At 59.2% G+C, this 54,110-nt stretch carries 52 protein-coding genes, 1 tRNA gene and 1 other annotated feature (1 of these 54 only partly in view); of the genes, 19 read left to right on the top strand and 34 right to left on the bottom strand.

The features are described from left to right. The 5 genes from AAAU26_RS08145 to tyrS all read left to right on the top strand — a co-directional run. Window positions 1-225, top strand: partial view of a TlyA family RNA methyltransferase gene (locus tag AAAU26_RS08145; protein ID WP_158394498.1) — the 3' portion only. It extends 579 nt beyond the left edge of the window; the window shows 225 of its 804 coding nt (coding positions 580-804); its start codon lies beyond the left edge, outside the window; it ends in the stop codon at window positions 223-225. A 32-nt stretch (window positions 226-257) separates the two neighbouring features. Continuing rightward, on the top strand, window positions 258-1,109 hold the full coding sequence (locus AAAU26_RS08150) for an NAD(+)/NADH kinase (RefSeq protein WP_227618490.1): 852 nt from the start codon (window positions 258-260) through the stop codon (window positions 1,107-1,109). Between the two features lie 21 nt (window positions 1,110-1,130). Then, window positions 1,131-1,619, top strand: coding sequence for an arginine repressor (locus AAAU26_RS08155; protein ID WP_149793363.1), 489 nt, complete (start codon window positions 1,131-1,133; stop codon window positions 1,617-1,619). 16 nt (window positions 1,620-1,635) lie between these two features. Continuing rightward, on the top strand, window positions 1,636-3,303 hold the full coding sequence (recN, locus tag AAAU26_RS08160; protein ID WP_158394500.1) for a DNA repair protein RecN: 1,668 nt from the start codon (window positions 1,636-1,638) through the stop codon (window positions 3,301-3,303). A 53-nt stretch (window positions 3,304-3,356) separates the two neighbouring features. Beyond that, window positions 3,357-3,605 (top strand) — a binding site (T-box leader). Window positions 3,606-3,668: 63 nt separating this feature from the next. Next, window positions 3,669-4,889, top strand: a complete 1,221-nt coding sequence (gene tyrS, locus AAAU26_RS08165; RefSeq protein WP_149793365.1) for a tyrosine--tRNA ligase — start codon at window positions 3,669-3,671, stop codon at window positions 4,887-4,889. 123 nt (window positions 4,890-5,012) lie between these two features. Here tyrS and AAAU26_RS08170 read toward each other — a convergent pair whose 3' ends face one another. From AAAU26_RS08170 to asd, 5 genes are all read right to left on the bottom strand, one after another. Then, entirely contained in the window at window positions 5,013-5,480 is a 468-nt protein-coding gene (locus AAAU26_RS08170) for an ACT domain-containing protein (RefSeq protein ID WP_217209275.1), read from the bottom strand. Window positions 5,481-5,523: 43 nt separating this feature from the next. Next, a complete protein-coding gene (locus tag AAAU26_RS08175) occupies window positions 5,524-6,801 on the bottom strand; it encodes a CapA family protein (protein WP_227618491.1) in 1,278 nt (425 codons plus the stop codon). 55 nt (window positions 6,802-6,856) lie between these two features. After that, window positions 6,857-7,615, bottom strand: a complete 759-nt coding sequence (gene dapB / locus AAAU26_RS08180) for a 4-hydroxy-tetrahydrodipicolinate reductase (protein ID WP_227618492.1) — start codon at window positions 7,613-7,615, stop codon at window positions 6,857-6,859. Window positions 7,616-7,690: 75 nt separating this feature from the next. Next, entirely contained in the window at window positions 7,691-8,584 is an 894-nt protein-coding gene (gene dapA, locus AAAU26_RS08185) for a 4-hydroxy-tetrahydrodipicolinate synthase (RefSeq protein WP_227618494.1), read from the bottom strand. 47 nt (window positions 8,585-8,631) lie between these two features. After that, window positions 8,632-9,714: an aspartate-semialdehyde dehydrogenase gene (asd, locus tag AAAU26_RS08190; RefSeq protein WP_149793370.1), complete on the bottom strand. Its 1,083-nt coding sequence runs from the start codon at window positions 9,712-9,714 to the stop codon at window positions 8,632-8,634. A gap of 152 nt (window positions 9,715-9,866) precedes the next feature. Here asd and queA point away from each other — a divergent pair, with 152 nt between their 5' ends. The 8 genes from queA (at window position 9,867) to AAAU26_RS08230 (ending at window position 17,191) form a co-directional block, all read left to right on the top strand. Next, window positions 9,867-10,895, top strand: coding sequence for a tRNA preQ1(34) S-adenosylmethionine ribosyltransferase-isomerase QueA (gene queA / locus AAAU26_RS08195; protein WP_227618495.1), 1,029 nt, complete (start codon window positions 9,867-9,869; stop codon window positions 10,893-10,895). Window positions 10,896-11,006: 111 nt separating this feature from the next. Further along, a complete protein-coding gene (tgt, locus tag AAAU26_RS08200; RefSeq protein WP_227618497.1) occupies window positions 11,007-12,152 on the top strand; it encodes a tRNA guanosine(34) transglycosylase Tgt in 1,146 nt (381 codons plus the stop codon). A gap of 72 nt (window positions 12,153-12,224) precedes the next feature. Next, window positions 12,225-12,533 carry a preprotein translocase subunit YajC gene (gene yajC, locus AAAU26_RS08205; protein ID WP_149793373.1) on the top strand — a complete coding sequence of 103 codons (309 nt, stop codon included), beginning with the start codon at window positions 12,225-12,227 and terminating at the stop codon, window positions 12,531-12,533. A gap of 67 nt (window positions 12,534-12,600) precedes the next feature. After that, window positions 12,601-12,987 carry a TIGR04086 family membrane protein gene (locus tag AAAU26_RS08210; RefSeq protein WP_227618498.1) on the top strand — a complete coding sequence of 129 codons (387 nt, stop codon included), beginning with the start codon at window positions 12,601-12,603 and terminating at the stop codon, window positions 12,985-12,987. Between the two features lie 57 nt (window positions 12,988-13,044). Next, entirely contained in the window at window positions 13,045-13,797 is a 753-nt protein-coding gene (locus AAAU26_RS08215) for a hypothetical protein (protein WP_227618499.1), read from the top strand. An 83-nt stretch (window positions 13,798-13,880) separates the two neighbouring features. Next, window positions 13,881-15,293, top strand: coding sequence for a DNA repair protein RadA (radA, locus tag AAAU26_RS08220; protein WP_149793376.1), 1,413 nt, complete (start codon window positions 13,881-13,883; stop codon window positions 15,291-15,293). Between the two features lie 18 nt (window positions 15,294-15,311). Continuing rightward, a complete protein-coding gene (locus tag AAAU26_RS08225) occupies window positions 15,312-16,505 on the top strand; it encodes a tyrosine-type recombinase/integrase (RefSeq protein ID WP_227618500.1) in 1,194 nt (397 codons plus the stop codon). Next, a complete protein-coding gene (locus AAAU26_RS08230) occupies window positions 16,502-17,191 on the top strand; it encodes a hypothetical protein (protein WP_227618501.1) in 690 nt (229 codons plus the stop codon). Before AAAU26_RS08225 ends, AAAU26_RS08230 begins: the two co-directional genes overlap by 4 nt. Before the next feature lie 357 nt (window positions 17,192-17,548). Here AAAU26_RS08230 and AAAU26_RS08235 read toward each other — a convergent pair whose 3' ends face one another. The 6 genes from AAAU26_RS08235 to AAAU26_RS08260 form a co-directional block, all read right to left on the bottom strand. Then, complete coding sequence (locus tag AAAU26_RS08235) at window positions 17,549-18,382, bottom strand: N-acetylmuramoyl-L-alanine amidase family protein (RefSeq protein ID WP_227618502.1); 834 nt, start codon at window positions 18,380-18,382, stop codon at window positions 17,549-17,551. A gap of 4 nt (window positions 18,383-18,386) precedes the next feature. Beyond that, entirely contained in the window at window positions 18,387-20,798 is a 2,412-nt protein-coding gene (locus tag AAAU26_RS08240) for an endonuclease MutS2 (RefSeq protein WP_158394511.1), read from the bottom strand. 33 nt (window positions 20,799-20,831) lie between these two features. Continuing rightward, entirely contained in the window at window positions 20,832-21,578 is a 747-nt protein-coding gene (recO, locus tag AAAU26_RS08245) for a DNA repair protein RecO (protein ID WP_158403080.1), read from the bottom strand. Window positions 21,579-21,778: 200 nt separating this feature from the next. After that, on the bottom strand, window positions 21,779-22,711 hold the full coding sequence (gene era, locus AAAU26_RS08250) for a GTPase Era (RefSeq protein WP_223387478.1): 933 nt from the start codon (window positions 22,709-22,711) through the stop codon (window positions 21,779-21,781). An 18-nt stretch (window positions 22,712-22,729) separates the two neighbouring features. Further along, window positions 22,730-23,221, bottom strand: coding sequence for an rRNA maturation RNase YbeY (ybeY, locus tag AAAU26_RS08255; RefSeq protein ID WP_149793381.1), 492 nt, complete (start codon window positions 23,219-23,221; stop codon window positions 22,730-22,732). A gap of 88 nt (window positions 23,222-23,309) precedes the next feature. Continuing rightward, complete coding sequence (locus AAAU26_RS08260) at window positions 23,310-24,272, bottom strand: PhoH family protein (protein ID WP_015564135.1); 963 nt, start codon at window positions 24,270-24,272, stop codon at window positions 23,310-23,312. Between the two features lie 309 nt (window positions 24,273-24,581). On the opposite strand from AAAU26_RS08260, the gene AAAU26_RS08265 reads away from it, so the two are divergent. Beyond that, window positions 24,582-24,791, top strand: coding sequence for a helix-turn-helix transcriptional regulator (locus tag AAAU26_RS08265; RefSeq protein ID WP_158394514.1), 210 nt, complete (start codon window positions 24,582-24,584; stop codon window positions 24,789-24,791). 80 nt (window positions 24,792-24,871) lie between these two features. Here AAAU26_RS08265 and AAAU26_RS08270 read toward each other — a convergent pair. Both AAAU26_RS08270 and AAAU26_RS08275 read right to left on the bottom strand, forming a co-directional pair. Next, window positions 24,872-24,947: transfer RNA gene (locus AAAU26_RS08270), tRNA-Thr, on the bottom strand. A gap of 51 nt (window positions 24,948-24,998) precedes the next feature. Further along, window positions 24,999-26,087 carry a hypothetical protein gene (locus tag AAAU26_RS08275; RefSeq protein WP_227618503.1) on the bottom strand — a complete coding sequence of 363 codons (1,089 nt, stop codon included), beginning with the start codon at window positions 26,085-26,087 and terminating at the stop codon, window positions 24,999-25,001. 67 nt (window positions 26,088-26,154) lie between these two features. Here AAAU26_RS08275 and AAAU26_RS08280 point away from each other — a divergent pair, with 67 nt between their 5' ends. After that, window positions 26,155-26,442, top strand: coding sequence for a YabP/YqfC family sporulation protein (locus AAAU26_RS08280; protein ID WP_227618504.1), 288 nt, complete (start codon window positions 26,155-26,157; stop codon window positions 26,440-26,442). A 12-nt stretch (window positions 26,443-26,454) separates the two neighbouring features. Continuing rightward, window positions 26,455-27,600, top strand: coding sequence for a sporulation protein YqfD (locus tag AAAU26_RS08285; RefSeq protein WP_227618505.1), 1,146 nt, complete (start codon window positions 26,455-26,457; stop codon window positions 27,598-27,600). Window positions 27,601-27,665: 65 nt separating this feature from the next. Here AAAU26_RS08285 and hslO read toward each other — a convergent pair whose 3' ends face one another. The 12 genes from hslO to AAAU26_RS08345 all read right to left on the bottom strand — a co-directional run bounded on the left by hslO (window position 27,666) and on the right by AAAU26_RS08345 (window position 39,578). Beyond that, complete coding sequence (gene hslO / locus AAAU26_RS08290; protein ID WP_227618506.1) at window positions 27,666-28,550, bottom strand: Hsp33 family molecular chaperone HslO; 885 nt, start codon at window positions 28,548-28,550, stop codon at window positions 27,666-27,668. A 1-nt stretch (window position 28,551) separates the two neighbouring features. Then, window positions 28,552-29,304, bottom strand: a complete 753-nt coding sequence (locus AAAU26_RS08295; RefSeq protein ID WP_227618507.1) for a class I SAM-dependent DNA methyltransferase — start codon at window positions 29,302-29,304, stop codon at window positions 28,552-28,554. A 4-nt stretch (window positions 29,305-29,308) separates the two neighbouring features. Next, window positions 29,309-29,923 (bottom strand): ribosome biogenesis GTP-binding protein YihA/YsxC, encoded by a 615-nt coding sequence (gene yihA, locus AAAU26_RS08300; RefSeq protein ID WP_217209044.1) that lies wholly within the window; start codon window positions 29,921-29,923, stop codon window positions 29,309-29,311. Window positions 29,924-29,941: 18 nt separating this feature from the next. Then, window positions 29,942-32,392: an endopeptidase La gene (lon, locus tag AAAU26_RS08305; RefSeq protein ID WP_227618508.1), complete on the bottom strand. Its 2,451-nt coding sequence runs from the start codon at window positions 32,390-32,392 to the stop codon at window positions 29,942-29,944. Between the two features lie 118 nt (window positions 32,393-32,510). After that, on the bottom strand, window positions 32,511-33,050 hold the full coding sequence (locus AAAU26_RS08310; RefSeq protein WP_149793435.1) for a Gx transporter family protein: 540 nt from the start codon (window positions 33,048-33,050) through the stop codon (window positions 32,511-32,513). A 25-nt stretch (window positions 33,051-33,075) separates the two neighbouring features. Beyond that, entirely contained in the window at window positions 33,076-34,971 is a 1,896-nt protein-coding gene (locus AAAU26_RS08315; RefSeq protein WP_227618509.1) for an ABC-F family ATP-binding cassette domain-containing protein, read from the bottom strand. A gap of 51 nt (window positions 34,972-35,022) precedes the next feature. Beyond that, on the bottom strand, window positions 35,023-35,763 hold the full coding sequence (locus AAAU26_RS08320; RefSeq protein WP_207675935.1) for a YjjG family noncanonical pyrimidine nucleotidase: 741 nt from the start codon (window positions 35,761-35,763) through the stop codon (window positions 35,023-35,025). 124 nt (window positions 35,764-35,887) lie between these two features. Next, window positions 35,888-36,115: a hypothetical protein gene (locus tag AAAU26_RS08325; RefSeq protein ID WP_227618510.1), complete on the bottom strand. Its 228-nt coding sequence runs from the start codon at window positions 36,113-36,115 to the stop codon at window positions 35,888-35,890. Window positions 36,116-36,171: 56 nt separating this feature from the next. Further along, on the bottom strand, window positions 36,172-38,007 hold the full coding sequence (locus AAAU26_RS08330; RefSeq protein WP_227618511.1) for an SGNH/GDSL hydrolase family protein: 1,836 nt from the start codon (window positions 38,005-38,007) through the stop codon (window positions 36,172-36,174). 19 nt (window positions 38,008-38,026) lie between these two features. Then, complete coding sequence (locus AAAU26_RS08335; protein WP_227618512.1) at window positions 38,027-38,695, bottom strand: HAD hydrolase-like protein; 669 nt, start codon at window positions 38,693-38,695, stop codon at window positions 38,027-38,029. A gap of 170 nt (window positions 38,696-38,865) precedes the next feature. Beyond that, the gene (locus tag AAAU26_RS08340) at window positions 38,866-39,201 is read right to left on the bottom strand and encodes an alpha-helical endospore appendage domain-containing protein (protein WP_158394526.1); all 336 of its coding nucleotides are present in this window, start codon (window positions 39,199-39,201) and stop codon (window positions 38,866-38,868) included. A gap of 68 nt (window positions 39,202-39,269) precedes the next feature. Continuing rightward, window positions 39,270-39,578 (bottom strand): YerC/YecD family TrpR-related protein, encoded by a 309-nt coding sequence (locus AAAU26_RS08345; RefSeq protein ID WP_227618513.1) that lies wholly within the window; start codon window positions 39,576-39,578, stop codon window positions 39,270-39,272. Window positions 39,579-40,291: 713 nt separating this feature from the next. Between AAAU26_RS08345 and AAAU26_RS08350 the strand changes: the two genes are divergently transcribed. Beyond that, window positions 40,292-42,019, top strand: coding sequence for a carbon starvation CstA family protein (locus AAAU26_RS08350; RefSeq protein ID WP_227618515.1), 1,728 nt, complete (start codon window positions 40,292-40,294; stop codon window positions 42,017-42,019). A 390-nt stretch (window positions 42,020-42,409) separates the two neighbouring features. Here AAAU26_RS08350 and tsf read toward each other — a convergent pair whose 3' ends face one another. The 4 genes from tsf to AAAU26_RS08370 all read right to left on the bottom strand — a co-directional run bounded on the left by tsf (window position 42,410) and on the right by AAAU26_RS08370 (window position 46,677). Beyond that, window positions 42,410-43,333 carry a translation elongation factor Ts gene (tsf, locus tag AAAU26_RS08355; RefSeq protein WP_227618516.1) on the bottom strand — a complete coding sequence of 308 codons (924 nt, stop codon included), beginning with the start codon at window positions 43,331-43,333 and terminating at the stop codon, window positions 42,410-42,412. A gap of 52 nt (window positions 43,334-43,385) precedes the next feature. Next, complete coding sequence (gene rpsB / locus AAAU26_RS08360) at window positions 43,386-44,108, bottom strand: 30S ribosomal protein S2 (protein WP_015563994.1); 723 nt, start codon at window positions 44,106-44,108, stop codon at window positions 43,386-43,388. A 200-nt stretch (window positions 44,109-44,308) separates the two neighbouring features. Then, a complete protein-coding gene (locus AAAU26_RS08365) occupies window positions 44,309-46,255 on the bottom strand; it encodes an LTA synthase family protein (protein ID WP_227618517.1) in 1,947 nt (648 codons plus the stop codon). A 128-nt stretch (window positions 46,256-46,383) separates the two neighbouring features. Next, a complete protein-coding gene (locus AAAU26_RS08370) occupies window positions 46,384-46,677 on the bottom strand; it encodes a PRC-barrel domain-containing protein (RefSeq protein ID WP_158394530.1) in 294 nt (97 codons plus the stop codon). A 132-nt stretch (window positions 46,678-46,809) separates the two neighbouring features. On the opposite strand from AAAU26_RS08370, the gene AAAU26_RS08375 reads away from it, so the two are divergent. Then, window positions 46,810-47,421: an HAD family hydrolase gene (locus AAAU26_RS08375; RefSeq protein WP_227618518.1), complete on the top strand. Its 612-nt coding sequence runs from the start codon at window positions 46,810-46,812 to the stop codon at window positions 47,419-47,421. 109 nt (window positions 47,422-47,530) lie between these two features. Here AAAU26_RS08375 and AAAU26_RS08380 read toward each other — a convergent pair whose 3' ends face one another. The 4 genes from AAAU26_RS08380 to AAAU26_RS08395 form a co-directional block, all read right to left on the bottom strand. Continuing rightward, window positions 47,531-47,689: a DUF1540 domain-containing protein gene (locus AAAU26_RS08380; RefSeq protein WP_149793449.1), complete on the bottom strand. Its 159-nt coding sequence runs from the start codon at window positions 47,687-47,689 to the stop codon at window positions 47,531-47,533. 72 nt (window positions 47,690-47,761) lie between these two features. After that, window positions 47,762-48,184, bottom strand: coding sequence for a flavodoxin (locus tag AAAU26_RS08385; protein ID WP_227618519.1), 423 nt, complete (start codon window positions 48,182-48,184; stop codon window positions 47,762-47,764). Between the two features lie 178 nt (window positions 48,185-48,362). After that, a complete protein-coding gene (locus AAAU26_RS08390; protein WP_227618520.1) occupies window positions 48,363-49,118 on the bottom strand; it encodes a heparan-alpha-glucosaminide N-acetyltransferase in 756 nt (251 codons plus the stop codon). 93 nt (window positions 49,119-49,211) lie between these two features. Further along, on the bottom strand, window positions 49,212-50,606 hold the full coding sequence (locus AAAU26_RS08395) for a uracil-xanthine permease family protein (protein ID WP_227618521.1): 1,395 nt from the start codon (window positions 50,604-50,606) through the stop codon (window positions 49,212-49,214). Window positions 50,607-51,080: 474 nt separating this feature from the next. On the opposite strand from AAAU26_RS08395, the gene AAAU26_RS08400 reads away from it, so the two are divergent. Then, window positions 51,081-51,905 carry a hypothetical protein gene (locus tag AAAU26_RS08400; RefSeq protein ID WP_207675948.1) on the top strand — a complete coding sequence of 275 codons (825 nt, stop codon included), beginning with the start codon at window positions 51,081-51,083 and terminating at the stop codon, window positions 51,903-51,905. Between the two features lie 385 nt (window positions 51,906-52,290). Here the strand turns inward: AAAU26_RS08400 and AAAU26_RS08405 are convergent, their stop codons facing one another. Further along, complete coding sequence (locus AAAU26_RS08405; protein WP_217208984.1) at window positions 52,291-53,823, bottom strand: DUF3794 and LysM peptidoglycan-binding domain-containing protein; 1,533 nt, start codon at window positions 53,821-53,823, stop codon at window positions 52,291-52,293. Window positions 53,824-54,110: the final 287 nt, after the last annotated feature.

Here is a 54,110-nt window from a genome sequence, read left to right on the forward strand (position 1 = left end):
GTCGTCCGCGACCCTGCCACCCACCGCGAAGTGCTCCACAATGCGATGGGATATGCCGCTGCAAACGGTTTCGTCGTGCGCGGACTGGATTTCAGTCCCGTCAAAGGCCCTGAGGGCAACATTGAGTACCTGATGTTCGTCCAGAAGAGCGAACAGCCCGGTGTGCTGGATGATTCTGTTGCCGAGCAGGTCGTAGCGGCAAGCCACAGCTCTCTGGACAAGTAAATCTGCTGGGAGACGGAGGAATAAACCGCCCTATGACTGTTTACATTTCGCCAAACCCCGGAAAGGAACAGGCTGCCGATACTGCCCGCCGGGCAGCGCAGCTCCTGCTGATGCAGGGGGCTGTCGTCCTGATGCGGGATGACCTGAAAGAGTCCCGCTACGTGGAAGGTGTACAGTACCTTCCTTTGGAAGAATGCCTTCCGCGCACCGATGTCATCCTGACCATCGGTGGTGATGGAACCATCCTGCACGAGGCAAATTTTACGCTGCAATATCAAAAACCCATCCTCGGCATTAACATCGGACGCTGCGGCTTCCTCGCTACCTGTGAGGTGGATGAAATGGAAGAAAAACTCGCCGCTCTGGTGCGGGGAGAATATATGCTGGACAGCCGGATGCTGCTCTATGTGCGGGTGCTGGGCGAGGATGGCTGGGAAGGCCATGCCCTCAACGATGTGGTCGTGACGAAAGGCCGCCTGCAGCAGGCCATCGACTTCAGCATCTACTGCGACGACATCCTCGTAGAGCATTACCGTGGTGACGGCGTCATCGTGGCGACCCCTACAGGCTCCACAGCCTATTCTCTGGCAGCCGGCGGGCCGATCTTGGACTCGCAGACCAAGGGCATCGTCGTCACTCCCATCTGTCCCCACAGTCTGACCAGCCCTGCGATGGTCTTTGCTCAGGAGCGCAAAATAAACATCTGTGTGGGGCAGGTCATCGACAACGAAGTGTTCCTGAGCTGCGACGGCGCAGCGGAATATCCGCTCAGCGCCGGCTCAACGGCGGAGATACGCCTCTCCGACCAGATCGTACAGCTCGTCACCTTCAGCAGGGCGGACCAGTTTCAGGCCATCGACCAGAAGCTGCGCAGCCGGAGATAATAACAAGAGGAGGCAAGGAATATGGGCCGAAACAATCCAGCTGAGGCAAAAGGCAAGACGGAACGTCAGCAGACGATCCTCCGCCTCATTCAGGAACATCCCATCAGCCGACAGGAGGTACTTCTCGAGCATCTGCGCCAGGAGGGCTTCGAGGTGACACAGGCTACCATTTCCAGGGACATCCGGGAGCTGTGCCTCGTCAAAGCTGCCACCGCCGACGGCTACCGCTATGTTTCCAGCCACAACGAAAGCCTCAACCCCAAGATGCAGGGCCGATTTGAGACGATATTCCACGAGTCTGTGCTGGGGGTGGATTTTGCCGGACATGTCGTGCTGGTGAAGTGCTACTCCGGCATGGCGAACGCTGCCTGTGAGGTATTCGACGCCTTGAAATGGAAGAATGTCGTCGGTACGCTTTCCGGCGACGATACATTCCTTATCGTAGCCCGTTCGGAGCGGGACGCAAAGACCATCTGTTCGGAACTGACCCGTCATATCGGGCAGAAATAAACGCGGGAGTGAAACTATGCTGAGCAGCCTGCAAATCGAAAATGTTGCAGTTATCCAGAAAGCAAACGTCCATTTCGAAAAGGGCCTCAACGTCCTGACCGGTGAGACGGGCGCAGGTAAATCCATCCTCATCGACTCCATCAACGCCATTCTGGGCAACCGCACTTCCAAGGATCTTGTGCGCACCGGTGCGGCCAAGGCCGTCATTCGGGCCGCGTTCGAGGACGTGCCGCCTGCTGTTCTCGACAGTCTCGAAAAGGCAGGCTATGAGCGCTCGGAGGCCCTGCTGCTCAGCCGTGAGATCACCGCCGAGGGTAAGAGCACCTGCCGCATCAACGGGATGCCGGCCACTGCCGCCGTCCTGCGGGAGCTGTGCGGCGGGCTTATCAACATCAACGGTCAGCACGACTCCGTGGGTCTGCTGAACCCGGCCCGTCATGAGGGCATTCTGGATGCTTACGCCCAGAACAGTGCTGAGTATCAGGCGTATTATGCTATCTACCGGGAACTGGTCAGCGTCAAAAAGGCGCTGGACGCCATGATAACCGACGAGAGCGAAAAGCAGCGCCGTATCGACCTGCTGAGCTATCAGGTGCAGGAGATCGACGATGCCGGCCTGACGGCAGGGGAGGAGCAGACGCTGGAAAGCCGCCGCAAAGTGCTGGCAAATGCTTCCACCATCCGAGACCGTATCGCACAGTGTTATGCGTTGCTCTCCGGCGGCGACGAGGCCCCGGGAGCTGTTGACCTTCTGGGCGAAGCCTCCAACGCTGTGGACGCAGCGGCACAGCTCGACGGAGAGCTGTCTGCCGGTGCGGGCCAGCTGCTCGACCTTTATTACACCGCGAAGGATGTCGCCGCAGACCTCATTGGCCGTCTGGATGCCTACGACACCAACGACGCAGAGCTGGACGAGATCGAGCAGCGCATCGACCTTATCTATAAGCTCCGGCGGAAGTACGGAGACACCGTAGAGGACATCCTCGCTTTCGGGGAGAGGGCGCGGAAAGAACTTGAGATGATACAGTCCTCTCAGGAGAGGGTAGAGCATTTGCAGAAAGAGCAGCGCCGCCTTTACACCCTCGCGCGGGAAAAGGCCGAAGCTCTGACCCAGACCCGTCTGAAAGCTTTTGATGAGCTGAACAAGCGTATCTCTGGCACGCTGGACTTCTTGAATATGCCGGGTGTGCGGATGACGCTTCGCCATTCGCGCGGCCCGCTGGCCAGCCATGGGCAGGATAGCGTCGAGTTCTATATCTCCACAAACCCCGGCGAAGCTCCGAAGCCTCTGGCAAAGATCGCCTCGGGCGGTGAGTTGAGCCGTATTACCCTTGCAATTAAAAACGCAATGGCTGATAAGGACGCCGTGCCGACCGTTATTTACGACGAGATCGACAGCGGCGTATCGGGCAAAGCAGCCAGCCGTATCGGCGAGGTACTGCGTCAGAGCGCCGAGGGCCATCAGATTCTCTGCATCACTCATACGGCGCAGATCGCTGCACTGGCCGACTGCCATCTGCTTATCCAGAAAAATATCACGAACGAGCGTACCTATACTGAGATACACCCGCTGGACGAAAATGGCCGTGTAGAGGCGCTGGCCCGCCTCATCTCCGGCGACCATGTCACAGAGCTTTCGCTGGCCAATGCCCGAGAAATGCTAGGCCGGAACGCAGAAAAATAAGAAAAAAGCCAGCGCTTGACATTCCGGCAGGGATGTGCTAAACTGAATCTCGTTGAAAGGCGAAGATGGGAACCGAGTACCCTGATGCGCTCTGCCCAGAGAGGCCCCGGCTGGTGAAAGGGGCTGCGGAGACGCAGGTGAAATACGTCCCTGAGCTGCAGGCTGAACGAATAGTAGGCTGTGCCGCGTGCGAGCGTTACAAACGCAGGAGTGTCACTCTACTCTGGGGTGCGCACTCGTGAGGCCGTTTCTGTGAAGAGGCGGCAAACAGAGGTGGTACCGCGAATTTTATCGCCCTCTGCCAAATTTATTTTGGCAGGGGGTGTTTTATTTTCCCTCTGCCCGACAAACAGGAGGAAATTTTTATGACTCTGTACGAAGAACTCAAGGCCCGCGGCCTCGTGGCTCAAATCACCGATGACGAGATCATCGACCTCATCAACAACGGCAAGGCCACCTTCTACATCGGCTTCGACTGCACCGCCGACAGCCTGACTGCCGGCCACTTCATGGCCCTGACCCTGATGAAGCGTCTGCAGATGGCAGGCAACAAGCCCATTGCCCTCATCGGCGGCGGCACCACCATGATCGGCGACCCCTCCGGCCGCACCGATATGCGCAAGATGCTGACCAAGGAGGACATCGCCCACAACGCCGCCTGCTTCAAGAAGCAGATGGAGAAGTTCATCGACTTCTCCGACGGCAAGGCTTTGATGCTGAATAACGCCGACTGGCTGCTGAACCTGAACTACGTCGAGCTGCTGCGCGATGTGGGCGCCTGCTTCTCCGTCAACAACATGCTGCGCGCCAAGTGCTATGAGCAGCGCATGGAGAAGGGCCTGTCCTTTCTCGAGTTCAACTACATGATCATGCAGAGCTACGACTTCTACTACATGTTCCAGCATTACGGCTGCAACATGCAGTTCGGCGGCGATGACCAGTGGAGCAATATGCTGGGCGGCACCGAGCTTATCCGCCGCAAGCTGGGCAAGGATGCTTATGCTATGACCATCACCCTGCTGACCGACTCTCAGGGCAAGAAGATGGGCAAGACCGCCGGCAACGCCGTCTGGCTCGACCCCAACAAGACCAGCCCCTTCGAGTTCTACCAGTACTGGCGCAACGTCGGCGATTCGGATGTCATGAAGTGCATCCGTATGCTGACCTTCCTGCCGCTGGAGCAGATCGACGAGATGAGCACCTGGAAGGACCAGCGCCTCAACGAGGCCAAGGAGATCCTCGCCTTCGAGCTGACCAAGATGGTCCACGGCGAAGAAGAGGCCGCCAAGGCCCAGAATGCAGCCCGCGCCCTGTTCAGCGGTGCTGCCGGTGATGCTGAGCATATGCCCAACACTCAGCTGACCGAGGCTGACCTGACCGACGGCTCCATCGGCATCCTGACCCTGATGGTCAAGGCTGGTCTGGCTGCTTCCAACGGTGAGGCCCGCCGTCTCGTCGTGCAGGGCGGTGTTCTGGTGGACGGCGAGAAGGTCGCTGCTCCCACGGTCAGCTTCACTGCTGAGCAGCTGTCCAAGGGCATTGTCATCAAGAAAGGCAAGAAGGTCTACCACAAGGTGAGCCTGTAAATCTTCTGATAAAATAAAAAGACCCGGCTGGTTTCTCTCCGCAGAGGGGAGACCCGCCGGGTCTTTTGCTGCAACAGCACCCATGCCTGTTTTATCAGACACGGGTGCTGCTTAATATCGTTGTTACAGTTCGTAAGCCTTTTTCAGGGCCTCATAGGCTGCGTCCTCGTTCTCCGAACGGACCAGAAGGGAAATATCCAAATCGCTGGTGGTGATGAGCAGAACTTCGATGCCTGCCATCGCCAGAGCATTCAGGGCGCGGGCTGCGACGCCGCAGCTGGTGACCATCTCCTCACCGAAGAGATTCAGCTTGGAGTAGCCCACACTGATGAGGGGAGAAGCCTTGGCGTCCTTGTCCAGATTTGCCGCAGAGATGGCCTTCATGACCAGCGGCAGGTCGCTGTTGGAAGCCGTGAAGCTGAAGTCCATACTGGTGCCGTGGGGAGCGCTCTGGCTGATCATATCCACCACGACGCCAGTGTCGGCGAAGATCTGCAGATAACGTGCCATCGTGTTGCCCTTGAACTCGGCATCCTGCACACTGATCATCATCAGGCTCGGCTCAATATTGATTTTGGATACACCGTACATAGTAAACACTCCATTCTGCCCATCGGGCGTTCTGATACAAGCTTTATGCAAGCTCCAAAAATTCGCTGTTGATGTAGGTCTGTGCCGTCTGGCGGATGTAATCGTACCCAAAAGAAGGATACGCGGCGCGAACACCATGGGCCTGTGCAAGCTCCGGCGTGTAATCCCGGAACAGATATGTGCGGACGTTAGACTTTCTGGCGTCATAGTGGGTCACTGTCACATGGAGCTTCGGGCCGCGCACTGCGCAATGGACGCTGCCGTCCGGCTCGGTGGTCTGCTCCAGGTCCAACGTCAAAATCGCGCCGAAAAGCTGGTCAGGCTTGCTTTGAGTGCTCAGGAAATTTCCCAGCGAATAGGCCACAAATACGTTCCGTCCATCGGCTGCGGTGCGCCATTCGGCGTCCTGCAGGACGTGCGGGTGGGTTCCGATGATCACATCCGCGCCCCAGTCGGCCAGAGACTGAGCTAAGGTGCGCTGCGCCTGTGTGATGTTGTGACTGTCCTCGACGCCCCAGTGTACACCGACTACCACAAAATCGGCCTCCTGCCGGGCCTCCCGCACCTGCTGTTCCATGACATCCTGCTGGCTGGTATAGATGATGTTTGCGGTCATCTTGCTGTTCCGGGGGATGCCGTTGGTGTGCTCGGTGTAGGAAAGGTACGCGATCTTTACGCCGTCTACAGTCTGGATGGGGATGCGGCCATAGTCCGCCTCGCCCTTCCACAGGCCGGTGGTGATCACATCCTCAGGCATCGTCTCCCAGAATCGGAGGGTGGCGGCAATGCCCGCAGCTCCCTTATCGTAGGTGTGATTGTTCGAGAGACTGAACACCCGGAAGCCTGCCCGGTAAAGCGCTTCGGCGCACTCGCCGGGGGTCGAGAAGCAGGGATAGGTAGAGGGCGCAAGCTCTTTGCTGCAGAGCGTCTCCTGATTGATCCAGTTGATGTCCTGCTGTGCATAGAAATCGAGCAGATTCCTATAGCAGTAATCGAAGCTGTATCCTTCGCCCTCTGCAGCCCGCCGGGCGGCCTGCGAATAGATGGGCTTATGAATGAGGTTGTCCCCTGTAGCCGAGAAGCGCAATGTCGTGACGACAGGCTGCGGCTCAGGCACAGCAAGCTCCTCCGAAACAGCAGGGGACTCCACCTCCGCTGCCGGAGGAACTGCATCCACGATGCGGCGGGGCCAGAAGCGCAGAGAGAGCAGCACCGATACAGCTACCAGCAGGACCCCCAGTGTGTACAGGGTGACGCCCTTATGCGAGGCGTGCTTTTGCGCGGAATGCCGACGGCGGGGAGGGGCTGCGTGCTTGGCCATAGGCTCGTCTCCTGACGCACGATACCGTGCCTTATGATGCCATGCGCAGAAAAGCTTACATCTCTGCGATCATGTTACTCATATTGTACAGGCCGGGCTCCTTTTTTGCAAGATAAACGGCAGCATTTATTGCGCCATTTGCAAAAATATTGCGGGAATATGCCGTATGGCGGAGGGTGATGACCTCATCCGGGCCGCAGAACAGCACCTCATGGTCGCCCACGATGCTGCCGCCGCGCACGGCGCTGATGCCGATCTCCTTGGGGTCGCGCTTCTGGCGGACAGCGGAACGGTCATAAACATAGTGGTATGCGCCATCGTTCTCTTCGTTGATGGCGTTAGCCAGCATCAGAGCCGTGCCGCTGGGAGCGTCCAGTTTGTTGTGATGGTGCTGCTCAACGATCTCGATGTCGTAGTTTGCGCCCAGAATGGCCGATGCACGCTTGCACAGCTCGGACAGGACGTTGATGCCCATGGACATATTGGCGCTCTTGAACACCGGAATGCTGCGGGAGAGCTGGACGATCTTCAGCTGCAGTTCCTCGGAAAGGCCGGTGGTGCAGACCACGATGGGCAGCTTGTGAGCCTCACAGTAGGGCAGAGCCTTCTCGACAGCCGCCGGGGCGCTGAAGTCGATGACGACGTCGCCCTTGCCGTCCAGCTTGTCCAGACTGTCGTACACGGGAATGCCGTTCATCTCGCCGTCCTTCATGTCGATGCCGGCCACGACGCGGCAATCCTCACGCTGGGCGATCATCTCGCACAGCACATGGCCCATCCTGCCGCCAATGCCCTGAATGATAATATCCGTCATTGTTATTATCCTCTTTTTTATCATACGGCAAATGCCCGGAGATCTGTCTCGCCGGGCATTTGCACATAAAATCGTTTATTCCTTGATAAGACCTGCATCCTGCAGAGCCCGCTCGATCTGTTCCTTGTGTGCGTCGCCGGGCTCCACGAGAGGCAGTCGGCACTCACCAGCCTCCCAGCCCAGCACGTTCATGGCGTACTTGACCGGGATGGGGTTGACCTCGCAGAAGAGCGCATCGCACAGGGGCAGCATCTCCAGCTGCAGCTCGCGGGCCTTGGCGGTATCACCGTCGAACCATGCCTTGCAGCAGTTGTGAACAAGCTCAGGTTTGACATTGGAGACGACGCTGATGACGCCCTTGCCGCCCAGAGACAGCAGGGGGACCACCTGGTCATCGTTGCCGGAGTAGATGTTCAGCTCGTCGCCGCAGAGGGCCGCAATCTTTGCCACCTGACCGATATTGCCGGAGGCTTCCTTGATGCCGTTGATGAGCGGGTGCCTGCTCAGCTCCTTGGCGGTCTCGGGGGCGATGTTCAGGCCGGTGCGGGAAGGCACGTTATACAGGATAACCGGAATGCCGCCGGCCTCTGCCATTGCGGTGAAGTGGGCGACAAGGCCAGCCTGAGAGGTCTTGTTGTAGTAGGGGGTCACCAGCAGCAGAGCGTCTGCGCCGCAGGCGGCAGACTTTGCAGCCAGAGCACAGCCGTGGTCGGTGTCGTTGGAACCGGCACCGGCGATGACAGGCACACGGTGACTCACAAGATCCACGGTATACTTGATGGCAGCCAGCTGCTCCTCGTCGGTCATGGTAGAGCACTCGCCGGTGGTGCCACAGATGACGATGGCGTCTGTGCCGCGGGCGATCTGATCCTCAACAATGCGGCCCAGCTCATCGAAATTAATGCTGCCGTCCTCGTACATCGGGGTGATGATGGCAACACCCGCACCAGTAAAAACAGGATTCTTCATAGCAAAAAACTCCTTTGCAGCGCGTTGAAGTTCAAAAAGCGCGCAGATCAGTCAAAATAGCCCTTGGCTGCCAGCAGCTCAGCCAGCAGCACTGCGCCGCCAGCAGCGCCGCGCAGAGTGTTGTGGCTCATGCAGGCGAACTTGTAATCAAACAGGGTGTCCTCACGCAGACGACCGATGCAGACGGCCATGCCGTGCTCGGTGTTGCGGTCCAGCTTGGGCTGGGGACGGTCGTTCTCCTCGAAGTAGTGGAGGAACTGCTTGGGTGCGCTGGGCAGGTCCAGTTCCTGTGCGGGACCGCGGAACTCGGCCCAAGCCTTGAGGATCTCTTCCTTGCTGGGCTTCTTATCAAAGCTCACGAAGACAGCGGCGGTGTGACCGTCAGAGACCGGCACACGGAAGCACTGGGCAGTGATGACAGGCTTCTCGGCGTTGACAATGTGGTCGCCCTCAATATGACCCCACAGCTTGAGAGGCTCACGCTCACTCTTTTCTTCCTCGCCGCCGATGTAGGGGATGACGTTGTCGATGATCTCAGGCATCCGGTCGAAGGTCTTGCCGGCACCGGAAATGGCCTGATAGGTGCAGACCAGAGCCTTGCTGACGCCGAAATCCTTCATCAGGGGGTGCAGGGCAGGGACATAGCTCTGCAGGCTGCAGTTGGACTTGACGGCGATGAAGCCGCGCTTGGTACCCAGGCGCTTGCGCTGAGCGGGGATGATGTCGATGTGGTCGGCGTTGATCTCAGGCACGACCATCGGCACATCCGGAGTGAAGCGGTTTGCGCTGTTGTTGGAGACGACGGGGCATTCTGCCTTGGCGTAAGCCTCTTCCAGAGCCTTGATCTCGTCCTTCGGCATATTGACGGCGCAGAAGATAAAGTCCACCTGAGAGGCGACCTCCTCCACCTTGGATGCATCCAGCACCACCATCTTCTTGACGCTCTCCGGCATCGGGGTGGTCATGGCCCAGCGAGAACCGACAGCCTCCTCATAGGTCTTGCCGGCGCTCCGGCCGGAAGCGGCCAGAGTCGTCAGCTTGAACCAGGGATGATTTTCGAGCAGAGTAACAAAACGCTGGCCTACCATACCGGTGGCACCGACGACGCCCACTTTATATTGTTTATCCATTTCCAGCACCTTTCCTTTCAAAAAAAGCCAATTCGCATAAGACTCCGCTTGCAAAGCAGACGTCTATGCAATATAATAGATACCGCTATACAGATTTTATGATAACATTGATACGGCATTCGTGTCAATCATCGGAAAGGCAAATGCTAACTATGTTAAAAAAAGATTTTTGGTATGATTTACCCAAAGAGCTCATTGCACAGGAGCCTGTGTCCCCCCGTGATGCGGCCCGTCTGATGGTCCTGAGCCAGAAAGACGACAGCATCCAGCACCGCATCTTCCACGACCTGCCCGAATACCTCGAGCCGGGCGACCTGCTGGTGGTCAACAACTCCAAGGTCCTGCCCGCCCGCATCGTGGGCATCAAGCAGCCCACGGGTGCTGTCTGCGAGCTGCTGCTCCTGCGGCAGGTGAAGGGCGACCAGTGGGAGTGCCTTGCAAAGCCCGGCAAACGGATGCAGCCCGGTACCAAGGTCAGCTTTGGCGACGGCAGCCTGACGGCCATCGTGGACGAGACGCTGGAAGACGGCAATAAGTTCGTCACCTTCTACTATGACACCGAGACCCTCTACGAGAAGCTGGACGAGTTCGGCAAGATGCCTCTGCCGCCCTATATCACCAAGCAGCTGGACGACCAGAGCCAGTATCAGACCGTCTATGCCAAGGAGCTGGGCAGCGCTGCCGCTCCCACAGCCGGCCTCCACTTCACGCCAGAGCTGATGGATACCATCCGCGCCAAGGGCGTCAACATCACCGAGGTGACGCTCCATGTCGGCCTCGGTACCTTCCGCCCCGTGCAGGAAGACGAGATCTCCGACCACAAGATGCACAGCGAGTGGTACTCCGTCAGCGAGGAGACTGCAAAGCTCATCCATGATACCAAGGCCGCAGGCCATCGTGTCATCGCCGTGGGCACCACCAGCTGCCGCACGCTGGAAGCTGTCGCCGCCAAGTACGGCGAGATCAAAGCCTGCAGCGGCAACACCGACATCTTCCTCTATCCCGGTGTCAAGTTCAACTGCATCGACGGCCTTATCACCAACTTCCATCTGCCCGAAAGCACCCTCATCATGCTGGTGTCGGCGCTGTATGGCTACGAAAAGACGATGGCCGCCTATAAGGTGGCTGTCGAGCAGAAATATCGGTTCTTCAGCTTTGGCGATGCGATGCTGATCTTGTAACTATTATAGCGCTTCGCCGCTGTAATATCCCGACTCTGTATCCGCAGCGAGAGCATACGCCCCCTGCGGCAGGATGCACGGCTGTTTTCCGTGCGCAGAAAGGAAAATATTATGCCTTCTTTGACGACCTACAAGCTGCTCAAGCAGGAGCACAACGCCCGGCGGGGCGAGTTCAAGACCATACACGGCACGGTGCAGACCCCCGCATTCCAGAATGTTGCCACCGCCGGCGCCATCAAGGGCGGCCTGTCTGCCCATGACCTGAAGGACATCGGTGCGCAGGTCATGCTCTGCAACACCTACCATCTGCATCTGCGTCCCGGCGACAAGCTGGTGGCAGAGATGGGCGGTCTGCACAAGTTTACCCGCTGGAACGGCCCCATCCTCACCGACAGCGGCGGATTTCAGGTGTTCAGCCTCGCAAAGCTGCGCAAGATCACCGAGGAGGGCGTGACCTTTGCCTCTCACCTCGACGGCCACCGCATCTTCATGGGTCCCGAGGAAAGTATGCAGATCCAGGCAAACCTTGGCTCTACCATCGCCATGGCCTTTGATGAGTGCGTCGAGAACCCCGCCCAGCACGATTACTCCAAAGCCAGCTGCGAGCGCACCACCCGCTGGCTCAAGCGCTGCAAGGATGAGATGGCCCGCCTGAAGCATGAAGGCATCTCCGTCAACCCCGACCAGCTGCTCTTCGGCATCAATCAGGGCTGCACCTTCGCCGACCTGCGCGTGGAGCACATGAAGCAGATCGCCGACCTGGACTTGGACGGCTACGCCATCGGCGGCCTCGCTGTGGGTGAGCCCACTGAGGTGATGTACGAGATGATCAGCGCGGTCGAGCCCTATATGCCCAAGGATAAGATCCGTTACCTGATGGGCGTAGGCACTCCCGGCAACATCATCGAGGCCGTCTCCCGCGGCGTGGACCTCTTCGATTGCGTCATGCCCAGCCGCAATGCCCGCCACGGCCACCTGAACACCTGGGGCGGCATCATCAACATCAAGAACGCCAAGTACGAGCGTGACGAGCGCCCCATCGACCCCGCCTGCGGCTGCCCGGCCTGCCGGAACTACTCCCGCGCCTATATCCGCCACCTGTTCAAGGCAGAGGAACTGCTGGGTATGCGTCTGGCCGTCATGCATAACCTCTGGTTCTACAATCACCTAATGGAGCGCATCCGCGATGAGCTGGATGCAGGCACCTTTACCGCCTTCCATGACCGATATGTCAAGCTGCTCGACACACGAATTTGAGATTTAGCCTTGAAACATGCCGGATAAGCGCGTATAATAAGGTCATATGAATTTGAGAGGAGATTTTGCCCCATGCAATTTCTGACTACGACCGAAAGCTACATCAGCCTTTTCTTTACTCTGGCTCTGATGCTGGTGATGCTCTACTTCATGATCTACCGTCCCCAGAAGAAGCAGGAGAAGAAGGACGCTGCAATGCGCTCTTCTCTGGAGATCGGCGATCAGGTCACCACCATCGGCGGCGTCATCGGCCGTGTGGTCGCCATCAAGGACGACACCTTTGTGCTGGAGACTGGCGCTGACCGTGTGAAGATCCGCTTCACCAAGAACGCCATCAGCTCTGTCGAGAAGCTGAACATGGACAACGCCCCCAAGAAGTAATAATTTTCCGGATTCGTGCTTTGAACGCGTCTCCCTGCATACAGTAGGTGCAGGGAGGCGCGTTTTTATGTCTGATACCAAGAAATTCCCGGCGATAGGGCTGCTGGTCGTTTTGGGAGTGGGCAGTGCGGCAGCAGCCGTGAGCCTGGCAGGGTTCGGCTGGCTGATGGTCAAACAGGGCCTGACGCAGGAAGCCGCTGCTCCGCTGGCCACGGCGGCAGTCTGTCTCGGCAGCTTTCTCAGCGGTCTGCTGATGGCCATTCTGCAAAAGGGCAAAGGGCTCGTCTGGGGTGCAGCGGAAGGAGCACTCTTTGCAGGGCTGCTTTTTATTCTGGGTACACTGTACCAGAGCGAGTGGGAAACGATGCAGTTCGTCCGGGCAGGGCTTGTCCTGCTGATAGGGGTTCTGGGTGGGATCCTCGGAATGCTGCGCGCGGAGCGAAAGCGGCGCTGAATGCTCAGTCCACGCTACAGCGGCCATACACAACAAAAGCAGGAGGGAAAAAGCACGATGTGGGTCTATCAGGAAACGAAAACAAATGCAGCGGCGCTTGTGCCGACGCTGCCGGAAGATACAGCGGGCGAGTCTCTGGCAGAAAAAGAAGCCATGACGCCTGTCTCCGAGCCGTTGGCGGAGATTCCGCCTCAGAAAGCTCCCCGGCGGAAGCCCTTCCAGGCCAGCCGGGACTGCATCCTGCTTGCGGCAGCCTATCTCTTCGGTACGCTGATGGCGGGCGTCCTGCAGGCACTGTGCGATTCTGAGGAGATGGAGACGCTGGCCTATTATCTGGACTGCTGGCGCGGAGTGTTCGCGGCGTCCAGTACAGCACAGGCGGTGGGACTGTTCGGGGCAGAGCTGGCTGTCGTCCTCGGGGCGGCGGCAGTGTTTCTTCTGCTGGGGCTCTCGGCAGTGGGGCCGCTGCCTATCTTTCTGTTTGCGATGTTATACGGGACAGGCTCCGGCCTGCTCTCGGCGCAGCTTCTGAATAACCTCGGGGCAAAACAGCTCGTTCTCTTTTTGCTCACCGCCAGCCTGCCGACCGCGCTGGCGACGGGTGCGCTCTGTTTGTTCGGTGCCTCGGCTCTGCAGGTCAGCAGCCGAATCCATGCGTTCTCTTTCGGTAGAGGGGATAAGGGAAGCCATCCGGCAGGAGCACGGCTCCTGGTGGGGCAATTCGCCTTACTGGCGGTCTGTCTCTGCCCGCTCTGCGGTGCGGCCACCGGCCTTGCATGTCTTGCAAATCGTCTGATGCAGGCCAGATAAGCGCCCGGCTTTCTTGCGGCCTCGGGCCGGATGTGGTATGATAGAGAAAATGATTTTCATGAAATGAAAACAGGGAGTCCAGAATGAAAGAACCGAAGCTGAAAACCGTATACGTCTGCTCCAACTGTGGAGAGACAAGCCCCCGCTGGATGGGCCGCTGCCCCAGCTGCGGCAGTTGGAACACCATGAATGAGGATGTGGTCGCCGAAGCGCCCAAGGCCGGGCTTTCCGGCGGCAAAGCCGCTGCGCCTGTCCGGCAGGAGGGCGTCACCTCGCTGACGGCAAGGCGTCTGGCCGACATCAGCACGACCGAGGAAAAGAGCCGCATCCTGACGGGCATTTCCGAGCTTGACCGCGTTTTAGGCGGCGGCATCGTGTTGGGCGGCGTCGTACTGCTGAGCGGTGAGCCGGGCGTGGGCAAATCTACGATGCTTTTGCAGCTCTGCGGTGCCATCTCCAACCAGCACACGGTGCTGTATATCACGGGCGAAGAGTCCGTCCGTCAGGTCAAGCTGCGTGCGGCCCGCCTGAAAGTCCCGCAGGATAACATCTATCTGGCGGCAGAAAACGACGTAGACGAGATCTGCGGCCTCATCGAGAAAGAAAAGCCGGAACTGGTCGTCATCGACTCCATCCAGACCATGCGGTGTATGGACATCTCGTCTTCGTCCGGCACGGTCAGTCAGGTGAAAGAGAGTGCGGCCCGCCTGCTGGCCGTCGCTAAAAAACAGGAGATCCCGATGTTTATCGTGGGCCATGTCAACAAGGACGGCGCTATCGCAGGCCCGAAGGTCATGGAGCACATCGTGGATACGGTTCTTTACTTTGAGGGAGACAAAATGCTGCCATACCGCATTCTGCGTGCGGCTAAGAACCGCTATGGCTCCACCAACGAGCTTGGTATGTTTGATATGACAGGGCAGGGCCTTGAGGAAATCGAAAATCCGTCCCAGATGCTCCTGGAAGGCCGTCCGCTGGGCGTTTCCGGGAACTGCGTCGCCTGTACCATGGAAGGCAGCCGCCCCATTCTGAGCGAGATACAGGCCCTTGCGACCAAGACGAATTTCCCGGCACCCCGGCGGGCCTGCAGCGGCTATGACTACAACCGCATGAACCTGCTCATCGCCGTGCTGGAAAAGCGTGCAGGTTATTTCTTCGGCAATCTGGACGTGTATATTAACATCGTCAGCGGCATCACCCTGCGGGATACCGCCTGCGACCTTGCCGTCTGTCTGAGCATGGTGTCGTCGCTTCTGGACTGCCCCGTGAGCGATAAGCTCATTGCCATCGGTGAGGTCGGCCTTGGCGGCGAGGTGCGCAGTGTACCGAATCTGGAGCAGCGTCTGCGGGAAGCGGAACGTATCGGCTTTGAGCGTGCCGTCGTACCAAAGCACAGCCTTGCACATCTGAACGCCGCCGATTATCCCGGCATGAAGCTTGTCGGTGCCGCCTATATCTCGGACGCCATCCATGCCCTGAAATCCGACCGTCTGTGACCATAAAAAGAGGAAACTATGTCGATTTATCTGGACGAGAAAAATCCCGAAAAACATAAGCCTTTTGATGATGCCTCGCCGGACATCGTCGCGTATGTGCGCTATCTGGAAGTCATCGCAGGCAAAAGCCCCAACACGGCCTTCAGCTATTACTGCGACCTACGCAATTTCAGCCGCTTTATGAAGCGCCGGCGCGGCCTTGTAACAGACGATACCGAAATAAAGGACATCGACCCCAAGGGGCTCGATACGGCTTTCTGGGGCAGTGTGACCAAGGAAGACGTTTATGAGTATCTGTACTTTCTGAACAGCGAGTGCGGCAACAAAAAGTCTTCGACGGCCCGGCGGCTGGCAAGTCTCCACGGCTTTTATGATTATCTGGTCAATCAGGTAGATTTGCTCAAAGAGAATCCGACGGCATCCATCAAGCCACCCAAGCAGGATAAAGTCCTTCCCAAGTACCTGACGGCAGAGCAATCCATGGACCTTCTGGAAAGCACCCAGACCCAGAGCGATTTCCTGGAGCGGGATTACTGCATGGTCGTGCTGTTTCTGAACTGCGGGATGCGTCTTTCGGAGCTTGTCGGCATGGACCTCGGCGACATCGACATGGAACAGCGGCAGATCCGTTTGTTTGGCAAAGGCCATAAAGAGCGGATGGTCTACCTGAATGATGCCTGCAAGGAGGCATTGCAGATTTATCTGAACAAGCGCAACACGATGGAGGGTCTGAACCCCAAAGAGAGAGCTGTCTTTATCACCCGGCGGCGCAAGGAGCGAATCTCAAACCGCAGGGTAGAGCAGCTGGTCACCGGCGCCATGAAAGCAGCGGGTCTGCGCGGTTTTTCCACCCATAAGCTCCGCCATACTGCCGCGACGCTGATGTATCAGACTGGCAACGTGGATATTCTGACCCTCAAACAGCTTCTGGGCCACAGCAGCGTCGGCACGACACAAATTTATACACACCTGCAGGAATTTCAGGTGCGTGCAGCGATTGAGCAGAATCCGCTGGGTGAAGTTAAGAAGGCAAGCTTGGATACAACGTCAAAGAAGACAGGGGAGAGCAAGGGAGAATTTGCCGATTCTCCGTCGGATGAGCCTGAAAATGATGCACCGGACGGCCCGATGGAAGCCTTTGAGGATGCCGCACAGGAGGGTTTCCGGGTGGATGTGTCGAGCCTTGCCGATATGGAGAACACCGACAAATGATGACATGGGTACAAACGCAGAAGCTTCGGCGTGATGAGGCCTCGCTGATGACAGAATGGCAGACACGCTGGGCGCAGTCTGCCTGTTTTAATGCCGACGGTGTTGTGGACTATGAGCGCTGGTCAGCACTTCCGGACAGAAAACATATCGTTGTACTGTTAAAAGAAACGAATGGGCTGCACGGCAGCCTCGTGGAGTTTCTTTATCATGGAGGCAGCAAAACCTACTACAGGACGTGGAATAATGTCGCACGCTGGGCAAATATGATTTTGAACGGTACATACTGGAAATTTGTTCCAAAATCTTCGCTGGACGATATGGTGCGGAATATCGCTGTGGTAAACCTGAAAAAGTGTCCGGGCGGTGCCATCGCAAGCTCAAAAGCGGTACGGCAGGCCGCCCGGCAAGATGCGGACCTGTTAAAGTGTCAGATACAGCTTTATGAGCCGGATATTATCCTGACCGGCGGCTGGGGGCTGGTATCGAACATTTTACATGATGAGATATTTGCAGATGATGCTGAATGGATCAGACCCCATGAAGAGACTGCATTGTGGTATTACAAAAGCAGTTTGGTCTGCACAGGTAAAGAAACGCTTGTTGTAAGTATGCCGCACCCGAATCGAGCGGCAAAGAACTGGACATTAGAGTTAGAAAAGGTTTTACGAGCAACCGGACGATTGTAAAACAAAAAAGCTGACCAAACATACAAAGCAATGCATTCAAATAACACAACTGTACAAAACGCGAAAAAACGGCCCAGCCAGCCCAAAAGGCTCAGAAACCGCCGGAAAGGCCCGAAATTCGGAAAAGAGGGCTTTTTCACTCCCCTATATTTCGTATAACCTGCATTATACGAAATATTATGAAAATCAAAAACAGAGGCCCCCTTCTCCTGCGTTCCGTCATCGGTGCAGGTTTTGGGAGCCTCTGCTGTTCTTTTATATCATTTCGTTTGGGACGCGTGGATCGCCTGCCAAGCAGGCATCATAAAATACAGCTGGACAAGACCGCTTTCATGCGAGCGTCCATTGCATCAGACTTTACAGCGGTGTATCCAGCGGCTGTGTTCCGAAGTACGCGCAGATCGCTTCATAGTAAGCGCGCGCCACTGTCTTACAGCCTTCTTCGCTACCAAACTGTGCAACGTCCTCTTCGCTGGTCACAAAGCACTGTTCTGCCAGAACCGCCGGACAGTTTACATCTTCCAACAAGGTAAAGCTTCGCTCGTCCCTTACTTCGGTATGGGTGCTCTCTACAAGCTGCTTTACCTCGCCCCGATAATAAATGTACCGGATGCCGCCGTGGCCGCGGAGCTTTGCGCCTGCGGCCTGCATTCCCTGCGCCAGCTGCTGCGCGAAGTAATAGCTCTCCTGATGCCATGTACGGCCCGGAACGGACGGATAACACTCAAAGCCTGCAGCGGTAGATCCTTCCGGCGCGGAGTTGCCGTGGATGGACAGCAGCAGCTGCGGGCTCTGGGCATTGATGGCCTCTGCCCGCTCGCTGGGCTTTGCGGTGACATCATAGCTTTCACGGGAGCGCAGCGGGATGTAATTAGGGTCGGCCTCCAGCAGCGCAAGCAGAGCCTCGGAGGTCTGGGCCGTCATCTCTTTTTCTTCGACGACTCCCCTTGCGCCCGGGTCGCTCCCGCCGTGGCCGGCATCAATGCAGACCCGGTAGGGCGGGTCGCCCACCACAGGCCGGAAAGGTTCTTCCCCGCTCTCATTTTGCCCGGAGCCGAACAGCGCTGCTTTCCAAAGGAAAAATGCTGCACTGAAGCAGACGACGCACACCAAAAGGCCGATGACCGTCGCAGTGGACGGGCCGCACTGTTTTCTCCGGCGTGCGTGTCTTGGATTTGAACGTCCTGCCATCGGCTTACTTCAGCTCGACGACGGTCACGCCGCTCTCGCCCTCGCCGTAACGGCCCAGACGGAAGCTCTTGACCATTCGGTTTCCCCGCAGATGCTTATGGATCGCAGTGCGCAGTGCGCCGGTACCATTGCCGTGGATGAGATATACCACAGTCTGGCCGTTCAAAATCGCACGGTCGATGAAGGAATCCACCTCCGGCAGCGCCTCGTCTACGGTAAGACCCAGCAGGTTGCATTCCATCTTTGCCGTGCGCTGCACGCGCTCTACCCTGCCATTGGGCCGGTTAGCATCGCCGGTCAGGCGGGAGTAACGCTGCTGTGCCTTGGTCTGAGGCTTCGTCTCCTTGACCAGCTTTTCCGGCTGCTTGAGGCCTTTGAGCGGCACTTTCGTCTTGATGATGCCGGCCCGTACGAGAACATCGCCGTTTTTATCCGGCAGAGAGAGTACGGTAGCCAGCTGGTTCAGTTCTGCGATGCAGACCTCCTGCCCTACCTTGACTTCCTTCAGCGAAACGAACTCCTTGACCGGATTGTGTACCACTTCAGTCCCCATAAAGAGCTTTTCGGACTCTTTCTTGGCGATTTCACGGGCGCGCTGGGCCTTCTGCTGGGTGCTCATCCGCTCGTCTTTCTGGATCTGGCGCAGCTCATCCGTCAGAGCGTAAGCCTTGCTCTCGACCTCCTGCGCCAGTGCGCGGGCCTTGGCGCGGGCAGCTTCCAGCTCATTCTCGCCCTGCTGGATAAGCTCATCGCGCTTCTGACGGGCTGCATCCAGCTGGTGGGCGGCCTCGTTTTTCAGGCCTTCCACCTCGTCCTGACTGGCTTTGAGCTGGAGCTTCAAATCATCCAGCTGGCCCAGAACGGCGTCCAGACGCTTGTCTTCTGCGGACAGATGCTGCTGTGCAGCCTCAATGACCCGCTCCGGGATACCGAGCTTTTCGCTGATAAGGAAAGCGTTGGACTTGCCCGGAACGCCGACGCTGAGCTTATAGGTGGGGCGCAGCGTCTCCAAATCGAACTCGCAGCTGGCGTTGACGACGCCCTTTGTCTCGAGAGCGAACACCTTCAATTCTGCATAGTGCGTTGTGGCCATCAGGAGCACACCGCGGCGGCGCAGCTCTTCGATGATGGCAACAGCCAGTGCCGCACCCTCCGCCGGGTCGGTACCAGCGCCAAGCTCATCCAGAAGCACCAGCGTGTGGGGCATGGCAAGCTCAAGGATGCCGGTGATCTTCTTCATATGACCGGAAAAGGTGGACAGGCTCTGCTCGATGCTCTGCTCATCGCCGATGTCCACGAGGAATTCGTCGAAGACACAGATCTCACTGCGCTCATCCGCCGGGATGAGGAAGCCGCACTGTGCCATCGCGCAAAGCAGACCGGCCGTTTTCAGAGTGACGGTCTTACCGCCGGTGTTGGGGCCAGTGATGATGAGCGAATCATATTCCCTGCCCAGCGAAATATCGACAGGAACGCACTTCTTTGCGTCGATGAGCGGATGACGCGCCCGGATGAGCGAGAACGACGTATCCGTCCGGACAGTGGGTTTGAACGCCTTCATATCCAGTGCAAGGCGGGCTTTTGCAAGCAGGACGTCGATTTCCAGCATGGCCTTATAGCTGTACTGGAACTGCGGCTCAATGGCTGCGACCTGACCGGTAAATGCTACCAGGATACGCTCGATCTCCTGGGCTTCCTGTGCGCGGTACTGAAGGATGCGTGCGTTTGCCTCCACAACAGCCTGAGGCTCGACGAAGACGGTCGCACCGGTAGACGAGACGTCATGGATGATACCGCTCACCTCTCCGCGATACTCGCTTTTGACAGGAACGACATACCGGCCATTTCGGATGGAGACGACGCTCTCCTGTAAGTACTTGGAGGTGTCCATATTCCGGACCATGCTTTCCAGACGGTCGCGGATGCTGTTTTCAGTCGCACGAATCTTCTTGCGCAGGTCGTTCAGGGTGTGCGATGCCGTATCTGCCATCGCATCCGGTGCAAGGATGGCACTCGAAATTTGCTGCTCAAGGCCCGGCTGAGGAGCCAGCGCATAGAATAAGTCGTCCGTCGGAAGTGCATCGTGTTCCGAAGAGCCATACCAGCTGACGAGGTTTTGAAAGTTGCGAAGCGCACCGGCCACCATCAGCAGTTCACCCATTGAAAGGACACCGCCCTTGACGGCGCGGGCGGCCAGCTGACTGACGCCCTCTACTCCACCGAAGCGGGGCGAGCCGTTCTTGATGAGCAGTGAATTGATAGCATCGGTCTGTTCCAGCGCATACCGCACTTCATCGGGGTCGCACTGAGGCTCAATGGCAAGGAGCTTTTCGCGGGACTCTTTGCACACACAGCCCTCCGCCGCCCGGGCAATGATCTTGTCCAGTTCCAGCGTTTTCAAATAACTTGTTTCCATAGTAATTCCTTATATCAAATCGATTTCAAATGGTTATGGCAGGACGGATCTCAAAAAGGCGTAGCTTTTCAACGGCTTGTCCAGATGGGTCAGCGCATATTGCTCTGCTGCTGTAGAGAGTTTCGCCAGACTGCCGACGGAAATACGGAAGCCGAATATCTTTTTATCTTCTACCAGACAGATATGCCGCAGCGCAAACAGCGCCCCGGCGTCCAGATTGCACTTTTTCCCCGCCTTTTGGGCGCAGGATTCGCAGAGCAGACAGCCCTCCGCCGGGTCGAGATAAAAGGCAGGGCCGTCGTAGGTGCCGCAGTCGCGGCAGTAGACCAGCTGCGGCAGAAAACCGCACTCACTCATGGTGCGCAGCTCAAATACAGCCTTGATGACCCGGAGGTCGGCCTTTTTCTCGCTTATCATGTAAAAGCAATTCAGGAGAAGCCTCAGTTCTTTTGCGGCTTCGTCTCCTGTGGGCGAAAGCGCCGAGGCCATTTCCGCCATATACATGGCAAGGCTCATCCCTTCGATGGAGGACGAGATGCCATGGAAGACGTTTTTGACATCCGCCTCTCGCACTGTATACATATTCCGTCCGGGGACAAGCACGAACTCCGAGTAACAAAAAAGCCCGCAGGCGCTGAACAGTTTGCTTTTCAGCCGCAGGCTGCTCTGCGCAGAGGCCGAGATGACTCCCAGCCCCGGCGTCAGAAGCGTGATGATCCGGTCTGATTCTTTATACCGGGTCTCTTTCAGGACAAGGCCCGGGGTCACAATGGTATCCATCTGTTTTTTCTCCTGCCGGGGCGGTGAGCCGCTGCTGAGCGAGCTGCCGCCTGTAGTCCAGATAACACAGAATATCACCGGTGCAGGCAAACGTCTGCCAGCTGAGTTCCACATCCATCGGACAACGCTCCTTTCCTTAAGGTATAGTGTCACCTCTATGGTACTGCGCTATCCCCGGGAAATCTGTCCTGTTATGAGGCTCAGCGGTTGGGCTGCTGCTTAAAGCCGAAATTGTTGAGCATGAACTCGTTATCGCGCCAGTCGGCTTTGACCTTCACCCAGCACTGTAAGTTGACGCGGCAACCGAGGAATTCCTCGCAGTCGGTGCGGGCTGCACTGGCGATCTTCTTCAGCATCGCGCCGCCCTTGCCGATGACCATGCCCTTGTGGCTCTCCCGCTCACAGTAGATGTTCACGTCGATGTCCACGAGGTCGGTGCCGGGGCGCTCCTTAAAGCGCTCGACCACGACCGCAATGCCGTGCGGGATCTCGTCCCGCATATAGAGCAGAGCCTTTTCGCGAATAACTTCCGCTACAAGCTCCTTCTCAGGCATATCGGTGTAGGCATCATCGTCAAAATAATGTGGGCCTTCCACGGCATAGCGGCTCAGGGCGTCGAACAGTTCCTCGCAGTGGTCATTATCGCGGACACTGACGGTATAGACATCATCAAAGACGCCCAGGGCCTTCAGCTCCGCCTTGCGGGCCTCGAGGTCCGCCGGGTCCTTGACGAGGTCGGTCTTGTTGATGACCGCGATGGCCGGGCCGCCCTTTTTCAGAGCCTCGACCAGAACCATCTCCGATTCATTCAGCGCGCCGTAGGGCTCGAACAGCATCATGGACACATCGACGTCAGCAATGGAGTCGCTGGCCGTCTTGTCCATCCGTTTGCCCAGCTTATTGTGGGGCTTATGCACGCCGGGGGTATCCAGCAGAACGTACTGCAAAGGCCCCCGGGTGATGACGCCAGTAATACGGGTACGGGTGGTCTGGGGCTTGGAGGTGACGATAGCCACCTTCTCCCCCACCAGCAGATTCGTCAGGCTGGACTTGCCCACGTTTGGGCGGCCAATGACCGCCACGAACACAGAGGATGTATCATAATGGCCCTGGATCGGTGTTTCGTTTTTCAAAATAGAACTCCTGTCTTTTTATTCCGTGTAGCTCACCGTGCGGGGCAAACCCAGCTGGATGAGGACAGCTTCTTCCTTCTCACGCATCCGCATGGCTTCCAGACCACCGTTCTCGTGGTCATAGCCCAGCAGATGGAGCATGGAGTGGACCGTCAGGAAAGCGACCTCTCTCTGCAGCGGATGGCCGTAGAGAGTCGCCTGCTCCTGTGCGCGTTCCATGCTGATGACGATGTCGCCCAGCATCTTGCAGCCGTTGTTCTCGTCCACGTCATAGACGCCGTTCTCCCCCAGAGGGAAGCTCAAAACATCCGTGGGCATCGGCTTGTTGCGGTACTGGTTGTTCAGCTCAGCAATGGCTGCGTTGTCCACGAAGGTCACGCTGATCTCCGCCGGGTCGTCAAAATGCTCATATTCCAGCACAGCGTTGCAGGCGCGGCGGATGAGGATGCGAAGGCCCGAGGGGACCTTGATCGCTTTCTGCGAGTTGGTGATCAAAACTTTATTGGACATAAATCGTCCGCTCCTTTCGTTTCTACATTCTTACATTCTATTGAGCGAATACCCCGATTTCTGTGGTATGCCGCCGGAGTTGTTTTTTTCAGTGTTTAGCCGGGTGGGCAGCGGCCTCGTAGGCTTTGATGATCTCCTGCACCAGACGGTGGCGCACCACATCTTTTTCAGTGAAGTAGCACTGCGCGATGCCGTTCACGCCCTTGAGGACCTGAAGTGCATCCACAAGGCCGCTGCGGGTGCGGTCGGGCAGGTCGATCTGAGTGACGTCGCCGGTAACGACCACTTTAGAGCCGACGCCCATACGGGTGAGGAACATCTTCATCTGCTCCGGGGTGGTGTTCTGCGCTTCGTCGAGGATGATGAAGGAATCGTCCAGCGTCCGACCGCGCATATAGGCCAGCGGTGCAACCTCGATGATCTGCTTTTCCACGAGACGCTCATAGGTCTCTGCGCCCAGCATATCGAACAGGCCGTCGTACAGAGGCCGCAGATAGGGGTCTACCTTCTGCTGCAGGTCACCCGGCAGAAAGCCCAACTTCTCGCCTGCCTCCACCGCCGGGCGGGTCAGCACGATGCGGGAAACATCTTTGGCCTTGAACGCTTTGACAGCCATGGCCACAGCAAGGTAGGTCTTGCCGGTACCCGCCGGGCCGACACCAAAGGTGATGGCGTTGTTCCGGATGGAGTTGAGGTACTCTTTCTGACCCAGGGTCTTGGGACGGATGGGCCGGCCTTTGACCGTCACCGTCACGAAATCTTCGGTCAGCTCCCGGACGCGCTTTTCCTCACCGTCATGCGCAAGGCTCAGGCAGTAGCGCACCGTCTGGTCTTCCAGCGGTGTATGGTTCTCGATAAGGAGAAGCATCCCCTCCACAGCACGGGCCGCAGCTGCAACATTGGCCGGTTCGCCCGAAATGCGCAGCATCGTACCGCGGCACACCGCCGTTACCGAAAATTCTTTCTCCAGCATACGGATGTTCCGGTCACAGTTCCCGAATACGGCGGCTGCGATCTCTACGCTGTCTAATTCAATGCTCTTTTCTGCCATGCGGCTCCTCCTGAATGTCACTAGATTCTGCCTCTATTGTACCACCAAAACAGCGCGAAGAAAACTATGAAAATTGCACAAAATTTTTCAACCGCATATGGCGGTTTGGCAGAACACTCGAAACCTGCTCTATCAGCCTTTTCAAAGCCGTCTCTGGGGCAGCTGTTTCGATTGCATTTTGATATTTTTGTGGCCCGCGCAACACATATTGAGAGGATTCTTGTCATTTCACTATAAAAATGGTATAAATTTGATAATGAGTTCCTATTTCGAGTATTTTCTTTTTATGATTGGTTCGAGGTGAAACATATGTCCAAACCCACACGCGCTTCCATTATCATCCGTGAGGGCCGGAAGCGTGCCGGGCTCACGCAGCAGGAGCTTGCAGATAAGCTTGGCATTACAACGGGTGCAGTCAGCAATTATGAAAACGGCGTAAGCTTCCCCAAAGCAGAGATAGCCTTCGGACTTTGCGACATCCTCGATATAACACCTCGCGAATTATTTGAGAGTGAGTGAGATTGAGAACGCTCGGCGTCCCAGCCAAACAAAAATCCCCGAAAAGCCAGGCGCGAAGCCACTTTTCGGGGATTTCACTTTGGAGCTACTGATCCGATTCGAACGGACGACCTGCTCATTACGAGTGAGCTGCTCTACCGGCTGAGCCACAGTAGCACATTGCGATCTCTGCAACGTGTGATATTTTACCATAAAAGCCGGGAGCTGTCAAGATTGATTCGCAACTTTATCCCTCTGTGTTTGATTTAGCTCCTTTGCAAGGACGCGGCTCAGCTCACAGACCACAAAGCAGCAGCCGAGAAACACCAGCAGCGCACAGTCGGGCGGGAGGCGGCGCATCGTGGTCACGCGGCCGCACAGGCTGCTGAACGTCTCCTGCGCCCGCTGAGGAAGCAGAAGATAGAATATCAGCAGCGAAAGCGGCAGATGGAGCAGCCGGGCGCGGTAGAGCTGGCGGAGGGTCATCTCGGGCGGGCAGATGGTCCGCACCTGCATCAGAACAGAAAGCCCCTGCACGCTCAGCGCCGCGCAGCACAGCATACTGGCGAACCGGCCGCTTTTCGCAGCCAGGTCACAGCCGGAGCAGACCTCTAAAAGCATCGCGCAGAAAACGCCTGCACCGGAGGGCAGCACTTTCCCCGCTCCTGCGGCCAGCATCCGGAAAAACAGGACGAAGCCGCAGAGCTTGAGGTAGGTCTGGGACGCCTGCGCGATGATGCCGTCCAGCCGGAGAGGCTGCGAAGCGGTCGGGACAGCGGGGTGCGCCATTGACCCAAGCGTCCTTCCCAGCCGCGCCAGAAGCGCGGCGGACAGATAGCCCGCCGCCACCTGTGCAAGGAACAGCAGGACGCCCAGCTCTGCACTGCCCAGCATGGACTGCCCGACAGCCAGTATCACAAAGGACGGGCCGGAACAGACACAGGCCGGAAGGAGCGCATCGGCCTCCCGCGCGGTGAGCTGCCCGGAGCGGACGGCCTCGGCGGCGGCACTTGCTGCGGGGGCAAAGCCGCCCAGAGAGCCGATGAGCAGCACCCGCCCAGCCGCCGGAGCGCGGACCCCGATGAGCCTTGCAACTGGGCAGAAGGGCAGCCCCAGCACATCCGCCGCCGGGCATTGGATAAGCAGCGTGGACACGATGAGGAACGGGAACAGCGACAGCAGCAGCGGGCCGCCGCAGAGTGCCAGCCCCTCCCGCAATGCCTGTGCGCAGGCATCCGGCGCGGCAAACGGCAGCAGACCCGCGGCCAGCGCCATCAAAAAATACCCCACGCCCCGGATTTTCTCTTTCTGAATCATACGCGCACCCTCCATTTCCATATATATGTGGTAATTGGCAGCGGTTTGCATGGCGGGAGGGAGCAGCGTGGGAAGGAAACGAAAGCAAACGCATCCCCTGCGCGGCTGGTTCCGGCGGATGTTCCGTCAGCCGCCCGGGGACTTCTACGGACGGGCTTCGGTCTACCTGAGCGGCAGAAGGATGGAGATCGAGCAGTTCCGGCGCATCCGCTCCTACGAAGAAGGCAAGCTCTGTCTCGAGCTGGGGCGCGGCACTCTGACGGTCTACGGCGACGATTTGAAGATAGAGACACTCTCCGCCCGGAGGCTCACCCTGCGGGGGCAGATTCTGCGGACCGATTTTTCAAAGGAATAGGAGCTTTCTACCATGGAATGGATTCAGCTCTGGGCGGGCATCACCTTTGCGGCGCAGAACGGTGATGTCGAAGGTCTGCTGACTGCTGCGGCCGCAGGCGGGCTGCACCTCTTCGACATCGTTCCCCGGCCCGGCGGGTTCTCGGCCCGGTGCGCCGCATGGCATTATCGGAAACTGGCCGCTCTGGCCCGCAGACGGCGGGTGCGGCTGCGCATCCAAAAACGGCGGGGTCTTTTCTTTTGCATCCGTCCCCTTCTCCGGCGGCGGGGGCTCTGGGCCGGATGCCTTGTCTTTCTTCCTCTGCTGCTCTGGCTGCAGGGCTTTGTCTGGTTCGTCGAACCGGTGGGCCTGACGCCCGGCCAGCAGGCGCGGGCCGCCGTCGTCCTGTGGGAGGCAGGGCTTTTCCCGGGAAATGCCGTCACACAGGAAAAGCTCACCGCCGGAGAATACGCCCTGCTCCAGAGCGGTGAGTTTTCCTGGGCCAGCCTCAACTTTATGAAGGGAAAGCTGGTGGCGGAAGCGGCTGCGGCTAAACCGGTGCCGGACATCGCTGCCGGGACGCTCCACGGCCTCCGGGCCAGGGTATCCGGCACGGTCGTTCGCACCAACCTCGTCAGCGGGACGATGCTCGTCGTCCCCGGCCAGGCCGTAGAAGCCGGTCAGGGCCTCATCGGGACAGCCCGCGCCGAACGGGACGGAACGCTTATCTTTCAGCCTGCGGCGGGCAGCGTCCGGGCGCAGTTCGAGTGGGAAAACGAGCAGGATACTGCCCTCCTGCTGCCCATTGAACAGCTCACAGGGCAGCAGGCCGTGCATCGGACGCTGTTCTGGGACGGTCATGCTATCGCTCTACCCTCCCTGCATCCTGCTCCAGGCAAGGCAGAGGCCGAAGCCGTCGTCCGACACTACCAGCCAGAAGTCTTCGAACATCCCGTTCCGATTTTTATCGAAGAAACGACATATTATTATAAAGTCTCCACCGATTTGGAGCGGACCGAAGAGCAGGCTCTGGCCCTTGCAAGGCTGCAAAGTAAACAAGCTTTACAGCAGAATTGGGCCGATTTTGAACTTCTGGCCCGCAAAGAGGACTTCTCCGTCGAAGAAAGCACCCTCCACTACCGGGTCGTCTACACCATCACCGCCGACATCTGCAAATGAAAACGCCGCACAGCCCCGAGCACATCTGCTCCGGCCATGCGGCGATTTGTGATTATGGATTTTTGTTACTTCTCTTCCGGGGTTGTCTCGGCCAGAAGCTCGTCCAGGTCGAACTCATACTTCGTGTGACAGAAGTGGCAGACCACCTCACACTTCGGGTCTTCGTCCCGGAGCTTTACCAGCTCTTTGCGGCCAAGGCTGAGAAGCATATCCTTCGTGCGCCCCTTGCTGCAGTCGCACTGATACTTCACCTCGCGGGTATCGAGGACCTGCGGGTCAAAGCCCGCCATTGCCAGCTCCATCATATCCTGCGGGGTCTTCCCTGCCCGGAGCATCTCGGTGACGGAAGGCATGGCGGCGATGTTCTGCTCCAGACGGGTGATCTCGGCATCGGTCGCGCCCGGCAGGAGCTGCAGCAGATAGCCGCCGGCGCAGGCGATGGACAGGTCCTTGTCCACCAGAACGCCCAGCGCACACACGGTGGGGATCTGCTCGCTGTAGGCGTAGTAGCTGGTGATGTCCTCGGCGATCTCACCGGACACCAGCGGCACCTGACCCACCGTCGGCTCCTTCTGGAGCTTGTTGTCCCGGATGACGGTCAGAACGCCGTCTTTGCCGACTGCGCCGCCCACGTCCAGATGGCCGTTCTCCTTTGCGGGAAGCTCGACCAGCGGGTGGTCGATGCAGCCTTTGACGTTGCCGTGTGCGTCGGTGCAGGCGATGACGACGCCAGCCGGGCCGCCGCCGGACACGCGCAGGGTGATGGAGTCGCCATCATCCTTGAGCATCGCACCCATCAGGGAGACACCGGTGAGCAGACGGCCAAGGGCTGCGCTGCAGGTGGCGCTGGTGGTATGCAGCTTTTCTGCCGTGCGGACGATCTCAGTGGAGTCCACGCCGCAGAACACGACACCGCCGTTTTCAGAAATGCCGCGGATAAGATTCGACATATTATTTATCCTCCAGTTGGGTATACTGTTTGACTGCGCAGAAGAAATAGCGCTCGCTCTCGTCGGTCAGAGGGCCAAAGCTCTCGCCGTCGCAGACACTTTCCAGCGCAAAGCCATGCTTTTCCAGAGCGGCGCGGATGGTGTCGAGGTCGTAGGTGTACTCGTAGAACTGCTCGTGGAAGTGCTCCCCCGTCTCGCGGTAGTCGATGTCCACGCTGATCTCCACCCGGCGGTCGGCGGCACTGTAATGGTTGCGCCAGACGCAGGAGGCGTCCTCTTCTTCAAACGTAAAGACATTTTCGCCCAGCACGTTCTGGTGCTTATAGGGCGTGTTCATATCGAACAGGAGCACACCGCCTTTTTCCATAAAGAAACCGGCGTTGGCGATGGCTTTGTCCAGGTCCGGGATGTGGTTGAAGGTGTCGAAGGTGGACACTGCACCCCGGATGGTGCCGTAGAGGTCGAGCTTGAGCAGGTCCTGCCGCAAAAGAAGCAGGCCGCTGGAAAGGCCCAGCTGCTCAGCCTTGTCCCGGACGACGCAGAGCATCTCCTCCGACTGGTCGATGCCGATCATATCGTAGCCCGCCTGCGTGAGCATCAGGGTCAGCTCTCCTGTCCCGCAGCCCAGGTCTGCGAGGATGCCGTCATGGATGCCGTGGGCTTCCAGCTCTTTTTTGATGTGGGCATACAGGGCCTCGTAGTCGGCCTCGCCGTTGAACTCATCGTAAAAATAAGCAAATTCGTTGTAAGCCATTGCGTTACTCCGCGTCCTCTGCGTTTGCCTCGTACTCGGCGGCGACGGCTGCGTTCAGCACAGCCTGCAGCTCCGGGATGCCGTAGCCGCTCTCGCCGCTGGTCAGCACCACCTTCTGGCAGCCGTAGGGCAGGCAGAGCTTTTCGAACTCCTCCTGCGTCTGGGCCAGCTGGCTCTTCTTGAGCTTGTCGGCCTTGGTCAGGGCCACGACGAAGGGAATGTTGTGGTAGTGGAGATAATGCAGCATCTGGATGTCGTCGGCGCTGGGGGCGTGACGGCAGTCGATGAGCTGGACCAGCAGGGTGTGGTGACGCTGAGCCTCGAAGTAGCTGTTGATGAGGTCGTCCCAGCGCTCACGGTCGGCGTTGCTCACCTTGGCATAGCCGTAGCCGGGCAGGTCCACGAAGTAGCAGTCATCCACCGCGTAGAAGTTGATGGTAGCCGTCTTGCCCGGCGTGCTGGACACGCGGGCGAGATTCTTGCGGTTGCAGAGCTTATTGATGAGGCTGGATTTGCCCACGTTGGAGCGGCCAGAGAAGCTCAGCTCCGGGCGGTCACTCTCGGGCAGCTGGCTGGAAATGCCGTAGCTTGCAATGAAATCCGCTTTGTTATAGTTCATAGCTTCGCTCCTTTCGTCTCAGCAGACCGTGCCCGGCTGCGGCTTTTCAGCGGTCTGCGGCAGGGCCGCAGCCTCAGCGGGCTTTACCTTCCTGGTGCGGGGGTGGCCCGCAGACACCGTCTTGGGCTTGAGGAGGGCTGCGGCGAGGACCTGCGACAGGTTGGACATGGGCAGGAACTCGATGTTCTTCTTGACCTCGTCGTCCACCTCGTACAGATCGGACACGTTGTCCTTCGGGATGAGGACGGTCTTCATCCCCTCGCGGTAAGCGGCCATGCTCTTCTCGCGGAGGCCGCCGATGGGAAGCACATTGCCGTGGAGGGTGATCTCGCCGGTCATGGCCACATCGCCCCGCACCGGGATGCCGGACAGGCAGGAGATGAGGGCCGTGGTCAGGGTGACGCCGGCAGAGGGGCCGTCTTTGGGGACTGCACCCTCCGGGGCGTGGATGTGCAGGTCGCACTTCTTGAGGCGCTCGGAGTCGATGCCGTACTCTGCGGCATGGACGCGGGCATAGGTGATGGCCAGCTGGGCGCTCTCCTTCATCACGTCGCCCAGAGAACCGGTGACGGTGATCTTGCCGCTGCCGTTGTCGATGACCTGCACCTCGATGGGCAGGGTCTCGCCGCCGATGCTGGTCCATGCCAAACCGTTGGCGATGCCGATGGCGTTGGTGCGGTTGAGGAACTCGGGCTTGACCATGCGGGGTCCCAGCAGCTTTTCGAGGCCGGTGCCGGTGACGGAGACATTCTCCGCCTCGCCGGAAGCAATTTTCCGGGCGCACTTGCGCAGGACGCTGGTGATGGTGCGCTCCAGATTGCGGACGCCGGCCTCGCGGGTGTAGCCGTCGATGATGCCGTAGAGGGCGCTCTGGGAGAAGGTGACCTTGCCGGTCAGGCCGCAGGCGTCCAGCTGCTTGGGGACCAGATGCTTCCGGGCGATGTTGTACTTTTCCACCCGGGTGTAGCTGGGCAGCTCGATGACATCCATGCGGTCGCGCAGCGGGCCGGGGATGGCGCTGAGGTCGTTGGCCGTGGTGATGAAGAGCACATGGCTCAAATCAAACGGCATATCGATGAAATGGTCGTTGAAGGTGCTGTTCTGCTCGGGGTCGAGGGCTTCCAGCAGAGCGGCCGCCGGGTCGCCCCGGAAGTCGCCTGCCAGCTTGTCGATCTCGTCCAGAAGCATCAGGGGGTTCGAGCTCTTGGCAGAGATCATGGCGTTGATGATCTTGCCGGGCATCGCGCCGATGTAGGTGCGGCGGTGGCCGCGGATCTCGGCCTCATCCCGCACGCCGCCGAGGCTGATGCGGACATACTTGCGGTTCAGGCTCTCGGCGATGGAGCGGGCGATGCTGGTCTTGCCGACACCCGGAGGGCCGACGAGGCAGATGATCTGGCCCTTCACATCAGGGGCCAGCTTGCGGACGGCCAGCACCTCGAGGATGCGGTCCTTGACCTTCTTCAGGCCGTAGTGGTCCCGGTCCAGCACGCGCTGGGCCTTGGCGATGTCCAGATCGTCCTCGGTGAAGGTGTTCCAGGGCAGGTCGAGGCAGGTGTCCAGATAGGTGCGGATGACCGTGCCTTCCTGATTGCTGCTCTGCATTTTGGAGAGGCGGTCCACCTCTTTGAGAAGCTTCTTTTCCCGATCCTCGTCCAGATGGAGAGCTGTGATCTTCCGGCGGTACTCCTCGGCCTCGGCGGTGGTATCGTCGTCCTCGCCCAGCTCCTCGCTGATCATATGGAGCTGCTCGTGGAGGTAGTAGTCGCGCTGGTTCTTGTCCATCGCCTCGTCTACCTTCTGGGCGATCTCCTTATCGATCTCGAGCATCCGGCGCTCCCGGTGCATCTTCTCGATGAGCAGATGCAGACGGCCCATCAGGGTGCCTTCGTCCAGAATGGCCTGTTTATCCTCGAAGCGGAACAGGAGGTTGGCCGGGATGTACTCGGACAGGAAGGCGGCGTCGGTGCTGGTAGTGATAGCAAACACCACGTCCTTGCCGATGTGGGGGTTCAGAGCCAGCAGGTCGTCAAAGCTCTTTTTGACGTTGCGGACGAGGACGTCCGCCTCCGGCAGCTCCTCGGGCTTCGCCATCTTGACCGGGGCCGGGCGGACGGTGGCCAGCAGGAAGCTGCCGTCGTCCTCCATCTCGGAGAGTTTGGCGCGGTATTTGCCTTCGACCAGGATGCGGACGAGGTCGTCCGACACCCGCATCACCTGCTTGACCTCGGCCACGACGCCGTAAGTATAGAGGTCGGCGGCCTTGGGGTCTTCGACCTTCATCTCTTTCTGTGCCACGAGGAAGACGTCAGAGTTGTTGCTGACGGCCCACTCCACGGCGGCGATGCTCTTCTCGCGGCCCACCTCGAAGTGGAGCAGATTGTTGGGGAAGACCACCAGCCCGCGCAGGGCGATGGCCGGAAGGTGGAGGACGCTCCGCTCCACCTTGACCGTAACTTTTTCAGACATAGTACAAAACCTCCCAGCCGTCCCTCGGATGCGAGTCATCCATAAGGACGGCTTTTTTGTAGGGTCATATCAAATCTATCATTTTATTATAGCGAAAAATGTTTGCAGATGCAACTGTTCAGCGCTTTTCCCGGGTGTTGTAGCCCAGTCTGCCCAGTGCGGGCAGGATGGCCCGGAGGGTCAGCGACGTGAGGGCGCCCATGACAAGGCCCAGCACCAGCATCACCGGCGCATAGTACAGCGACATGGCCGAGGACAGGATGAGCCCCGCGCCAAGCAGCTGGCCGATGTTGTGGGACAGTGCGCCGCAGACCGACAGGATGAACCATGTGGGTCGGAACGGGAGCTTATAGTAGAGCACCCACATCACCAGCAGGGACAGCAGTCCGCCGCAGAGCGAGAGGAAGCCTGCCGTCCAGCCGGAGACGAGAAAGACGAACAGCGCCTTGAGCAGGTCGAGATAGAGCGCCTGCCGCGCCCCCATGAAGAACAGTGCATACATCACCACGATATTCGCAAGGCCCAGCTTCATGCCCGGCGCAAGGCCCGGGATGACCAGTGTGCCTTCGATGAAGGAAAGAGCCATCGCCAGCGCGAACAGCAGGCCGGAAAGTGCGATCTCGTGTGTTTTCTTTGGGTCATGGTTTCGGTTTGCCATCGGCTCTCCCCCTTTGCTGCATCGGTCATTCTTCACCGCCGGCGGTCTGCTCGTACTGTTCCTGCTCTTCGACAGCGGCTTCCCATGCGGCGAAAAGCTCGTCCTGATGGAAGCGCAGGTCGCTGAGCTCGTCGCTCTTTTCCCGCAAAAGCTGGGGGTCGTTGTAGACTTCCGGCGAGTTTATCTCGTTTTCCAGCTCCACTTCGCGGGCGCCGCAGGCTTCCATCTCGTCCTCGCAGGCTTTGATCTTAGCGCGCAGCTCGGCCCGGCGGCGGCGCTGCTCTTTGCCGTAGCCCGCCTTGGCGGGTTCGCTGCTCTTCTCGGCCACGGGGGCGGGAGCGGCGCGGCCCATCAGGGCGTCATAGCTGGGGTAGATGACCGCCTTGCCGTCCTCGAGGTAGAGGATGGGGCAGGCCAGACTGTTCATCAGGTGGCGGTCATGGGTGACGAGGAGCAGCGTGCCAGTGTAGGCCATCAGCGCCTCGGTCAGGTTCTCGCGGGTGTAGATGTCCAGATGGTTGGTAGGCTCGTCCAGGAACAGCAGGTTCGGGCGTTCCAGCACGATCTCTGCAAAGCGCAGTCGGGCCAGCTCGCCGCCGGACAGGGCCTCGCAGGGCTTGAAGACCGTCTCGCCCCGGAAGCCCAGCTTTGCCAGATGGCTTCGGACTTCCAGCTCGGTCATCCGGGGGTACTTGTTCCAGATGACGTCGATGACGCGGCCCGCGCCGATGCGGTTCTGCTGCTGGGCAAAGATGCTGGGCCGTGCGCCGGTGCCAAGGCGCACCATGCCGCCGGAGGGGCGGCGCTTGCCGTCCAGCACCTGCATCAGGGTAGATTTGCCTGCGCCGTTGGGGCCGGCGATGATGAGCCGCTGGCCGCGGCAGACCGTATAGGTGAAGGGCTCCAGCAGGGTGCGGTCGCCGATCTTAATGGTCAGGTTCTTGAGCAGCACCAGCTCATTCCACGGCTCCACGTCGTATTCGAAGCGGAACTTGAGCTGGTTGGTCTCGTCCTGAGGGGCCTCGGTGATCTCCAGCTTTTCCAGCTGCCTGCGGCGGCTCTGGGCCATCTTGGTGGTGGAGGCGCGGACGAGGTTGCGGTCGATGTAGTCCTGTAATTTTTCGGCCAGCGCCACGTCGGCGTCGTGCTGCTTCTGGCGCAGGGCGTCGGCGGCTTCCTTCTGAGGCAGATAGGCCGAGAAGTTGCCCTTATAGGTGGTCATGGTCTGGAACGAGACTTCCCAGATTTTGGTACAGACGTTGTCGAGGAAATAGCGGTCGTGGCTGACCACCAGAACGGCACCGGAGTAGCCCTTGAGGTAGTTTTCCAGCCACTCCATGGTGGCGAAGTCCAGATGGTTCGTGGGCTCGTCCAGAATGAGGACGTCCGGCTTCTCGAGGAGGAGCTTGGCCAGACGGAGACGGGTCAGCTCACCGCCGGAGAGGACGCCCATGTTCTTGCTCCAGGTATCCTGCGCAAAGCCCATGCCGGACAGCACCTTCTTGATGTTGACGTCCATGTTGTAGCCGTCGGCGGCGTCGATGATGTTCTGCAGTTCGTCGTGCTTTTCGAGAAGGGCGGCGTCGTCGGGAGAGGCCGCCATCTTCTTTTCCAAGATCTGCATCTGGGCCATGGCGTCCAGCACAGGGGCGAAGGAAGAGCGCATCTCCCCGTAAATATCCAGCGTGACATCGAGCTTTGCGTTCTGCTCCAGATAGCCCAGCGTCACGCCGTGGGTCACGCTGAACTCGCCGTCATAGTCGGTGTAGACGCCGGTCAGAATTTTGAGCAGGGTCGTCTTGCCTGCGCCGTTCTGGCCCACGATGCCGATGCGGTCTTCTTTTTCCACGCTGGCGCTCACGTCGTGCAGGACGACTTTCTCGCCAAAGCTCTTTCCGAGTTTTTCCAAATGAATCAGCATATCGTTCTTCCGTGTTCTTTTCCAGTAGGGTGGATAGGGACATTCCCGCCGTTACAGCTGATGACGGCGGTGCTTGAGGCCGAGGTTCGCCAGCTCTTCCGGCTCCATCACCAGCGGGTAGAGCTCTTCCAGCGAGGCGATCTCGTAGGTGGGGCTCACCTTGCCCGGGTTCTCGGCGTGGCCGGGGTTGAACCAGCAGGTGTCGAGGCCCGCGTTCACGCCGCCCTGAATGTCGCTGGTGAGGCTGTCGCCCACCACCAGGACGTGCTCCCGGTTCTCCACGCCCAGAGCGCGGAGGGCGGAGTCGAAGATGCGGCGGCTGGGCTTCTCGCTGTCCAGCTTCTCGGAGACGAAGACGTCCTCAAGGTAGGCCCCGATGCCGGATTCTGCCACCCGGCGGCTCTGCACCTTCTCGAAGCCGTTGGTCACGATGGCCAGCGTCGCCACCTCGGAAAGCTCCCCGAGGACGTCCAGCACATTGGGGGTCATCAGGTCAGGGTGGGAGGACAGGTGGTCGAGGTAGCAGCGGTTCATCTCCACGCCGTCACCGGCTGCGTTGATGGCCTTGAGGAAGCGGGTGAAGCGCTCCCCCATCAGCTTGTCGCGGCGTATCTGGCCCTTTTCCAGCTGACGCCAGAGCTCCGAGTTGATGTCCCGGTAGGTCTGCACCGTCCCGGCGTCCGGCTCGATGCCGTATTCCACCAGCGTCTCAGCCAGCGCCTTGTTCTCGGCGGCGTCAAAGTCCAGAAGCGTATTGTCTGCATCGAAGAGGATGCAATAATATTTTGCCATGTTTCTTTCCCTTCTCTATCATTTTTCGAGCCGCCTGCCGCCTTGAGCGGGCGCGGCTGCGATGCGGTTTGAGAACAGCGAGAAGCCAGCCCCGCCCGGCAGAGCTGGCTTCTCATATTTTTTATCATTCCAACGTCATTTCATAGGCTTCGTCGTCGGACTGGTCCGGCAGGTTCCCGCTGCACTTACAGCGCGACGTGCAGGCGCACTCTTTTGCGATGCACTTTGCCATCTGCTCCTCCGTCACGCCGTTCTCGAAGTTTTCCCAATCCATGTCGTAGTAGTCCACGCTGCCGTCGGTCACATCTTCTGCGCCGGGCAGGCCGAGGACTCGCATTTCTTCACGGAACATCCGCTCGCCTCCTCTCGGCTCAGCCTATGCGGCTACGCAGAGGAAGGTGCGGGGCGTCATTCTGCCTTGCTTTCGGCTTCCTTGCTGGCGGAGGCTTCCGACTTGCTTTCGGCCTTGGACTCTGCTTTGCTTTCGGATTTGGATTCTGCTTCGCTCTCGGCCTTGGACTCAGCTTTGCTCTCAGTCTTGGATTCTGCCTTAGACTCGGCCTTGCTTTCGGACTCCGACTCTGCCTTGGAGCTGCCAGACGACGTACTGGACGATGCCGACGACGAACTGCTGGTGCTGTGGGAAGAGCTGCCCGAACTTGCAGAGGAAGAGGATGTACTGCCGGAAGAACCGGCATGGGACGAGGACGAACTGCTGGTGGAGCCGGACTCACTGGTCACACCGCTGCCGATGGTGATGGTCAGGGTGTTGCTGCTCACCTTGCAGTCGTTGTAGGTGACGACGGCATGGATCTTATAAGAAGCGTTGGCCATGGAGCTGTCCACCACCACAGTGATGCTGGACTTGCCGGCGGCCTGCGTGACCTCCTGACCGTTGGCGTACCAGCGCAGGTTCTCGGTCTTGGCGTACTTGCCGCTCAAGGCAGCCTTGAAGGTGTAGGAGCTGCCCACAGCGCCCTTGCCCTCGCTGGTGATGTGGACGGAGGCCGTGCCGAAGACTGCCGTGACGTCCAGATTCTGCTTGAAGTCGGTGTCGGTGCGGGTCTTGCTGGTGAGGCCGTCGCTCCACTTGACGAAGACATGGCCCTCCGCCGGGACAGCGGTCACGGTGATGGATTTGTCGGGGTCGGTGACGGTGTAGGTCACAGAGCTGTTGCCGGTGTCATTGCCGACGCTCAGAGTGCCGCCGCCGTTCTTGTCCACACGGTAGCGGGCCTCGTACTTTTTGTCCTCGCTGGTGCTCTCGCTGGAAGAGCTCTCCGAGCTGCTGGCGCTCTCGGCCTGACTCTCGCTGGAGCTGACAGCCTCCGAGCTGGGAGCGGCCACGGCGGAGCTGGGGTTGGAGACATACTCCATGGTGCGGGTGGGGATGTTGTTGGTGTCGGGGCGGCGGTCCTCGGTCTGCAGGGCGTGGGTGCGGAGATAGTTCAGCACTGCCTTGAGGCCGGCACTCTTGAGGTGGATGTCGCCGCTGGTGTAGTAGTCCGCGATGCCGTAGCCGTCGCTGCCCTTGAGGGCCTCGGCAGAGTTGAGGAAGCGGACGCCCAGCTGCTCGCACAGATCCAGAAGGGCCATGTTGAAGTCGTCGATCTTGGCCTGGTCCATGTGGGGGTAGTTGGAGTGGTCAGCCGGGACCGGCGGCACCGTGTTGACGATGATGTCGGTGTAGGGGTAGCTCTGCTGGATGGCCTGGATGAGGGCCGTGTAGTGGGCGATGAAGTCAGAGACTTCCATCCCGGTGTCGTTGGTGCCGAAGGTCATGACCACACGGCGGGGCTTCATCATGGCCACCGCCTGAGGGATGGTGTAGTGGTTGGAATCCTTCTTAAAGGTAACGATGCCCTCGCTGAGCGCTACCTGGGTGCCGATGCCCTCTTTGGCGCAGAACTGCTGCAGGGAGATGAGGCCGTTGTTATAGAGGCGGACGGTGTTGGAGTCGCCCAGAAAAAGGGTGTCGTTCAGATAGTCCGTGCCGGCGTCGGCGGTCTCCGTCAGCAGAGCGGTGGAGGCGTTGTCGATCTGGTAGTGGCCCGACAGGTCTTCGCCGGAGGTGGGGTCTGCCACAGACTCCGAGACGGAGGGGGCAGGCTCCTCCTTTTTGAGGAGGATGGTGGTGATGCCGAAGGTCAGCAGCACCGCCAGCACGCAGAGGATGCAGACCAGAACGGCCCGATGCTGCATGGGAGTCATGGTTTCGTTTTGTTGTTGTTTTTTTCGACTCATAGATTCAGTCCCTCTCGTTTCAGGAATGGGAAGGCTCGTCCGCCGGGCGGAGAGCCCAGTCCGTCAGCTCTTTGCAGTCAGCGGCCATGAAGACCGGCGCAAAGGGGGCGACCTCTTCCCTGCCGCCGTAGCCGTAGAGCACAGCGGCGGCGTCCAGGCCACAGTTCACAGCGCCCTGCATATCGTCCCGGCGGTCGCCCACCATCAGCACCCGCTTGCCCTGCATGACGGGCTGGGCGAGGACGTGGCGGATGACGTCGGTCTTGTTGTCGCGGCTCTCATCCATGGACGCACCGCCCACGAAGGAGAAGTAAGGCGCAAGGCCCTGCTCTTCGAGGATGGGCCTCACAACGTCGGTGGGCTTGCAGGTGGCCGTGCAGAGGGTCAGGCCCGCAGCCTTGAGACGGCCCAGCATCTCCACCACGCCGGGGTAGACACCGCCCTCGTGGCAGCCCTTGGCGGCGTAGCTCACGCGGTAGCGCTTCGTGGCCTCCTCAATTTTTGCAGGGTCGGAGAAATGCTCGCCGAAGCTCTTGCGGAGGGGCGGGCCGATGTAGCGGCCAAGGTCGCTCCGGGCGACGTCAACGCCCATGGAGCTGAAAACTTCTTCCAGTGTATTGAGAATGCCGGGGGCGGAATCGATGAGCGTACCGTCCACGTCAAACAGGATCGCATCGTAGTGCAGCAAGGTCAGGTTCCCCTTTCTCTTTGGATAAACATTATATAGTATAGCACAGATTTCGATATTCAGCAATTCCAACAAAACACTTTTCCGACTTTTATACATATTTTTAGGCAGCCCCGCCCCGGAAAGCAAAAACCGCCCACCCATTGCGGGCGGGCAGTCGCATTTTGACATCAGCTCTCGGTGGTGGTGCTGTTCCCCGTCGAGGGGTAGTAGAGGTTGTTGGCGATGAATTCCAGCTTCTCTTTCAGAACCAGCTCAAGGTTCGCCACGGCGTGGACCATGTTTGTGGCGGAGTCGTTGACTTCCAGCAGCTTGCACAGGTCCAGCTCCTCCATGCTGAGGGCGGCTTTCATCTTCTGGGTCTCGGCGCAGAGGATGTGGCTCAGGGCCGACTCCTGCAGAGCGATGCTCTCCATCAGGTCAACGACGGCCTGGTCGAAGGAAACTCTCGGCAACGCGGGGCAGCCGCAGGAAACGCAGGGGGTGCAGTTGGTGGTATCAGCCATAAGAAGGACCTTCCTTTCTATAATAGGAATCGGGCGCAGTCCATCCTATGTGCCTCGCCGCCCGGATGTCACTCCGGCTTTGCGCTCTTCTGTACCTTCTCGATGGTGTCGCGGTAGCCGCCGGAGCCGTACTGGATGCAGCGGTTGATGCGGCTGATGGTGGCGGTGCTGATCTCCACCGCCTTTACGATCTGGTCGTAGGTGCTGCCGTCGAGCAGGAGTTTGGCCGCTTCCAGACGCTGGGCCATATCGGAGATCTCCTTGACCGTGCAGAGGTCTTCGAAGAAGTTGTAGCACTCCTCCCTCGTCTCAAGACTCAGGATCGCGTCGAACAGTGCGTCGGTGGTGGGGTTTCTTCTGGGGTTCTTGTCCGCCATAGCTGCCTCCTTTAGGGCAAAGTGCCGCAGGGTGCGGCAGGGGGTCTTTCTATTACTCTGTTACTTTAGCACTTGAAAGTATAAAAGTCAAGTATTCGGTCTTTCTTTCCGGAAGTTTAGCAGATTTCACCTGTGGAGGCATTCAGTTTTATTCATCTCACATCTGAACAAAAATCGCCTAAATTTTCTTAGTTTCTCCCCCGCAAAAATGGCACAGTCTCCTAACTTGCCCAAAATATATTGACAAATTATGAAATCGGGACTAAAGTATACACAATCATTCGGCAAATGCAATGAACAGGACATGACTTTTCGCATTCCCTGCGCTCAGAGAGCCGCCATTCCGGTGCAAGACGGCAGCACAGTGCGATCAGCCCTCACCTGCGAGCAGCCTGTGCGAACCCGCTTGCGGCAGTAGTGCATGGCCGTTCAGCCCACGTTACAGGGCGGCGTATCGGCGGCAGGAACGCCTGTACGCGCAAGCGGCTGCTCCCGAAAGCAGCAAACGAAGTGGTACCGCGGAGAACGACCGGTGCAGATGCACCGTTTGGCCTTCGTCTTCGAGGAAGATGGGATACATTTTTGTGTCTCTATCTTTCATGAGGACGGAGGCTTTTTTCACCCCTCCGGGCCGTTTCGCCTGCCCTGCTTTTGGGCACAGCCGTCCTGCTTCGGCCATTGCCGGTGTGAAAGAAAGGAAAGAGGTAAAAGAAATGAATACGCTGGTCATCGTTTTGATCGCAGCCGTGTGTCTGTTCGGCGCTTATACGCTGTATGGCCGCTGGCTGGCCAACAAGTGGGGCATCGACCCCACCGCCAAGACCCCCGCAGTCGTCCACGAGGATGGCCGTGACTATGTCCCCACCAACGGCTGGACCGTGTTTGCACACCAGTTCAGCTCCATCGCCGGTGCAGGCCCTGTCACCGGTGCCATCCAGGCTGCTGCTTTCGGCTGGCTGCCTGTCCTGCTGTGGGTGCTGCTGGGCGGCATCTTCTTCGGCGCTGTCACCGACTTCGGCGCTCTGTACGCTTCCGTCAAGAACGACGGCAAGAGCATGGGCATGCTGATCGAGAAGTACATCGGCAAGACCGGCCGCAAGCTGTTCCTGCTGTTCTGCTGGCTGTTCTGCGGCATCGTCATTGCAGCGTTTGCTGACATGGTGGCCGGAACCTTCAACGCCTTCGGTGCCGACGGTGCTCTGGTGGAGGCTGCGCAGACCAACGGCGCTGCCGGTATGGTCTCCATCATGTTCATGGTCTTCGCTGTCGTCTTCGGCCTCATCCAGAAGAAGTTCAACTTCTCCGGCTGGAAAGAGAGCGTCATCAGCATCGTTTTCATCGTGCTGTCCTTCGTCATCGGTGCGAACCTGCCCATCATTCTGGGCAAGGCTGCATGGAGCTACATCACCTTCGTCTACATCTTCTTTGCCGCAGTTCTGCCCATGTGGCTGCTGAAGCAGCCCCGTGACCACATGACCACCTTTATGTTCGTGGCCATGATCGCCGGCGCTGTGGTCGGCCTGCTGGTCGCTCATCCCACCATGAACCTGCCCGTCTTCACCGGTTTCACCAACGAGAAGCTGGGTACCATGTTCCCCATCCTGTTCGTCACCGTGGCCTGCGGTGCTGTCTCCGGCTTCCACAGCCTCGTCTCTTCCGGCACTTCCTCCAAGACCGTCGAGAACGAGAAGGATATGCTGAAGGTCGGCTATGGCGCCATGATCCTCGAGAGCCTGCTGGCTGTTCTGGCTCTGTGCGTCGCCGGTGCTGCTGCCGCTGCTGACGGCACCCCCGCCGCCGGCACTCCCTTCCAGATCTTCAGCCGCGGCGTCGCCGGTTTCTTTGAGATGTTCGGTGTCCCCGCTTATGCCGCTACCGTCTTTATGACCATGTGCGTTTCCGCACTGGCTCTGACCAGTCTGGATGCCGTGGCCCGTATCGGCCGCATGAGCTTCCAGGAGCTGTTCAGCGTGGACGACATGGAGCACGCTGAGGGCTGGCGCAAGCTGCTCTGCAACGTCTACTTCTCCACCTTCATCACTCTGGTGTTCGGCTTCATCCTGACCAAGATCGGCTACGCCAACATCTGGCCCCTGTTCGGTTCTGCAAACCAGCTGCTGAGCGCTCTGGTCCTGTCTACCTTGTGCGTCTTCCTGAAGGTCACCGGCCGCAGCAACAAGATGCTCTTCCCCCCGCTGGTCATCATGCTCTGCGTCACCTTCACCGCTCTGGTGCAGCGTCTCATGGCTATGGTCAAGGCCATCAGCAATGCCGCTGCTGTCACCATCCCTGCCGGTGAGACCACTTGGGGCGCTGTGTTCATCGCCAACGGCCTGCAGCTCATCCTGGCTGTGCTGCTGATCGTTCTGGGCCTGAACATCGTGTTCCACTCCTTCTCCGCCTACAAGAAGGCAGAGCACAACAGCGAGGCCAAGGCCTGATCCATTGACCGCTGCTGACTGAATAAGCAAAACGCCGCTGACGGCTTCTGAACCGTCGGCGGCGTTTTTGTTTGCTCTTATTGTGTGGTGGTGATGGTTTTCCCCTGCTCTGGCTGGATACGCGGCAATGCGGGGTGTCGTCCGGTGCGTAGATGGAGTCGGTAGTTTCTCTGAGGACCGTCCGCTGGGGTGGGACCCTGTTGCCGAAGGCAATAGGGCGGGCGATGGAATGGCCCGAACCGTGTCCGAAGAGAAAGCTACCGACTCCTGTATAGCTGTCGTGGAGCAATACATCCATCCTCAGTTTCCCTTACAAACACCAACAAAAAGAGCCGCAGCGCCCTGTTACAGGCACTGCGGCTTTCTTCAACTTTAGCAGTAGAAGCTGGCTTACTTCACCATGCTTGCGACTTCAGCAGCGAAGTCGTCAGAACGCTTCTCCAGGCCCTCGCCCTTGACGAAGTGGGTGAACTTGATGACCTTGATCTCGCCGCCCAGGTCCTTTGCGACCTTGGCAGTGTACTGACCAACGGTCATGTCGCTGTCCTTGACGAACTCCTGATCGACCAGGCAGTTCTCCTTGAAGTACTTCTTGATCTTGCCCTCGATCATCTTCTGCTTGACAGCGTCGGGCTTGTTGGCGTTCTTCGGGTCGTTAGCCATCTGAGCGAGGAGGATCTCCTTCTCCTTGGCGACGACCTCAGCGGGGACAGCAGCCTCATCGACGTAGCTGGGGTTGGCAGCTGCGACCTGCATGGCAACATCCTTGCCGTATGCAGCGAACTCGTCCTTAGCCTCGATGCCGTTGGTGGTCTCGAAGTTGACCAGGATGCCGTGGGTGCCGCCGCCGTGGACGTATGCAGAGCAGACGCCCTCGTAACGGACGAAACGGCGAACCTTGATGTTCTCCTTGATGACCAGGATGAGGTTCTTCAGAGCCTCATCGACGGTCTCGCCGCTCTCGGTCTTGCATGCCATCAAAGCCTCGACATCAGCGGGGTTCTGCTTCATGATGACCTTGGTGGCCTCCTTGACGAAGGCAACGAACTTGTCGTTCTTGGCGACGAAGTCGGTCTCGGCGTTGACCTCGATGACGACGCCCACCTTGCACTCGGGGCAGTAATCGGCGTAGACCATGCCCTCGGCAGCCACGCGGCTTGCCTTCTTGGCGGCGGTAGCCAGACCACGCTCACGCAGGATCTCGATCGCCTTCTCGAAGTTGCCGTCAGCCTCGGTCAGAGCCTTCTTGCACTCCATCATGCCGCAGTCGGTCTGCTTGCGCAGTTCCATAACGTCCTTTGCAGTAATAGCCATTTTGGTATTCTCCCTTACACAGTATTTGTTGGTTTGTGAGAATTTCGGGAAATCAGGCGTTTGCTGCGTCCTCAGCGGGAGCGGCCTCCTGGTTGCCCTGCTTGCCTTCCAGCACAGCGTCAGCCATAGCGCCAGCGATCAGCTTGACAGCGCGGATAGCGTCGTCGTTGCCGGGGATGACGTAGTCGATCTCGTCGGGGTTGCAGTTGGTATCAACGATAGCAACGATGGGGATGTTCAGCTTGCGAGCCTCAGCAACAGCGATGCGCTCCTTGTGGGGGTCAACGATGAACATGGCCTTGGGCAGGGTCTTCATGTTCTTGACGCCGCCGAGGTACTTGTCCAGCTTCTCCATCTCCAGCTCGAGCTTGGCCACTTCCTTCTTGGGCAGCAGCTCGAAGGTGCCGTTGTCCTTCATGTTCTGCAGCTGAGCCATACGGTCGATGCGCTTGCGGATGGTGCGGAAGTTGGTCAGCATACCGCCCAGCCAGCGAGCGTTGACGTAGTGCATGCCGCAGCGCAGAGCCTCGTCACGGATGGACTCCTGAGCCTGCTTCTTGGTGCCGACGAACAGGATGTCGCCGCCCTCAGCTGCAACTTCCTTCACGTAGTTGTAAGCCTCGTCCAGCTTCTTGACGGTCTTCTGCAGGTCGATGATATAGATGCCGTTGCGCTCGGTGAAGATATACTTCGCCATCTTGGGGTTCCAGCGGCGGGTCTGGTGACCAAAGTGAACGCCTGCCTCGAGAAGCTGCTTCATAGAAACGACTGCCATAGTAAAATTACCTCCAAAATTTGTTTTGCCTCCGCACACCGTGATCTGCCGCCGTATCGGACGGTTGCAGACTGCCCTCCACCCTCCCGGGCACAAAAGGGCATAGTGATGCGTGTGTAATGCTAAGTAATAATAGCACAAACCTCTGGCCGTTGCAAGGGGTTTTCGTGCTTTTTTCTAAAAAGAATCGTAGTTTTTCGTCAATCTGCGCCCTCGGCGATGCTCTCGAGGCCCATCCGGCTCAGGGCATAGCCTTTGCCGAACATGAGGTCGTACTGGAGCAGCCAGTGCTCATCGCTCCACTTCTGCTGCAAGGGGGTCAGCTCGTTCGAGGCGGTGCCGTCCTTTTCCAGGATGGTGCCGCGGGTGTTGGCCCGATAGGCGGCCCGGAGCTGACGGCCAAGGAACTGGAAGTAGGCGGGCTGACGCAGGCCGAACAGCTCCATCATCACCGGCGAGATGTCGTAGGCGGCGATGGTGCCGAGGTCAACCGCGCGGTCGGAGTAGTTCGACCACATCAGCAGGGTGGTCTGATGGAGGCGGGGGTCGGCGCTGGAGCCGCTGGCATAGCCGCTGCGGGTGTAGATGTCGTAATTGGAATCGATAGGGTTGTAGTGGTCGCCCCAGAACACGAGGATGACCGGCTCGTCCACCTGCGAGAAGTAGTCCGTCAGCCTGCCCAGCATGGCGTCGGCGTCCCGGATGCCGGTGGCAAAGTCTTCCAGCGCACCCACGGTGCTGGCCTTGAGGCCCGCCGGGGCTTCGGTGACTTTCACCCGCTGGTCATCGGGGTAGTTATCCTTATTATAATTGGTATGGTTCTGCATGGTGACGGCGTGGAGGAAGACGGGGGCGTCGGACTGGGCCTTCATGGTCTCGTACTGGCCGATGATCTGGTCTGCCATGGAGTCGTCGGTGACGAGGCCGGTGGTCCAGTAGTGGCGGCGCACCTTCTGGACGCCGTGCATCTTCTCGAGGCTGATGAAGTCGTCGAGGCCGAGGTTGGGGTAGGCCGTGTCGCGGCTCCAGTATCTGGCCCAGAAGCAGTGGACCGCCGCCGTCTGATACCCTTCGGTCTTGAGGTAGCTGGGCAGGGCGAACATGGGTTTCGTCACGTGCTGCTGGTAGGGCTTGCTGCCGCTGGGCAGATAGGACACCGAGTAGCCCGTCAGGGCCTCGAACTCCACATCACAGGTGCCGCCGCCGAAGCTGGGGCTGTAGACCCGGCCATAGGCGCTGGTCTGCTGCAGAGCGTGGAGGTTGGCCGAGACGTCGGTGTCGAACTGGAAGCCGTACTGTTCCAGCTCCGAGACGTCCCAGTAGGACTCGTCCATCACGTAGAGGATGGTGGGCTGCTTCACCTGTTCGTCTGCCGGGGTCTGGGCGGCGTAGGAGCCGGGGTAGACCGGGCCGGTGGTGTACTTCTCCCCTGCCTCCACGTTGTCGAGGATGGCGTTGATGGCCTCCTCCGAGTAAGCCTCGGGCTTATCGATCTCCAGATTCGTCAGGTTGGTGAGGAAGCTGGTGATGACGCCGTAATAGCGGTAGTAGCGGTCCTGCATCCATGCGTCGGGCAGGATGCCCAGCGACTGGGTGACGGCAGGCTGCAAAAACACCCCGAAGATGAGGGCGCAGGTGGCCGCTGTGCTGGCCGCGAAGCCCGCCAGACGCTGCACCCACGGCAGCTTCTGACGCCCCCGGTAGAGGAAGAAGGAGCCGACGGTCAGAGCCAGCACCACGACGCCGGAGACGACCATGCTCTTCTGGACGTGGATGCCCGCCGCGGAGGCCACGCCGGCCGCCTCGGACACCTGCATCAGGTCCCACGGGAGGAAGGGCTCGCCCCGGAGCTGCAGGATGTAAAAGTCCACCGTGGCGGGCAGACAGCCCAGCAGGGCCGACAGGAGGGTGGCCAGCGGGGCGAAGCGGGTGAGCCAGTCCACCGCCATCCAGACGAGGAAGAGCAGCCCCCACGCCAGCAGATAGGCTTCTGCGTGGGGGAAGATGTACTGCACAAAGGTATCTCCGCTCAGGGCGCCGCGGGCGATGTACTCGGTGAGCACCAGAAACAAAAGGGTGGCCACAGGCGGAAACAGCAGCCGCGCCCCATGCAGCCGGAGGGACGCAGCACTCGGATGGTGTGTCATAAAGAAGTTCCTTTCACTTCTGCGTTTTTCTTATTATTTGAGGCGGCAGACTCCGCCCCAGTCCTCTATTATAATCCTCCCGCCTCCAAAATCCAGACCTGACGGGCAAAAAAACGGGTGAAAATCTTTCATCCGTTCAGCCACTGATGCAATTTATCCAGCAGTCCCCCGTGGGAGGGCGGCGGGGCGGGGATGTCCGTCCGCACGAGGATGGCGTCCAGACCGATGCGCTCGATGTCGGCCCACGGGATGGTCAGGGTCTCGTCCCGGCCCAGCAGCCCGAAGAGCCGGGGCCGCCCCAGCAGAAGCAAACTCCCGATGCGGGCCGTGTCGGCGTCCAGCTCCACATCGTCCACCCGGCCAAGGCAGGCTCCGTCCTTCAGCTGGACGACTTCCTTGCTGCACAGCTCCCGAAAGGTCATCTCCCCCGCCCCCTTACAGTCCCATCCTATGCCGGGGCGGGCCGGACGATGCAAAAGGGCTGGAAAATACTGCCCCGGATGTGCTATACTGGGCGCAGTGCGATCCCAACTTTTTTTTAAGAGGTATCATCGATGTATAAAAATATCGTGTTCGACTTCGGCGGCGTCATGGTGGATTTCGACCCCCACAAGTACCTCATCGACCTGTTCGGGAACCGGGGGCTGGAAGAGGAGGTCTACGACCTGACCTTCGGCAGCAGAGAATGGCGGCTGCTGGACGCGGGCCGCATCACCCGCCGGGAGGCCAACGAGCGGATGCTCGAGCGGGCCAGGGCCGTGGGCCGGGGCTTCGAGGTGGAGGGCGTGCTGGACGACTGGATGAGTATGCTCCGTCCCCGCCGCCGGATGCAGACGCTGGTGGAGCAGCTCAAGCAGCGCGGCTACTGCGCCTACTACCTGAGCAACATCCCCGAGGACGTTCTGGACCTGCTGATGCACCGGGACTTCGAGGGCCTCTTCGACGGCGGCGTGGCCTCCTGCGAAGTGAAGATCAACAAGCCCGACCCCCGCATCTATCAGGCCCTGCTGGACAAGTACCATCTCCGGGCCGATGAGTGCATCTTCATCGACGACCGGGCCGACAACCTCGTAGCCGCCAGCGCTCTGGGCTTCGGCATCTACGAGATGCACAACGTCGGCACCCTGCTGCGCAGCCTGCCCACCTTCGGCGTCAGCCTCCACTAGAGAAGCCGTTTTCATAAGCATTGCACACCGCCTATGAAAACAGCTTCTAACAGCAAAAGACCCCTGCCCGGCAAGGCCGTCGGGCAGAGGTCTTTTTGTTGCGCAGTGCTTACTTCTTCTCGTAGCTCTGGCAGTAGTGCGGGATGTCCACCTGCTGAGAAGAGCAGGTGCAGCGCTCCGTCACCGTGATCTCGGGCAAGTCACACTTGCAGCTCCCCACGTTGTGGCGGCACTCGCAGACATCACAGCGGACACCTGTGTTTTCCATTCATTCATCACCTCTTTGTCCCTAGGTTGCCCCAAAGACGCGGGATGATGCAGGATGGGCCGGTGTTATTTTTTACCAGTTGGCCAGATCAGCGCCCAGCTTGCGGCAGGCAGCCTGAACGTCGTCGTCGGGCGTTTCGTTGCAGACGAGGCCCTCGTCGCTGAACAGCTGTGCGCCGTCCTCTTTGGCGCGCTCGCACCAGTCGCGCATCCACTGGCCGTCGCCCCAGCCGTAGGAGCCGAACAGAGCCACCTTCTTGCCGTTCAGAGAGCCTTCGAGGCCCGCGAACATCGGCTCGAACTCGCTCTCCTCCAGCTGCTCAGCGCCCATGGCCGGGCAGCCGAAGGCCACCACGTCATACTCGCCCAGCTTTGCTGCGTCCATCTCGGCGCAGGGGACGATGGTGGCGGCAGCGCCTGCACCCTCCGCGATGCAGTTTGCCATGGTCTCGGTGTTGCCGGTCGCGCTCCAGAATACGATTGCTACTTTGCTCATAATATTCAGCCTCACTTTTGATTTATTGGGTTAGCTGCTTCTAACATTTTGCTCCATAAAAATGCGTCGGAAGCAGGCTCAGACGCATCTCTTTAGTTAGGTTTCTCTAACCGTCCATAGGATACCACAGCGCCGCTGCTTTGTCAAGCGGTCACAGAGGCTAACTTTTCCAGAAGTTTTACCCCGCTCTCACCAGCCGGAACGCCACCGTCAGCACCCCCAGGATGACCGGCTGATGGAGCAGATAGAGCACCAGCGAGTGACGGCCCATCCAGCCCAGCGGCGGGCAGACCGACCTGCGCAGCGGCGCGAGGCGTCCGCGGCCCACGAGGTGGTGGAGGAAGTACCCCGCCCAGAACAGAAACAGCCAGGGCAGCAGCGGGAAATAGTCGGTGGAGAAAAAGCTCTTCGGCATGAAGCCCAGATAGGCCGTGGTGTAGCTGGCGTAGAGGGCCTGCGGCAGGGCCAGACGCCCGCCCGGCAGGTTCCAGAAGCCGTTCATCGTCGGGTAGGTCACCCAGAACAGCAGGGCGCTGACGGCCACGCCCACGGCGGGCGGGACGCGGCGCAGCAGCGGGTCCAGCGCGGCGGTGAGGAGCATGGACGAGCCCAGCAGAGTCAGCACCCCGAACCACACCACGTCCTCGGGCAGGAAGAGCAGGGTGACGGCTGTGACCAGCGCCCCTGCCCCGAAGACGACGGCTCCCCGCCGGAACGGATGATGCCCCAGCGGCAGGCAGAAGCCCGAAAGCAGGATGAAGACCCAGCAGATGCTCTGCTGCCACACAAAGCCCGGGCGTCCGGTGTACCACTTCTGGGCCACGCCGAAGAGGAACACCACGTCCCACATCCCGTGGTAGAGCATCATGCTGATGAGGTCGAGTCCCCGCAGCTCGTCCAGAAGACGATAGCGGGCGGCAGTTTGCAGTTCCATAGAGTCCTCCTTCCCTCTTACTGATAGGACTGGGGAAATTATAGCACAAAAAGACCTCCCTGCAAAGACAGGGAGGCCGCAGTGGTTCAACGCTTACTTCTCATCGCGGGGCAGCAGGCAGTTGAGCAGGATGGCCACGAAGGCAGCAGGCACGATGCCGCTCTCACCGCAGATGAGCTGGACGAACTGGGGGGTGTTGGCAAGGATCTTGGCGTTTGCACCCATGCCGTAGCCCACGCCCAGCGCCACAGAGACGATGGTCAGGGTGCGGGGAGTCATCTTCTCCTTGGTGATGAGCTGGATGCCCGACACCACGATGGAGGAGAACATCATGACGGCAGCGCCGCCCAGAACGGCCTGCGGCATGATGGAGATGAGTGCGCCCAGCTTGGGGATGAGGCCGCAGAGCATCAGGAAGATGGCACCGGTGGCCAGTGCGCCCCGGTTGACCACCTTGGTCATGGCCACGAGGCCCACGTTCTGGCTGAAGGAGGTGTTGGGCAGGACGCCGAAGCAGGCGGCGACGGTAGAGCCGAGGCCGTCGCAGATGATGCCGCCGCTCAGCTCCTTATCGGTGGCCTCGCGGCTCATGCCGCCCTCCATGACGCCGGAGATGTCGCCCACCGTCTCCACGGCGGTGACGATGAACATGATCATGACGGGCAGGATGGCGCGGAGGTCGAAGACGATCTTGACCGGCACCAGCTTCGGGATGGCGAACCAGCTGGCCTCAGCGACCTTGTTCCAGTTCAGCACCCATGCTTTGGTGAACTCCACGCCGTCGGCGGTGACGCCGGTGGTGGGCAGGACGAAGCCCATGACGATGGCTGCCAGATAGCCCGCGACGATGCCCACGAGGATGGAGGAAGAGCTGAGGAATCCCTTGGTCCAGTGCTTGAAGAGGAGGATGACCACCAGCACGAAGACGGCCAGCAGCAGGTTTTCCACCGAGCCGAAGTCCTTGGCTGCGTTGCCGCCGCCGAAGGAGTTGACGCCCACGGAGATGAGGGACAGGCCGATGGACAGCACGACCGTGCCGGTGACCACCGGCGGGAACAGCTTGCGCAGGGGCTTCAGAAAGACGCCCAGCACGCTCTCGAACAGGCCGCCCAGAATGGATGCGCCCATCATGGCGCCGTAGGCCGTGACGTCGCCGCCCATGGTGGCAGCCACGCTGTTGAACACGCCCAGAAAGCCCGAGCTGGTACCCATGATGATCGGCACTTTGCCGCCCACAGGGCCGAGGCCGTACAGCTGCACCAGCGTGACGATGCCCGCCACGAACATGGCGTTCTGCAGCAGGCTCACCTGCAGGTCTGCGAACTCACCGCCCGCGAGGCCGCAGGCGCTGGTGATGATGAGCAGCGGGGTGAGGTTGCCCACGAACATGGCGAACACGTGCTGCAATCCCAGCGGGACAGCGTGGCGCAGCGGCATTTTCGCCTCAAACTCATATGCCGAATTTTCCAGTTCAGCGCTTTTTATCATATCCTGGCTCCTTTACTTCACTTCAGGTTTTTGTAACAAGCATAGAAAATTATAGCAGACCGGAACCGGGAACGGTAGGGCTTTTTCGAGTTTTTATTCATATTTTCGTCATAAGTCGTACTTATGGAGCTTGCCCTCTCAGTCTCACTTCGTTCGACAAGGCCGGGTTGCGGCTCGTGGCATCGCTTCCTGTATCTTTTTGCCGAAGTTTATGGTATACTTATTTTGCACGCGGTGGAAACGCTGCTGCGCTCCCGGGCAAAGCCGGAGTGAATCAGCCGACAAACGGCAGATCTGTTTTGGCAGGGGCTTCGGTCAGGATGGCCAGAACCTCGGGGACCAGATCAGGGTACTGCCGCAGGATAGCAAGGATCTCTTCATTTGTCATCATGCCAAAGCGCTCCTTTTTGTTGTATTTATAATTTTATGTTACAACAGCTATAAGCTGAAATCAAGAGGAAAGAGGCAAATCAAATGAAAATTACAGAAAAATGCAAAGTTATTGTGGCAGGCAGCCTTGTGGCCGCTCTGATGGCAGGTACTGCATTGCCTGCGCTGGCCGCCAGCCCCGCCGGGGACGTTCCCTTTGCGGTGCTCGCGCAGCAGAATAGTGCTGTGACCCCGGAGCAGGTAGAAGCGCTGATCAGCCAGATCGGTACTGTCACGCGCAGCAGACGCGCGGCAATCGTGGCCGCTTTGGATGCCTATAACCAGTTGGATGATGCAGGAAAAGCTGCTGTCACCAATTTTGGTGTGCTGGCAGAAGCACAGCAGATTCTTGGTATTCAGGATGCACTTGCAAAGTGCAATGTCAACTACGATGCAGTAGAAGACTGCTGGGCGATTACAACCCCGCATGATGACAGCATCGATAAGCGCAAGACGTGTGGCATTGGCCCCAACCTTTATATCTGGGACAAGGGGAACACTATTGTTTTCTGGGAAGATTTTACTTACATGGGCTCTTCCGAGCTGGATATCGATGACATCATTCTGCGCGGTGGAGATTATAAGTACACTTACATTTGCGATTATGATAACTCCGGTTATGGATACGACAAAGAGCTTGGTAAATGGTTTGCATGGGCCACCTTTGAAATGGAAGACAGTGAAGTCGAATGGTTGCGAAACCTTTTGAGTGCCGATACCGTTATCATGCGTTTCGAGGGAACGGATTATAGCAAGTTTGATTACACATGGACGGTGCAGGACCGGCAGGCAATCACCGATATTATTGACCTCTATAATCTTCTGAAAGCAGTTACACCGGAAGTGCGTGAAAAAGCACTGCGTAACTAATACGTTCGGCCTAGGGAATAGAAGCTTGGAAGAAAAAGTCTCTTCATGCCAGTGAACAGGAGCGTTCCCGATGTGGCGCAGAAGAGAAAAGACTGGAACGGCCTTATATGATGAAAGCGGATGCAATATGGATATGACAAGAAGGAGCCCGGGTTGCGGATCCTCCCTGCTTCCGCCGCTGGCGGCGGTCGTCGCCGTTGCAAGTGGCTTGACCGGTACAACGATGACCGTAAGCCCAACTAAATGAAAAGCCCCCTTGGAGGTAGCGACTCCGAGGGGGTTTTTCCTTTTTGGGGTGACAATCTTGACCCTTGACATTCCTGACTTTAGGATACCCGATCCCCCCGCAAAAGTCAAGCGCTGTGCGGAAAGTTTACAACTTCGCTCACACCCCCGGCACAAGCAGTCTCCGCGCCTCGTCGAGGCGGGCGGTGCCGTCGGGGAGGTCGTTGGCGGCCAGCATCTGGCCGGGCGAGACGTGGTAGCGCCGGGCGATGGCGAACAGCTCCTCCCCCGGCTGGGCGTAGCAGATGCGGAGCGACACCTCCGGGTCGGCGGGGGCGAGGGGGTCGCCCAGCTCCACCGCCCCCACGAGAGAGGCCGTCTGCCGCGCCAGCACCGCGCCCTCGGCCCGGACGGTAAGGGACACATCCAGCGCGCCGCCTGCGCTGGCGCATTGCAGGTCCTGAACGCTCAGCCAGCACTCGGGGTAGGCGTCGGCATCCTCGGGCAGGTCGGCGGGGAGAGGCAGGGCATAGTCCAGCGCCTTTTCGTAGCACTCCATCTCCCCGAGGGTATTTTCCGCAAAGGCCGACACCACGGCCCGGGCCGTCAGGACGGCTCTCCCCTCCTGCCGCGTCAGGCTCACCGGCCCGAAGGACGCGAAGCAGGCCAAAATATGCGCTCCTGCGTCGGGCAGAGGGCCGGAGCCTCGCAGCACCGTCGTCTCGTCCAGCGCGCAGAGCAGCGACTCGGTGGCGAGAGTCTGGGGCGTGAGGGTCGTCTCGAAGCGGGTGGAGAAGGCATCGGCCACGCATTGGAGCTGGTAGGGACGCCAGCCGCTCAGCCGCAGCATCGCCGTGGCCGTGAGGGTGGTGGAGGCAGAGCCGTCCTCGGTGGTCTCCCCTTCTGCCGCCGCAAAGCCCACCGGCTCCAGCACGCAGAGGCAGCGGCAGTCCTCGCTGAGGCCGTCTGCATCCAGGATCTGGTTGAAGGGCAGGTCGGCGGTCTGGCTGCGGAGGGCGGCGTCCCCTTCGGCCCGCCATGCGCAGAGGACATGCAAAACCCCCTTCGCCACGGCCTTGCCCTGCATCCGCTTCAGCTCCCGCACCTCGGCGGTGCCGGTGATGTCGAGGATGGCGGCGGGAGGCTTCGGGAAGGTCAGCGCCCCCTCGATGGTCACGAGCTTTTCGAGGGTGGCGGCCCGCCGCACCCCTGCCAGCGTGACCGGCTTCTGCTCGATGCCGCCCTCGCTGAGGGCCGTGATGACCTCGGTGGACAGCTGGGCGTGGACGCTCACCACCAGCCCGTAGGCCCCCCGCACCTCGATGCGGCGGGGGTTGACGGCCCGGCAGTTGAGGTATTCGGTCTGGCCCTCGACGCAGGCTGTCCACGCCGTGGCCGCAAAGCTGGGCAGCTCGAGGGCCTTGGTGAAGGGCAGCTTCTGCTCGGTCTGGCACAGCCCCGCCCCCTCTTCGCCCTGATAATACACGGTACAGCGCAAATATCCTTCCAGCGTCAGCCGCCCGGGGGCCAGCTGCTTTTGCAGCACCACCGGCTTTGCGAAGCACTTGACGATGCGCTGCACCGGCGGCAGATAGTCCGAGATCAGTAGTTCGGTCTCGAGGGGCAGCTCCGCCTTGGCGGTGCAGTCCGCACCCGCCGCAGGCAGAACGTCCCGGAACACTTTCAGCTCCATGGTGATGCTCCTTTCCTGTCCTTGCTCTGATGAGAGTATATGCGGGGTGGGAAGGGAGCAGAACAAAAATCCCCCTTGGAGGTCGCAGCTCCTTGGGGGATTTCCATTACGGCAGATTTGTTTATTTCTATATCTTTTGTCGAAAATCTATGTTATAATTGGTTTGCGGCCTTGCCCGCCCATTTTATTAAAGGAGCCCGGGTTGCGGCACCCAGCGTCTGCTTCGCTGCCGCTCGCATCCTGCTGGCCGCGGCCCCAACAGCTCCTCCCTGTTTCCGCCACTGGCG

Origin of the sequence: Faecalibacterium longum, assembly GCF_040094125.1 — a bacterium.
Taxonomy (GTDB): Bacteria; Bacillota; Clostridia; order Oscillospirales; family Ruminococcaceae; genus Faecalibacterium; species Faecalibacterium longum.

What these genes read in the sequence shown, in the direction of transcription:
- AAAU26_RS08150 (WP_227618490.1), top strand. Translation starts at nt 258, where the DNA reads ATGACTGTTTACATTTCGCCAAACCCCGGAAAGGAACAGGCTGCCGAT.
- AAAU26_RS08155 (WP_149793363.1), top strand. Translation starts at nt 1,131, where the DNA reads ATGGGCCGAAACAATCCAGCTGAGGCAAAAGGCAAGACGGAACGTCAG.
- recN (WP_158394500.1), top strand. Translation starts at nt 1,636, where the DNA reads ATGCTGAGCAGCCTGCAAATCGAAAATGTTGCAGTTATCCAGAAAGCA.
- tyrS (WP_149793365.1), top strand. Translation starts at nt 3,669, where the DNA reads ATGACTCTGTACGAAGAACTCAAGGCCCGCGGCCTCGTGGCTCAAATC.
- AAAU26_RS08170 (WP_217209275.1), bottom strand. Translation starts at nt 5,480, where the DNA reads ATGTACGGTGTATCCAAAATCAATATTGAGCCGAGCCTGATGATGATC.
- AAAU26_RS08175 (WP_227618491.1), bottom strand. Translation starts at nt 6,801, where the DNA reads ATGGCCAAGCACGCAGCCCCTCCCCGCCGTCGGCATTCCGCGCAAAAG.
- dapB (WP_227618492.1), bottom strand. Translation starts at nt 7,615, where the DNA reads ATGACGGATATTATCATTCAGGGCATTGGCGGCAGGATGGGCCATGTG.
- dapA (WP_227618494.1), bottom strand. Translation starts at nt 8,584, where the DNA reads ATGAAGAATCCTGTTTTTACTGGTGCGGGTGTTGCCATCATCACCCCG.
- asd (WP_149793370.1), bottom strand. Translation starts at nt 9,714, where the DNA reads ATGGATAAACAATATAAAGTGGGCGTCGTCGGTGCCACCGGTATGGTA.
- queA (WP_227618495.1), top strand. Translation starts at nt 9,867, where the DNA reads ATGTTAAAAAAAGATTTTTGGTATGATTTACCCAAAGAGCTCATTGCA.
- tgt (WP_227618497.1), top strand. Translation starts at nt 11,007, where the DNA reads ATGCCTTCTTTGACGACCTACAAGCTGCTCAAGCAGGAGCACAACGCC.
- yajC (WP_149793373.1), top strand. Translation starts at nt 12,225, where the DNA reads ATGCAATTTCTGACTACGACCGAAAGCTACATCAGCCTTTTCTTTACT.
- AAAU26_RS08210 (WP_227618498.1), top strand. Translation starts at nt 12,601, where the DNA reads ATGTCTGATACCAAGAAATTCCCGGCGATAGGGCTGCTGGTCGTTTTG.
- AAAU26_RS08215 (WP_227618499.1), top strand. Translation starts at nt 13,045, where the DNA reads ATGTGGGTCTATCAGGAAACGAAAACAAATGCAGCGGCGCTTGTGCCG.
- radA (WP_149793376.1), top strand. Translation starts at nt 13,881, where the DNA reads ATGAAAGAACCGAAGCTGAAAACCGTATACGTCTGCTCCAACTGTGGA.
- AAAU26_RS08225 (WP_227618500.1), top strand. Translation starts at nt 15,312, where the DNA reads ATGTCGATTTATCTGGACGAGAAAAATCCCGAAAAACATAAGCCTTTT.
- AAAU26_RS08230 (WP_227618501.1), top strand. Translation starts at nt 16,502, where the DNA reads ATGATGACATGGGTACAAACGCAGAAGCTTCGGCGTGATGAGGCCTCG.
- AAAU26_RS08235 (WP_227618502.1), bottom strand. Translation starts at nt 18,382, where the DNA reads ATGGCAGGACGTTCAAATCCAAGACACGCACGCCGGAGAAAACAGTGC.
- AAAU26_RS08240 (WP_158394511.1), bottom strand. Translation starts at nt 20,798, where the DNA reads ATGGAAACAAGTTATTTGAAAACGCTGGAACTGGACAAGATCATTGCC.
- recO (WP_158403080.1), bottom strand. Translation starts at nt 21,578, where the DNA reads ATGGATACCATTGTGACCCCGGGCCTTGTCCTGAAAGAGACCCGGTAT.
- ybeY (WP_149793381.1), bottom strand. Translation starts at nt 23,221, where the DNA reads ATGTCCAATAAAGTTTTGATCACCAACTCGCAGAAAGCGATCAAGGTC.
- AAAU26_RS08260 (WP_015564135.1), bottom strand. Translation starts at nt 24,272, where the DNA reads ATGGCAGAAAAGAGCATTGAATTAGACAGCGTAGAGATCGCAGCCGCC.
- AAAU26_RS08265 (WP_158394514.1), top strand. Translation starts at nt 24,582, where the DNA reads ATGTCCAAACCCACACGCGCTTCCATTATCATCCGTGAGGGCCGGAAG.
- AAAU26_RS08275 (WP_227618503.1), bottom strand. Translation starts at nt 26,087, where the DNA reads ATGATTCAGAAAGAGAAAATCCGGGGCGTGGGGTATTTTTTGATGGCG.
- AAAU26_RS08285 (WP_227618505.1), top strand. Translation starts at nt 26,455, where the DNA reads ATGGAATGGATTCAGCTCTGGGCGGGCATCACCTTTGCGGCGCAGAAC.
- hslO (WP_227618506.1), bottom strand. Translation starts at nt 28,550, where the DNA reads ATGTCGAATCTTATCCGCGGCATTTCTGAAAACGGCGGTGTCGTGTTC.
- AAAU26_RS08295 (WP_227618507.1), bottom strand. Translation starts at nt 29,304, where the DNA reads ATGGCTTACAACGAATTTGCTTATTTTTACGATGAGTTCAACGGCGAG.
- yihA (WP_217209044.1), bottom strand. Translation starts at nt 29,923, where the DNA reads ATGAACTATAACAAAGCGGATTTCATTGCAAGCTACGGCATTTCCAGC.
- lon (WP_227618508.1), bottom strand. Translation starts at nt 32,392, where the DNA reads ATGTCTGAAAAAGTTACGGTCAAGGTGGAGCGGAGCGTCCTCCACCTT.
- AAAU26_RS08310 (WP_149793435.1), bottom strand. Translation starts at nt 33,050, where the DNA reads ATGGCAAACCGAAACCATGACCCAAAGAAAACACACGAGATCGCACTT.
- AAAU26_RS08315 (WP_227618509.1), bottom strand. Translation starts at nt 34,971, where the DNA reads ATGCTGATTCATTTGGAAAAACTCGGAAAGAGCTTTGGCGAGAAAGTC.
- AAAU26_RS08320 (WP_207675935.1), bottom strand. Translation starts at nt 35,763, where the DNA reads ATGGCAAAATATTATTGCATCCTCTTCGATGCAGACAATACGCTTCTG.
- AAAU26_RS08325 (WP_227618510.1), bottom strand. Translation starts at nt 36,115, where the DNA reads ATGTTCCGTGAAGAAATGCGAGTCCTCGGCCTGCCCGGCGCAGAAGAT.
- AAAU26_RS08330 (WP_227618511.1), bottom strand. Translation starts at nt 38,007, where the DNA reads ATGAGTCGAAAAAAACAACAACAAAACGAAACCATGACTCCCATGCAG.
- AAAU26_RS08340 (WP_158394526.1), bottom strand. Translation starts at nt 39,201, where the DNA reads ATGGCTGATACCACCAACTGCACCCCCTGCGTTTCCTGCGGCTGCCCC.
- AAAU26_RS08345 (WP_227618513.1), bottom strand. Translation starts at nt 39,578, where the DNA reads ATGGCGGACAAGAACCCCAGAAGAAACCCCACCACCGACGCACTGTTC.
- AAAU26_RS08350 (WP_227618515.1), top strand. Translation starts at nt 40,292, where the DNA reads ATGAATACGCTGGTCATCGTTTTGATCGCAGCCGTGTGTCTGTTCGGC.
- tsf (WP_227618516.1), bottom strand. Translation starts at nt 43,333, where the DNA reads ATGGCTATTACTGCAAAGGACGTTATGGAACTGCGCAAGCAGACCGAC.
- rpsB (WP_015563994.1), bottom strand. Translation starts at nt 44,108, where the DNA reads ATGGCAGTCGTTTCTATGAAGCAGCTTCTCGAGGCAGGCGTTCACTTT.
- AAAU26_RS08365 (WP_227618517.1), bottom strand. Translation starts at nt 46,255, where the DNA reads ATGACACACCATCCGAGTGCTGCGTCCCTCCGGCTGCATGGGGCGCGG.
- AAAU26_RS08370 (WP_158394530.1), bottom strand. Translation starts at nt 46,677, where the DNA reads ATGACCTTTCGGGAGCTGTGCAGCAAGGAAGTCGTCCAGCTGAAGGAC.
- AAAU26_RS08375 (WP_227618518.1), top strand. Translation starts at nt 46,810, where the DNA reads ATGTATAAAAATATCGTGTTCGACTTCGGCGGCGTCATGGTGGATTTC.
- AAAU26_RS08380 (WP_149793449.1), bottom strand. Translation starts at nt 47,689, where the DNA reads ATGGAAAACACAGGTGTCCGCTGTGATGTCTGCGAGTGCCGCCACAAC.
- AAAU26_RS08385 (WP_227618519.1), bottom strand. Translation starts at nt 48,184, where the DNA reads ATGAGCAAAGTAGCAATCGTATTCTGGAGCGCGACCGGCAACACCGAG.
- AAAU26_RS08390 (WP_227618520.1), bottom strand. Translation starts at nt 49,118, where the DNA reads ATGGAACTGCAAACTGCCGCCCGCTATCGTCTTCTGGACGAGCTGCGG.
- AAAU26_RS08395 (WP_227618521.1), bottom strand. Translation starts at nt 50,606, where the DNA reads ATGATAAAAAGCGCTGAACTGGAAAATTCGGCATATGAGTTTGAGGCG.
- AAAU26_RS08400 (WP_207675948.1), top strand. Translation starts at nt 51,081, where the DNA reads ATGAAAATTACAGAAAAATGCAAAGTTATTGTGGCAGGCAGCCTTGTG.
- AAAU26_RS08405 (WP_217208984.1), bottom strand. Translation starts at nt 53,823, where the DNA reads ATGGAGCTGAAAGTGTTCCGGGACGTTCTGCCTGCGGCGGGTGCGGAC.